Consider the following 53,290-nt stretch of genomic DNA (forward strand, 5'->3'; position numbering starts at 1 on the left):
ACGCGGTCGAAGTCGTCGATTCCGAGGCCGGCGCCGAGCGTGATCGGCGCCGCGCCGCGCGGGACCACCTCGCCGTCCGGGGTGTCGATCCGGAAGCCGCCGGGGACGGTCTGATCTTCGCCCTCGCGTCCCGTCGCGCGCTCCAGCGCGGCCTCGACACCGATGTCGTCGGCGCCGTCGAAGCCGGTCGCCGTCCACCCCTCCGCCGCGAGGATCCCCACCTCGTCGGCGTAGTCGACCGTCTCGACCGTCTCGCCAGCGGCCTGCCACTCGCCGGTCGGGTCGCGGCCGTACGCCGCTGCGTCGCGGTCGCGGAGCGCGGTGAGGTCGTCCGGGACAGCCGGAGGCGAGCCGCGGGCGACGACCGCCTTCAGCCGCTTCGATCCCATCACCGCGCCGGCGCCGCCGCGGCCGGCCTGGTGGTCGCCGCCGTCGCTCGCGACCGTCGCGTAGGCCGCGTCGCGCTCGCCCGCCGGGCCGACGCAGGCGACGCCGGCGTCCGGGAACCGCGCGGCCGTCTCGGCGGCGTCGTCGCCCCACGCGTCGCTCGGCTCGATCCGTGCGCGACCCCCCTCGACCTCGACCCGGACCGGACGGTCCGCGGCGCCCGTCACGAGCAGGCCGAGACAGTCGCCGAGCGACCCCGCGAGGCGGTCGGCGAAGTCGCCGCCGGCGTACGAGTCGAGGAAGCCGCCGGTGAGCGGCGACTTCGTCACGGCGGCGTAGCGCGTCTCGCCAGGGAGGTAGCCCGCGAGCGGCCCGACGAAGAGCGCGAGGGCGTTCCCCGGGGCGGTCGGGTCGGTCCCCGGAGACAGCTCCTCGTAGAGGTAGCGCGCCCCCAGCCCCTTCCCGCCGACGTAGTCGCGTCGCCACCCCTCGGGGACGCGCTCTCGGACTGTCTCGCCCGCGTCGAGGTCGACCCGGAGGACGTGGGTTCGGCTCCGACTCATTCAGGCGCTCTGCGCGGCGGAGACGTATCAATCTGTTCGCCGCGCGGGGTGGGACCCGCCCGACCGCCTCCCGCTAGCCCCACCGTTAGAGTGACCCCGGCGGCGGCCGAACGGCCGGTCATGGACCTGACGACCGCGCTCGACGCCCGCGACGCGACCGTCTGCGTCGTCGGCGCGGGCGGCAAGAAGTCGACGCTGTTCGCGCTCGCCGACCGACTCGACCGGGCGGTCGTGACCGCGAGCGTCCGGATACCGATCTTCGACGACCGCGTCGCCGCGGTGCGCGTGACCGAGGACCCCGTGGCCGCGCTCGACGAGGTCGGAGAGGGGGACTGGCCGCTGGGGCTGGTCCCCGAGCGCGATCGGTCGGACCGATACCTCGGGTACGACACCGCGACCGTCGCGGAGGTCGCCGACGCCGCGCCCGGCGCGACGCTCGTGAAGGCCGACGGGGCGCGCCTCCGTGAGTTCAAGGCCCCCGGCGAGCGCGAGCCGCAGATCCCGTCGAACGCGGACGTCGTCGTCCCGATCGCGAGCGCGCACGTCGTCGGCGAGCCGCTCACCGACGACCTCGTCCACCGGCCGGAGGAGGTCGCCGCGATCACCGGCCGCGAGACGGGCGACGAGATCCGCCCGGCCGACGTGGCGACCGTCCTCGCGAGCCCGGCCGGCGGGCTGAAGGGCGCGCCGAGCGGCGCGACCGCGATCCCGGTCGTGAACAAGGTCGACGACGACGCGGACGCCGCCGCGGCGCGGGCGGTCGCCGGAGAGATCCTCCACCGCGCCGACGTGCCGCGCGTCCTCCTCACGCGCCTGATCGCGGACGACCCGGTCGTCGAGGTCGTCGAGTAACGCTACGGACTCCCTCCGGAGACCTCCTCGAACGACCGCCACAGCGCCCGGTACAGCGTCCACGCGTCGACGCCGGTCCGGGACATCACGGCCCGGCAGGCGTCGTCGAACCGCCGGTAGTCGGCCGCCGACGGCGGGTCCGGATAGTCGCCGTCGAGCTCGCCGGTCGCGGCCAGCACCGCCCAGGTCCGGCGGTCGATCGCGACGAACCGCGAGGGCGCGAGGAACTGACAGAAGGCGGACGCGACCGCGACGTCGACGCCGTCGAGCGCGGTGAGCGCCGAGAGGGCGGCGTCGAGGTCGCAGTCCTCGTCGGCCGGAGCGTCGAGGTCGCGCCCCTCGTCGGCGTGTGCGTCTCCCTCGGGGTCCCCGGCGCCGAGGGCGTCGACGGCGGCGTCGAGCGCGTCGATCACGTCGCCGAAGTCGTTGTCGCGGAAGGCGTCCTCGCGCTCTCGTCGCTCCCGGTCCGGATACTCGCCGAGGTACCGCCGGAAGTACCACCGGACGATCCACTGGGCGTCGCGGCGCCCGTACTCGTCGCCCGCGAACGTCTTCGGGACCGTCTCGACGTGCTGGCGCTCCACGTCGTACAGCGGCTCCGTCTCCGCGTACGCCCGGGCGCGGTCCCGGACGGTCGACTCGCTCAGGTCCATCGCCTCGCGGTACGGCGGTGAGACGGATGAACGTTCTCTAATCCACCCGATCGATCATTTCATACAGACGTGGTCATTGGTATCATACATGACAGACGCGCGCATCCCGGTCACCGTCCTCAGCGGTTACCTCGGCGCCGGGAAGACGACGCTCGTGAACCACCTCCTCTCGAACCCGGGGGGCCGGCGGCTCGCCGTCATCTTGAACGACATGGGCGAGGTGAACGTCGACGCCGAGAAGATCGCCCGCGAGAACGACGAGGAGGGGGTCGTCGACCTCTCGAACGGCTGTATCTGCTGTCGGCTCCAGGACGACCTCCTCTCGGAGGCCGCGGCGCTGGCCGACTCCCGGGAGTTCGACTACCTCCTCGTGGAGTCGTCGGGCATCTCGGAGCCGGTACCGGTCGCGCGGGCGTTCACGGAGGGGACCGACGACAGCGACGTCGATCCGCGGGAGCGGTTCCGGCTGGACACGATGGTGACCGTCCTCGACGCGTACGGTTTCTGGAAGGAGTTCGACGCGGGCGAGACGCTGCCGGGGGGCGCACAGCCGGAGACGGACCGCCCGCTCGCGGACGTGCTCGTCGAGGGGATCGAGTTCTGCGACGTCCTCCTCGTGAACAAGACCGACATGGTCCCCGACGACGTGCTCGACCGGATCGAGTCGGTCGCGGAGCGGCTGGGACCGAGGGCGAAGCGGATCCGGACCACCTACTCCGCGGTCGACCCGGACGAGGTGCTCGACACCGGCCGGTTCGACTTCGCGGCGGCGAAGGGGTCGGCGGGCTGGAAGCGCGCCATCGCCGACGAGGAGGCGGACGGCCATGGCCACGACGGGGACGGAGGAGGAGGTCATCACGGTGACGGAGGCGGCCACGACCACGTCCACTCCGAGGGCGCCGCCGCGGCCCACGGGGTCGGATCGTTCGTCTACCGGTCGAGCGACCCCCTCGACCCGGGCGCGCTCGCCGAGTGGCTCGACGACTGGGACGGGTCGATCGTCCGGGCGAAGGGCGTGGTCCGCGTCGCCGGCACCGACGAGGTGATCGGCGTGAGCCAGGCCGGCCCGTCGGTCCAGGCCGGACCGATCGGCGAGTGGGGCCCCGACGACGACCGGCGGACGCGGCTGGTGTTCATCGGCGAGGACCTCCACGAGGAACGGATCCGAGAGGAGTTGGGCGGGCTCGTGGCGGACGAGGGCGAGGCGACGGCGGACCCCGACGCGGTGTTCCCGATTTAGATCCCCAGTTCGCTCCGGAGGTCGTCCCACTCGTCGTGGAACCCGTGGGTCGACTCCGTCTCCGCGCCGACCGCCGACTGGTACGTCTCGTCGTACTTCAGGAGCTCCCCCCACCCGTCGTGGAATGCCCAGTTACAGTACTGACACATGGCCGTCACCACGTCCCGGAGTAGCATACCCGTTTCGCCGGGCGGGACCAGTCGCCGCCCTCTGCGGCGCGTCTCGCGCGCGGGTCGTCGACAGTCTGAACCGTGGTGAGTGCGTACGTGACTCAGGCGCGAGGCGACCCGAGCCGACGGAGCATCAAATGCCGACCTACAGACGCGGCGGCCACGTCCGCGGCGACGACGACAGAGTGGAACGGGAGTGCGACCTCTGCGACTGGCACTGCGTGGCGGACTCGTATCCGGCGCTCGTCCGGGAGTACCAGGCGCACCTCCGGAGCGACCACCCGAAGGCGTGGCTCAGGGCGTGACGGCGGGCGCGGAAAAATAGCGGTTCTCGGGGCGCGACGCGTTCGGTCTCAGGGCTCTAACAGGACCTTCGTGACGCCCTCCTCGCGGGCGTCGAACGCCTCGTACATCTCCGGCGCGTCCTCGAGGTCGACCCGGTGGGAGACGACCCAGCTCGGGTCGGCGCGGCCCTCGATGATCATGTCGCGCAGGTACCGGTTGTACTCCTTCACGTTACACTGGCCGGTGCCGCACTTGAGCCCCTTCTCGAAGAACTTCCCGAAGTCGATGCCGAGCCGCCCCTGCGCGGCCATGTCGTCGGGCGCACCGGGGTCCTCCGGGACGTACAGGCCGGGAATCCCCAGTTCGCCGGTCGGCCGGACCACCCGTATCAGGTTGTTGATCACGACTGCGGGATTCTCCTTGGCCGGCTGGTAGGAGTAGTCCTCGGTCTCAGTGTCGACGTCGTCGGGGTCCGTCGCCTGGTAGCCGACTGCGTCGACCCCCTTGTCGACCATGCCGCCGTGCTCCTCGATGATCTGGTCGACGGGGTCGCCCTCCGAGAAGTCGATGGCGTGGGCGTCGCAGTGCTCCTCCGCGAGCTCCAGTCGGCTCGGCACCTGATCGACGACGTAAATCTCGGCCGCGCCCTTGATCTTCGCGCTGTAAGCGGCCATCAGCCCGACGGGGCCAGCGCCGAAGATGGCGACCGACTCGCCGGGCTGGAGGTTCGCCAGTTCGGTGCCGTGCCAGCCCGTCGGGAAGATGTCCGCGAGCAGCGAGAACGCGTCCTCGTGTTCGCGCCCCTCGGGGAGCTTCAGGGCGTTGTGGTCTGCGTACGGGACGCGCAGCTTCTCGGCCTGTCCGCCCGGGTACGGGCCCATGGCGACGTAGCCGTACGCGCCGCCCGCGAAGCCGGGATTGACGTTAGTACAGAAGCCGGTATACCCCTCCTCGCAGTTCTGACAGAAGCCGCAGGAGACGTTGAACGGCATGACGACGCGGTCGCCCTCCTCCAGCGTCGATACGGCGTCGCCCACCTCGCTGACGATCCCCATGTTCTCGTGACCGAACACGATCCCCTCTTCGGCCGCGGTCCGCCCCTCGTACATGTGGAGGTCCGACCCGCAGATACAGGAGGTCGTGATGTCGACCACGACGTCGTTCGGGTGTTCGATCTCCGGTTCGTCCACGTCCTCGACGGCCACCTCGTACGGGCCTTGATAAACAACTGCTCTCATGTTGATCCCAATTGTAACGTGTTAACAATCCGTAGTAAATGTTTTTCCATAATAATTACGCTTAACAATTTTGAAACGACTGATGTTAACTAGGGACGCGCAGAGGCCGACGGCGCGGCGACCGGACTCCGCGCGTTCGGCGACGCTGGGGCTCCAGACCACCGATACACTCATGGACGACGACGATAGATCGTGTGGTATGAACACACACGGGGACGGTGAGACGGATGTCCAGTGAACCGGACGACGCGGTGAAGACGATCTGCCCGTACTGCGGCGTGGGGTGCGGGATCCGCGTGCTCGAAGGCGACGAGCCGGGCGAGATGCGCTTTATGCCGTGGGGCGACGCGCCGGTGAACGAGGGGAGCGTCTGTATCAAGGGCGGCGCGGCGACGCAGGTCGTCGACCACGAGGACCGGCTGACCGAGCCGCTGATCAAGGAAAACGGCGAGTTCCGCGAGGCGACCTGGGAGGAGGCGCTCGGCCGCGTCGTCGACGAGATGAGGTCGATCCGCGAGGAGCACGGCCCGGACGGGATGGGATTCTTCGGCTCCTCGAAGACGTTCAACGAGGAGAACTACCTCATCCAGAAGCTGGCGCGCCGGTACGGCACCAACCAGGTGGACAACTGTACGCGGATGTGTCACGCCTCCACCGTCTGGGCGCTGCGCACCAGCCTGGGCATGGGCGCGATGACGAACAGCATGGCCGACCTAGAGGACGCGACGGACGTGCTGTGGATCCAGGGCGCGAACCCCGGCGAGCAGCACCCGATCGCCAACAGCCAGTACTTCCGGCAGGCCGTCCTGGAGGGCGCGACCGTCATCCAGGTCGACCCGCACGCGAACAAGACCACCCGGTCGTTCGAGATCGACGAGACCGACCGGCACATGCACCTCCAGCTGAAGCCCGGCACCGACATCCCGCTCCTGAACGTCGTCCTCAAGACGATCCTGGAGCGCCACGAGGCGGAGCCTGACGCGGGCTGGATCGACGAGGCGTTCGTCGAGGAGCGCACGAAGGGGATCGACCACCTGAAGGAGACGCTGGCGGACTTCGACGTGGAGGCGGCCGCCGAGGAGTGCGGCGTCCCGCTGGCGGACATCGAACTCGCCGCCGAGAAGTACGCGATGGCGAACGACGCCGCCATCTTCACCGGGATGGGGATGAGCCAGCACACCTGCGGCGTCGACAATGTCCAGAACGAGATCAACCTCGCGCTGGTCACGGGGAACCTGGGCCGGCCCGGCACCGGCGTCAACCCCCTGCGCGGGCAGAACAACGTCCAGGGCACCTGCGACGTGGGCGCGATGCCGAACGTCCTCCCGGGGTACCAGCTCGTCGACGACGACGAGGCGCGCGAGAGCGTCGAGGAGGTGTGGGGCTTCGAGGTCCCCGAAGCGCCCGGGCTGACGAACGTCGAGATCTCCCACGCGATCGGCGACACCGTCCACGGGCTCTACGTCATGGGCGAGAACCCGATCATGAGCGAGCCCGACGGCAACGAGACGGAGCGGCGGTTCCGCGAGGAGCTCGGCTTCATGGTGGTCCAGGACATCTTCATGACCGAGACCGCCGAGCTCGCGGACGTGGTGCTCCCGGCGACGACGTGGGCCGAGCGCGACGGCACCGTCACCAACACCGACCGGCGCGTCCAGCGCATGCGCGGCGTCCACAAGGTCCACGAGAACACGCGCCACGACCTCGACATCCTCTGTGAGGTCGGCACGCGGCTGTTTGACGGCGACGAGTTCGACTTCGAGGGGCCCGAGGACGTGTTCGAGGAGCTGCGCGAGGTGTGCCCGATCATGCACGGGATGACCTACGACGCGCTCGGCGAGACCGGGATCCACTGGCCCTGCTACGAGGAGGGCGACGAGGGCGACTCGTTCCTCTACGCGGACTCGTTCGAGACCGACGACGGCCTCGGCCGCATCGAGGGCGTCGTCCACCAGGAGCCGAAGGAGACCCCCGACGAGGAGTACCCGCTCGTGTTGACCACCGCGCGGCTCGAAGAGCACTACAACACCGGGACGATGAGCCGGCGGTCGCCGACGCTCTCGAAGCAGCACCCGGAGAACTTCGTCGACGTCCACCCGAACGACGCCGAGCGGTACGGCATCGAGGACGGCGACCACGTGACGCTGAAGTCCCGGCGCGGCGAGATCACCGTCCGCGCGGACGTGACCGAGGACATCAAGGAGGGCGTCGTCTGGACCACGCCGCACTTCGCGGCCGCCTCCGCGAACCGACTCACCAACGACGTGCTCGACGAGCGCGCCAAGATTCCGGAGTACAAGGCCGCCTCGGCGGAGATAGAGGTCGACATCGAGCCCGCGGGCGACGGCGCCGCGTCCGCCGACGACTGAGCGGGGTCGGAGTTTTCAGACCCGCTCTTCCAGCACCGTCTCGTCGCCGTGTCGGACGACGACGCGTTCTGGCACGGGCGCCTCGGGGAACGCGACGGCGACCGAGTACGGGTGGGGTTCGGCGACGTCCGAACAGCGGTCGACGTCCGAATCGGGGTCGTCCTCGGCGACGATCCGGAGGCGGAGCGTCCCCTCGTCGAGCGCGGCCTCAAACAGCGTGACGCGGTAGCAGCTCCGGGGGCCGTCGAGGAGCGAGCCCGCCACGACCAGCCGCGGCGGGTCTTCGTCGAGGCGGCGGCGGACCTCGGCGATGTCGTTCCCGCCGCCGGAAGCGTCGATCTCCCCGTCGTGCTCGCGCCGGAACGTCACGTCGGCGCCGTCGATTTCGGTGGGGTCGTCGGTCCACGGCGGCGTGGGACAACCCGCGACGGAGGCGGTCGAAGCGGCGGCCGCGGACGCGAGGAGGGCTCTGCGGCGCATACCGGGGGCGACGCGGAGCGCCGTGAAGTGTCTTGTGCGCCGGTCGGGATGGGGCGGAGCCGCGCGAAGCGCGGCCGACCGCCACCGCCGCATCCGAAACCACTATCCCCGATCCGGCGAACCTCAACACATGGACTGGCCACACGACCCCGACGGCGAGCAGGGGAGCGAGGGCATGCGGCAGTACGGCCACGCCGTGCTCGCGAAGAAGATCGACGAGGAGGAGGACTTCCCGCTGACGGCGGCGGAGTACGTCGAGCAGTACGGCGACCACCCTATCCGGATCGACTTCGAGACGGTCGTCTCCGTCGAGGAGATCTTCGAGCACGTCGAGAAGGAGGAGTTCGCGGACTTCGTCGAGTTCCACCAGGAGCTCGGCCGCGCGATGCGCGAGAACGGCTACTGGTTCTACGAGGGCGCCGAGCAGTTCGTCGACGGCAGCGCTTGATACGGATTTTCCGAGTCCGCTGTCGTTCTTTTTGAGTAGTCGCCGGTCGGTCGTTGATAAATAGCTGGCAGTAGATCGGCGGCGAACGCCTCCCGGCTGCCCATTTGAGTCCCGCCCCGCTCCGCACCGCAATCGCGCCTCACACCTCCCCAGCCTCGCGGTTCGCGCTCTTCGAGTGCTCACCGCGTCCCTCGCGCGTGCTCCTCGCGGCCTCCGCTTCGCTCCGGGCGCTCGCCGGCACGCGCCACCGCAGTTCGGTTATAAGTGTCGCAGCCGTCGTTCGGATCTCGTCGGACGGAATCGGCGCGGTCGAGTCGATCGCCCGGTCGACCCTCGACTCTTTTAACAACTCCCGGGGCGAGCGACCCATCATGGACCACGAGCGGATCGCCGTCCTCGCCCACGAGAAGTTCCCCGACCGCGCGAAGACCGCGCTCGGCGTGTTACGCTACGGCGACCAGGAGGTGTGCGCCGTCCTCGACCGCGACAGCGCCGGCGACCGCGTGGCGGACCACGTCGCCGACGTCTCCGACGCGCCGATCGTCTCGTCGTTCGCGGAGGCGCACGACGCGGTCGAAGGAGACCTCGACGCGCTGTACATCGGCATCGCGCCGATCGGCGGCGGCTTCGACGAGTCGTGGCGCGCGGACGTCGAGGCCGCGGTCGAGGCCGGCTGCGACGTGGTGAGCGGCCTCCACTACTTCCTGAACGACGACGAGGACCTGGCCGCGCTGGCCGCCGAGCACGGCGTCGACCTGATCGACGTGCGGAGGCCCGACGACGACCTCAGCGTGGCGACCGGGGCGTCCGGCGACGTGGACGCCGACGTGGTGCTCACGGTCGGGACCGACTGCTCGGTCGGGAAGATGACCGCCTCGCTGGAGATCGTCGCCGCCGCCCGCGAGCGCGGCATCGACGCCGCGTTCGTCCCCACCGGGCAGACCGGGATCATGATCGCCGGCTGGGGGAACCCCATCGACCGCGTCGTCTCCGACTTCACCGCGGGCGCCGTCGAGGAGATGCTCGTCGCGGTCGGCGACGACCACGACCTGCTCGTCGTCGAGGGACAGGGGAGCATCGTCCACCCCGCCTACTCGGCCGTCACCTGCGGCATCCTCCACGGGTCGATGGCGGACGGCCTCGTCCTGTGTCACGCCGCGGGCCGCGAGGTCGTCCACGGCTACGAGTCGTTCGACCTCCCGCCGCTGGCCGACTACGTCGACCTCTACGAGGACCTCGCGGCGCCCGTCCGCGAGACCGCGGTCGTCGCCGGCGCGCTCAACACGAAGGACGTGAGCGACGACGCGGCCGCCGCCGAGGCCGTGACCGAGTTCGGCGACGCGGTCGGCGTCCCGGCCGCCGACCCCGTCCGCGACGGCGCGGAGCGAATCGTGGACGGAATCGTCGACGCGGGGGTCGGCGGCCGATGAGCCTCGACGCCGAGTTCGAACGGGTCTCGCTGCCGCTCGACGACCCGTTCACCATCGCGCGCGGGACGCAGACCGAGGCGGAGAACGTGGTCGTGCGGATCACGGACGACGCGGGGATGAGCGGGGTCGGCGGGGCTGCGCCGTCGGCGCACTACGGCGAGACGGCCGACACCGTGACGGCGGTGCTGCCGGCCCTCCTCGACGCGGTCGAGCGCGTCGGTGACCCCCACGCGGTCCGCGAGATCGAGGCCGAGCTCCGGCAGGTGGTGAACGGCAACCCCGCCGCCCGCTGCGCCGTCTCGATCGCCGTCCACGACCTGGCGGCGAAGCGGCTCGGCGTCCCGCTCTACCGCCTGTGGGGCCTCGACCCGAGCGACGCGCCGAAGACCTCGTTCACGGTCGGACTCGACGAGACAGAACGCGTGCGCGAGAAGGCGGCAGACGCCGTCGCGGCCGGGTACGACGTGTTGAAGATCAAGCTCGGCACGGACCGCGACCGCAAGCTTATCGACGCGGTCCGCGACGCCGCGCCCGACGCCCGGCTCCGCGTCGACGCCAACGAGGCCTGGACGCCGAAGGAGGCGGTCGCGAAGAGCGCGTGGCTCGCCGACCGCGACGTGGAGTTCGTCGAGCAGCCGGTCCCCGCCGAGAACCCCGAGGGGCTCCGCTACGTCTACGAGCGGTCCGAACTCCCGGTCGCCGCCGACGAGTCCTGCGTCACCGCGGCGGACGTGCCCGCGATCGCCGACCGCTGCGACATCGCGAACCTGAAGCTGATGAAGGCCGGCGGCCTCCCGGAGGCCCGGCGACTGATCGCCGCCGCGCGGGCCCACGGCCTCGAGGTGATGTGCGGCTGTATGATCGAGTCGAACGCGTCCATCGCGGCCGCCGCGCAGCTCGCGCCGCTCCTCGATTACGCCGACCTCGACGGATCGCTGCTGCTCGCCGAGGACCCGTACGCGGGCGTCGACCTCGCTGACGGCGAGATCCGACTCGCGGACCAGAACCGCGCGGGGACCGGCGCGCGCCTGGCCTCGGACTGAACGGCTCGGAAACGAGAACCGAGAGGCGGGGACCGCGGGGACCGACCGCGGGTGGGACGGGACCTCAGTTCCGCTGCTCGTCCGCGTCGGACTCCGACTCCTCTAGCTCGACGTCGAGCTCCTCGTCGAGGTTTGCGCTCGAATCGCCGTCGAGATCGCTCTCTAACTCGTCCGCGTCGATCTCCGACTCGATGTCCGCCAGTTCGGCGTCGACGTCCTCGTCGCTGACGGCGTCGCCGTCGTCGGCCGATTCACTCTTCCCGAGCTCGCCCTTGAGCGTCTCCAGCTCGGCGTCGACCTCGCTGTCCGTCGAGAGGCCCTCCAGCTCGCGGTCGATGCTGTCCTTGTCGGAGAGCGCGTCCTCGAAGGCGCCGGAGTCCTCCAGCTCGTCCATCGCCTCGGCGCGCGCCTCCATCTCCTCGGTGCGCTCCTCGGCGCGCTCGATGGAGCGGCTCACGTCCTCCATCTCGTCGCCGACGCCCGTCATGGCCTCGGAGACGCGGGAGGAGGCCTCGGCCGCCTCGTAGCGCGCCTTCATCGTCTCCTTCTTCGTGCGGAACTCCTCGATGCGGTTCTGGAGCTTGTTCTTCTTCTCGACGAGCTGCTCCTGGGTGTTGTTCAGCTCGGCGATCTGGCCCTCCAGCTCCTCGATCTGGTTCATCTTCGACTTCTTCTTCTCGAGGGCCTTCCGCGCGAGGTCGTCGCGGTCCTGCTGGACCGCCTCGCGGGCCTGGCGGTTGTGCTTCTCGACGTTCTCCTCAAGCTTGCGCTTTTGAATCTCCAGGCGCTTCTTCTGGGTCGTCAGGTCGGCGATCCCCTGCTTGACGTCCTGGAGCTCGTCGCGCATCTGTTCGTAGGAGTAGTCGAGCGACTCCGTCGGGTCTTCGGCCCGGTTGAGGAGGGCGTTCACCTTCGAGCGGACGACGTAGGAGGCGCGCGAGAGGATTCCCATATCCCGTTATACGCGTTCCACCCGTTAAAACCTCATGCGGTTCGCGGCGGAGCGACGCGGTGCGGGGCGGAAACGCACGGTCACGGAGACGGCCGCGCGGCCGCCGGTCGACCGGACGAGGCCCCGCCCGGCGGCGCCCCCTGAACACTTATCGGGGGCGTCGGTGTAGGCCCGCGCATGGACATCGGCGTGCTGACCGTCCCCCTCGGCGGCGAACCGATCGAAGACGCGGCCGCGTACCTCGACGGCCTCGGCGTCGACGCCGTCGAACTCGGCGTCGGCGGCTGGCCCGGCGAGGACCACGCGGACCGCGAGCGGCTCCTCGGCGACGGGGAGGCGCGCGACGAGCTGCGCGGCCTGCTCGACGGGCACGGGCTCCGGATCTCCGCGCTGGCGACGCACAACAACCCGCTCCACCCCGACGAGGAGCGGGCCGCGGCGGCCGACCGCGAACTGCGCGAGGCGATCGAGCTGGCCGACCTGCTCGGCGTCGAAACGGTGACCTGCTTCTCCGGGCTCCCCGCGGGCGCGCCAGGCGACTCGACGCCGAACTGGGTGACCGCGCCGTGGCCGACCGAGCACGCCGACGCGCTCGACTACCAGTGGGACGAGGTGGCGGTCCCGTACTGGCGCGACCTGGCGAAACACGCCGCGCATCACGGCGTCGACGTGGCGGTCGAGATGCACCCGAACATGCTGGTGTACGAGCCGACCGGAATGGTCGCGCTGCGCGAGGCCACCAACGAGCGGATCGGCGCCAACTTCGACCCCTCGCACCTCTACTGGCAGGGGATCGACGTGACGGAGGCGATCCGGTTCCTAGGCGAGCGCAACGCGATCCACCACGTCCACGCGAAGGACACGCGGGTGTACGAGGCCAACTCGCGCGTGAAGGGCGTCCTCGACACGACGGGCTACGCCGAGGAGGCCGACCGCTCGTGGCTGTTTCGCTCGATCGGCTACGGGCACGGCGAGGAGCACTGGAAGGACGTGGTCTCGACGCTCCGGATCGTCGGCTACGAGGGCGCGCTGTCGATCGAACACGAGGACTCGCTCACCTCGGCGCGCGAGGGGTTAGAGAAGGCGGTCGACGTGCTCGACCGCGCGGTCTTCGAGACGGAACCCGGCGAGGCGTACTGGGCGGAGTGAGGCGGCGACCGAGGAATCCACGACAATGACCGACGAACCACTGCGGATCGGCGTACTGGGGTATCGATTCATGGGCAAGGCGCACGCGAACGCGCTGGCGCGGCTCCCGATGTTCTTCCCGGAGGCGCCCGAAGTCGAGCGGCACGCGCTCGTCGGGCGCGACGAGGAAGCGCTGGCCGAGGCGGCGGGGCGGTTCGGCTTCGCGAACACCGCGACCGACTGGGAGGCGGTGATCGACGAGGTGGACGTCCTCTACAACCTCGGGCCGAACCACGTCCACGCGGAGCCGTCGATCGCGGCCCTCGAAGCCGGGGTCCCGGTCCTCTGCGAGAAGCCGCTCGCGCCGACGGTCGAGGAGGCGGCGGCGATGCGCGACGCCGCCGCGGCGACGGGGGTCACCGCGGGGACCGCATTCAACTACCGGTTCGTCCCCGCGATCCGGCACGCGAAGGGGCTGATCGAGGACGGCGAGCTCGGCGAGATCCGACAGGTCCGCGGGCGGTACCTCCAGGACTGGCTCGTCGACCCCGAGGCGCCGTGGGCGTGGCGGATGGACGCCGAGATGGCGGGGTCGGGCGCGCTCGGCGACCTCGGGGCGCACACCATCGACCTCGCGGACTTCCTCGTCGGCGGCCGCGTCGGCGAGATCGAGCGCGTGTCGGGGCGGCTCACGACGTTCGTCGACGAGCGCCCGGTCTACGACGAGGACGGCGAGGTGACCGAGTACCGCGACGTGACCGTCGACGACGCGTACGGCGCGCAGGTCCGCTACGAGTCGGGCGCGACCGGGACCTTCGAGGCGAGCCGCGTCGCCGCGGGCCACAAGAACGACCACACGGTCGCGGTCCACGGGACGGAGGGGAGTCTGAAGTTCTCCTTGGAGCGACTCAACGAACTTGAGGTCCTCCGCGAGGGGAACCGCGGCTACGAGACGGTGTTGGTCACCGAGGAGTCGGACCCGTACGTCGACCGCTGGTGGCCCCCCGGACACGTGATCGGGTGGGAGCACACGTTCGTCCACGAGAGCTACGAGTTCCTCTCTGCGGTCGCCGAGGGGCGGTCGTTCGAGCCGTCGTTCGAGGACGGCTACGAGGTCCAGAAAGTCCTCGCGGCGATCCAGCGCGCCGACGAGCGCGGCGAGCGGGTCGCGGTCGCGTGAGCGGTCGCGGGCGGGCGTCGCCCGGGGGTCGAACGCCGACCGGCCTCAGACGCCCACGGCGCCGCCCGCGGCGGCGCCCCCGTTCTCCTCGCTCCACTCCTCTATCGCGGAGTCCTCGCCGTTGTAGCTGCCGAGCGTCTCGCGGGTGTCGAACGCCACGGGCTCCCAGACGACCTCGAAGTTCTCGTTGCCGGTCGCGTTGGGCACGACGACCTGATCGCCCGGTCTGACGATCCCGTCGCCGGGCCACGCGCCGAACTGGACGTTGCCGTCCGGGTCCTCGCCGCGGACGTACAGCTCCTCGGCCGGCACCGGCTCGGGGCCGAGCGCGACGACGACGAGGGAGCCGTTCTGCTGTTGCCCCTCGAACTCGGCGTCCGGCGGGGCGACGCCGTCGATGAGCCCGAACACCGCCGCGCCGACGAGAGCGAGCAGCAGCACGACGACCCCGACCAGCAGCCCCGTCCCCGCCAGCGGGGTGAACCCTCGCTCGTCGTTGCTGAACGCGGCCATTCGAGCGACAGTCAGCGGGGGCCGTTATAAGGGTTTGTGCGCCGCGTATCAGCGCTGATAAGTCTGGAGGCGACCTCCCCGAACGCACGGGTCGACTCCGCGGACGGGACCGAACCGGAAACGGGTTATTCCGCGCGGTCGAACTGCCGTCGTGACCTCTCGGATGAGCGGTTCGTCGGGCGGTCGGCCTCGCGGCCCGCGGGGGATAGCGCGCACGTGGGCCGAGGTGCTCGTCCGGCCGCGGCGGGCGTTCGCGAACGGGATCACGCCCGGCGACCAGGCGCCCGCGCTGACGTTCGCGGTGGCGGTCGCCGCGGCGTTCACGCTCGGGTGGATCGCGTCGGACCCCGCCGCGATGCCCGTCGTCGTCCCCTCCTCGCCCCTGCTCTCGCAGGCCGTGGTCTTCCTCGTCGTGGTCGCGCTGGCGGCGCCCGTCGGCCTCCACCTGACCGCGGCGGCGGCGACCGTCGCCGTCGTCGTCGCGAGCGTCGAGATCGCCGACGGACATTTCTCCCTGCGGGACCGCGGGGGCGTGAGCGAGACGGTTCAGGCCGTGGCGTACGCGAGCTCGCCGATGGCGCTGGCCGGTCCGGCGATCCCGGAGATCAGGGTCGCCTGCGGCGCGTACGCGGCAGTGCTTCTGTTCGTCGGCTTCCGCGAAGTCCACGGGCTGGGACCGCTCCGGACGGCCGTCGCCGCGGTGCCGCCGGCCGCGCTCGGCTACGGGGTCGGCTACCGCGCCGTGGCCGCCGCGCGAACGCTGCTCGGCGCGTGACGCGCCGGGCGCTCGCGCCGCCGCCAGCGGGCTTTCGACAACCGTTTTAGGCCCGAGACTCTCGGTGTACTCAAATGGGATCCTGTATCATCTGTGGCACCGACGTCGGGGGCGGTCGCGTCTGCGACTCGCACCAGGAAGACGTCGTGTTCGATTTCCGCGGCGACTCCCCCGAAGACCTGGTTCCGAGCCGGTTCTACCGGGGGGTCGTCGACGGGTACGCCGAGTTCGGCGTGTTCGTCGACCTCGCGCCGGGCGTCACCGGGCTGCTCCACCGCTCCGAACTCGACCGCCGGCTCGACAGCCTCAGCTGGGAGCCGGGCGACGACGTGTTCGTCCAGGTGAAGGGCGTCCGCGACAACGGCAACGTCGACCTCGCCTGGTCGATCCGGCAGGCCGACCGCGAGTTCCGCGGCGTCCTCGTCCAGGAGTCCTCCGGGGAACACCTCCCCGACGAGGACCCGGACGACGAGCCGACGACCGAGGAGTCCGCCGAGACCGCGGAGCCGACCGACGAGAGCGACGACGAGCCGGTCGAGGAGTCCGCCGAGGCCGACGCAGAGCCCGCCGAGGCCGACACGGGCACCGAGACGGCGGCGCCCGAAGACGAGGCGACGGAGTCGGACGAGGCCGCGGAGTCCGACGACGAGACAGGGGTTGACACGGAACCCGCCGGGGGCGAGACGGAATCCGCAGAGCCCGAGACCGACGACGTCGCGACCACCGGCGACGAGGAGACGCCGGAGGCCGAGGGCGACGGGGAACCGGAGCGCGTGTCGATCGAGACGCTGGGGGACGCCGTCGGCGACGTGGTCCGGATCGAGGGCGAGGTCGTCGGCGTCCGTCAGACCGGCGGCCCGACGGTGTTCGAGGTAAGCGACGAGACCGGCGCCGTCGACGTGGCGGCGTTCGTCGAGCCGGGCGTCCGGGCGCACCCGGACGTCGAGGTCGGCGACGCGGTGCGGGTCGACGGGGAAGTCGAGAGCCACCGCGGCGACATCCAGGTCGAGTCCGAGGCGCTCGTCCTCCTCGACGGCGAGGCGGCCGAGGCGGTCCGCCGCCGCCTGGCCGAGGCGCTCACGGACGAGGCGCGGCCGGAGGGGCTCCAGCCGCTGGCCGGCGACGAGACGGTCGCCGAACTCGCCGACGGCCTCCTCGACGCGGCCGAGGCGGTCCGCCGGGCGGTCCTCGAATCGCGGCCGATCGTCGTCCGCCACCCGGCCACCGCCGACGGCTACGTCGCGGGCGCCGCGGTCGAGCGCGCCGTGCTCCCGCTGATCCGCGACGAGCACGCGAAGAGCGACGCCGAGTACCACTACTTCACCCGTCGCCCGCTCGACGAGCCGGTGTACGGGATGGACGCGGCCACCAACGACGCGACGCGGATGCTCCAGGACCGCGACCGCCACGACGAGAAGCTCCCCCTGTTCCTGCTCGTCGGCGCGGGCTCGACGACCGAGTCCGCCGACGGCATCGACCTGCTGTCGGTGTACGGGGTCGACGCGGTCGTCGTCGACGCCGCGGTCGCGGACCCGGAGACCCGGGACGCGGTCGACACGCTCGTCTCGCCGGAGCTGTCCGACGTGGGCGGCGACGAGACGCTCTCGACGGGCGCGCTCGTCGCGTCGCTGGCGTCGGCGATCAACGGCGAGGTCCGCGAGGACCTGCGGCACCTGCCCGCCGTGAGCTACTGGGCGGACGCCCCCGACCGCTACGTCGACCTCGCCCGCGACGCGGGCTACGACGCCGAGCGCGTCGCGGAGCTCCGCGAGGCCGTCGCGCTGGAGGCGTACTACCAGTCGTACCAAGACAAGCGGGAGCTCATCGCCGACCTCCTGTTCTCGGACGGCGGCGACCTCGCGGCGCACGTCTCCGAGCAGTTCCGCGAGAAGCTTGAGACCGAGATCCAGACCGCGGACGCGAACGTCGTGACCGAGGCGGTCGACGGCGTCGAGTTCGCGCTGCTCGACACCGACGGCTACACCCACCGCTACGACTTCCCGCCGACGCCGCTCCTGCTCGACGACCTCCACCGGCGGCGCGTAGACGGCGAACCGTTCGCGACGGTCGGCGTCGGCACCGACGAGCTGTACGTGCGCACGACCGCGGACGTCTCCGTCCGCGACGTGGCCGAGCGCGCGGCCGAGCTCGCGCCGAACGCCGACATCGCGACTGCCGGCGTCCGCGAGGGCAAAATCGAGTTCCTCTCCGGCGAGCGCGACGCGGTCGAGGACGCCGTCGTCGCCGCCGTCGCCGAGTCGTTCTGAGCCGCCGGGCCGGTTCGGTCCGGGCGTCCCCGCTCTCGGCCGTCAGCCCGAGGCGAATATGTTCGGCGGTTTTGAATTACGCTTCGCGTAGAACCGACGAGCATCGGCTCCGCCGGTAGATTATTGCTGGTGTATGAAACTTCCTCACGTGAGGTGTTACACAATGGCAACACAACCGTCGGAACGGACGCTTCGCGCGGACCTGCTCGGCCGCAACGTGGACTTCAACTACTCGGAGACCTGGCTGGCGTACTCGATGCTCGGACTCCGGGTCGTGATGGCGTGGGTGTTCCTCCAGGCGGGGCTGTCGAAGCTGTTCGAGGGCGGCCTCGCCGACCCGCTCGCGTGGAGCTCGGTCGGGTTCCTCCAGAACGCCGTCGCCGACGCCAACCCGCTCCAGGGGCTGTTCCTCTTCTTCGCGGACTACGCGGCTATCGTCGACCCGATGGTCGTGTTCGGACAGATCCTGATCGGGCTGGCGCTGCTGTTCGGCGTCTTCTTCCGGTTCGCCGCGCTGATGGGCGCGATCCAGATGTCGATGTTCTGGACCGCCGCGTGGCAGGGCGGACTCGTGGACGGGTTCCCGGTCGCGCACGGCTACTTCGTCGACAGTTCGCTCGTGTACCTGCTGCTCCTGTTCGGCCTCGGCGCGTGGGGCGCGGGCCGGATCGTCGGGATCGACCGGGCGTTAGAGGAGACGGAGCTGGTTCGAAACACGCCGGCGCTCCGGTACCTGCTGGGGTGAGGGAGAGGGCGTCGCCCGCGGTCGCCGGCGTTCGGCGATCCGGGGGCAACCACGGAGATTTTTGCGGCGCGCCGCAGGCGCTCAGCGGCGCGTGAACGGACCGGGCGGGAGGATGAGGTCGTCGAGCTCCGGCCGCTGCTTCACGTTGAACACGACCGACAGCTCGTCGGTCAGCGGGTAGCCGTTACAGGAGAGCCGGAAGCCGCGCTCGGCGAGGTCGTCGGGCATGATGTGGTCGGTCGGCTGCGAGAGCTCGCCCTCCGCGAGGTACACCGCGCAGTTCGCGCAGGCGCCGCCGCGACAGGAGAAGGGCCACGCGAAGCCGCTCCGCTCGGCCGCCTCCAGCAGGCTCTCGTCGGGGTGGACCAGCAACCGACCGTGGGCGTCGGGGGCGAGGTCGGCGTGGCCGGCCTTCCGGAACAGCTCGTCGTCGTCGAGCGACCAGCCGTAGTCGACGACGGCCTCGTAGTCGAGGAACTCGACGCGGGTCGAGGCGGGCTCGCGCGCGTCGGCTCCCTTCGTGAGGTCCACGTCCGCCGGGTCGGCCCGGTCGTCGCCCTCGTCGCCGTCCCCGTCGCGCTCGGACAGCTCTCGGTAGGCGCGACGCACGAGCTGGAACTCGTCGAGCGACCCGCCCTGGTCCGGGTGCGCCCGCTTGACGCGCTCGCGGTAGGCCCGTTCGATCGCGTCGTCGTCGGCGTCCTCGTCGACCTCCAACACCTCGAACGGGGAGACCATTCAGTCAGGGGCCCGTACGCGCGTGACGCACATAAACTGCCCAGAAGTCGGCAGGCGAGTTCCGGTGGAAGGCGGACCGGACGGCAGCGGAGGCGGACCGGGCGGCAGCGGAGGCGGACCGGACGGCAGCGGAGACGGACCGGGCGGCGCGGGACCGGGACCGGAGGGCGTTTAATAGCGGCGCGCCCCACTGACCGACGATGGGAAACGCCGACCTGCGCGACCTCGCGTCGATCCGCGACGTCCCCTTCGCGGACATCGAGGGGAGCGTCGTCGCCGTCGACGCGCACAACTGGCTGTACCGCTACCTCACGACCACGGTCAAGTGGACGAGCGACGAGAAGTACACGACGGCCGACGGCGTCGAGGTCGCGAACCTCATCGGGGTCGTCCAGGGGCTCCCGAAGTTCTTCGAGCACGACCTGATCCCGGTGATGGTGTTCGACGGCGCCGTCACGGACCTGAAGGCGGACGAGGTTGCCGAGCGGCGCGAGAAGCGCGAGGCGGCCGAGGAGCGCAGGGCAGCCGCCGCGGAGCGCGGCGACGCCGTGGAGGCGGCGCGCCTGGAGGCCCGCACCCAGCGGCTCACCGACGCGATCCAGGAGACGACCCGCGAGCTGCTCGAACTGCTCGACGTGCCGGTCGTCGAGGCGCCCGCGGAGGGGGAAGCGCAGTGCGCGCACATGGCCGCGACCGGGACCGTCGACCACGCCGGCAGCGAGGACTACGACACCCTCCTGTTCGGCGCGCCGACGACGCTCCGCCAGCTGACGAGCAAGGGCGACCCGGAGCTGATGGACCTGGCGGCGACGCTCGACGACCTCGGACTGGACCGCCAAGAGCTCGTCGACGCCGCGATGCTCTGCGGCACCGATTTCAACGAGGGGGTCCGCGGGATCGGACCGAAGACGGCGGTGGAGTCGATCCGCGAACACGGCGACCTGTGGGACGTCCTGGAGGCGCGCGGCGCCGAGATCCAGAACGCCGAGGCGGTCCGAGAGCTGTTCATGGACCCCCCGGCCGAGGACGTCGCGGTCGACGCCGACGTGAACCCGGACGTCGAGGCCGCCCGCGAGTACGTCGTCGACGAGTGGGGCGTCGCCGCGGACGAGGTCGAGCGGGGGTTCGAGCGCATCGCGGAGTCGCAGGTCCAGACCGGGCTCGACCGCTGGACCTGACGGGGCGGCGCGACGCGGGCTCGGGCCGGCGATCCCCGGCTCGACCGCCGCGAACACACCTTTTATTTCCTCGTCGCCGGAAGGGTGATCCACACGTGTCGCGGACCGCCATCCGATCGCGGACGCCGCCCGCAGCCGACCGACGGGTCGCCCCCGGCGACGGCGCCGACGGCCCGGCGCCCGTGCGGCCAGGCCTCCGAGCGGACCGCGGCGACCCTGACCAATGAGCTTCGACGTTCCCGACGACAGACGGTACCTGGAATCGCACGAGTGGGCGACGACCGGCGGCGACGCGGTCCGTATCGGCGTCTCCGACTTCGCGCAAGACGAGCTGGGCGACGTGGTGTTCGTCGAACTCCCCGACGTCGGCGACGAGGTCGCCGCCGGCGAGTCGTTCGGCGTCGTCGAGTCTATCAAGGCCGTCTCCGACCTGTACGCGCCCGTCTCGGGCGAGGTCGTCGCGGTCAACGAGTCCCTGTTCGACCGCCCGGAACTCGTCAACGAGGACCCGTACGGCGAGGGGTGGATGCTGGAGGTCGCCCCCGCCGCGGACGGCGAGGCCGACGGCCTGCTCGACGCCGACGAGTACGACGACCAGATCGCGTGACGCCGGGGACACCCCGGAGCGCGGACCGCGGACACCGGACGACACACCCATCCGACACACGAATATGACCACGCCACCTTCCGACCTCACTTCACCCCCGAACCGACGAGTCGAACCCGGACGGGCCGCCTATGGACGACCGAACCGCCGCGGACGAGGCGAGACGCACCGATGAGCCGGGCGAACGGCACGCCGTACGCGCCCCACACCGACGAAGAGACCGCGGCGATGCTGGCCGAGATCGGCGTCGACGACGAGGAGGCCCTGTTCGACATTCCCGACGCCGTCGGCTTCGACGGCGAGTTCGGCATCGAACCCCGGACGGAACGCGAGATCCGCGACGAGTGCGCGCGGATGTTCGCTCGGAACGACGACCTGACCGAGTTCCTCGGCCGGGGACACTACGGCCACTACGTCCCGAGCGTCGTCGACCACCTCGCGGACCGCGCCGAGTTCCTCACGAGCTACACCCAGTACCAGCCGGAGGTGTCCCAGGGGTTCCTCCAGGCGCTCTTCGAGTACCAGTCGATGCTGGTCGAGCTGACCGGCCTCGACGTCGCGAACTGCTCGATGTACGACGCCGCGACCGCGCTCGGCGAGGCCGCGACGCTCGCGGACCGCGTCCGGTCGACCTCCGGCGACACCGTCCTCGTCCCCGAACAGCTCCGCGACGGGAAGCGGGCGGTGCTGGAGAACTACTGCGACGGCGCCGACCTGACCGTCGAGACGTACCCGATGGCCGACGGGACCGCCGACGTCGACGCCCTCGCGGACCGCGCGGGCGACGACGTGGCGATGCTGTACGCCGAGAGCCCGACCGTCCGTGGCTGTATCGAGGAGCGGCTCGCGGCGATCGGCGATCTCGCCGACGAGACGGACGCGCTGTTCGTCCTCGGCTCGGACGTGGTCGCGCTGTCGGTCCTCAAGTCGCCGGCCGCGGTCGGCGCCGACGTCGTCGTCGGCGAGGCGGGGTCGCTCGGGCTGCCGACCGCCTACGGCATGGGGCTGGGGATCTTCGCGTGTAGCGACGACTTCCTGCGGCAGGTCCCCGGCCGGCTCGTCGGCGCGAGCGAGGACGCCGACGGCGACCGCGCGTACACCCTGACGCTCCAGACCCGCGAACAGCACATCCGCAAGGAGCGGGCCACCTCGAACATCTGTACGAACCAGGCGTGGGTCGCGCTCCGCGCGGCGATCCACGCGGCGACGCTCGGGCCCGACGGGCTCGTCGACCTCGCGAACGACTGCGTGCGCGAGGCCGCCGACCTCGCGGACCGGATCGACGGCCTCTCCGGGGCCGCGGCGCCGGTCCACGACCGCCACCACTTCCGGGAGTTCGCGGTGCGCGTCGACCAGCCGGCGCCGGCCGTGGCCGAGGACTTAGAGACCGAGGGGTTCGCGGTCCACGCGATCGGCGACCACCTGCTTCAGGTGTGCGTCACCGACCTGAACGCCGGGCGGACGGACGGGCTCGTCGCGGCCTTCGAGGAGGTGCTCTGATGATCCACGACCAGGCGAACTACGAGCGAGAGGGGGAGGGCGTCCGCGAGCCGCTGCTCTCGGAGAAGGGCCAGGAGACGGTCGACGTGCGCGAGGACTCCCCGCTCCCCGACGACCTCACCCGCGAGGAGCTGACGCTGCCGAACCCCTCGGAGCCGGAGACGGCGCGCCACTACACCCGGCTCTCGCAGATGAACTGGGCGATCGACGCGGGGCCGTACCCGCTCGGGAGCTGTACGATGAAGTACAACCCCAAGTTCACGGAGGACGTGGCGGCCGACCCGAACGCGGCGATCCACCCCGACCGCTCCGCGCGCTCCGCGCAGGGGAACTTGGAGCTCCAGTACCGGCTTCAGGAGGCCCTCGCCGAGATCGGCGGAATGGACGCCGTGACGCTCCAGCCCCCTGCGGGCGCCGCGGGCGAGCTCACGGGCATCCTCGTCGCGAAGGCGTACCACGAGCACCACGGCAACGACCGCTCCGAGGTCGTGATCCCGGCGTCAGCCCACGGGACGAACTTCGCGACGGCCGCGACCGCGGGCTACGACGTGGTCGAGCTGCCCTCCGGCGACGACGGCCGCGTCGACCTGGAGGCGCTGGAGGCGGCGGTCGGCGAGGACACCGCCGCGCTCATGCTGACGAACCCGAACACCGTCGGGCTCTTCGAGCGCGACATCGCGGAGATAGCCGACATCGTCCACGACGCCGGCGGGCTGCTCTACTACGACGGCGCGAACCTCAACGCGCTGCTCGGGCGGGGCCGCCCCGGCGACATGGGGTTCGACGTGATGCACTACAACGTCCACAAGACGTTCGCGACCCCCCACGGCGGCGGCGGTCCGGGCGCCGGGCCGGTCGGCGTCGTCGACGAGCTGGCGCCGTTCCTCCCGGCCCCGCGGGTGCGCGAGACGAACGGCGGGAAGGGGTACGAGCGGTTCCAGCCCGAGCACACGATCGGGAAGGTCCACGGCTTCGCCGGGAACTGGCTCGTGGCGATCAAGGCGTACGCGTACATCGCGCGCCTCGGCGACGAGGGGCTGGCGGACGCGGCCGCGAAGGCCGTCCTCAACGCCAACTACCTCGCCGAGCGGATCGACCTCGACGTGCCCTTCGGCCCGTTCCACCACGAGTTCGCGGCGACGGCGGGAGACCGCGACGCCGCCGACGTGGCCAAGCGCATGCTCGACTTCGGCGTCCACCCGCCGACGACGAAGTGGCCGGAGATGGTGCCGGAGGCGATGCTGACCGAGCCGACCGAGATAGAGGGGGAGTCCTCCCTCGACGACCTCGCGGAGGCGTTCAACCTCGCGTACGCCGACACCGACGAGGCGCTCGACGCGGCGCCGAGCCGGACCGCCGCGAGCCGGATCGACCAGGTCGGCGCCGCGCGGAACCCGCGGCTGTCGTGGCAGGCGCTCGACGGGGAGTAGTCGCCGCGACCGACGCGGCGACCGCGGGGCTCACGGCTCGGTCGCCGCGGACCGAACCGGCTCCTCGCGCTCGGCCGCGTCGAACTCCTCGCCGTCGAGTTCGTCGCCGGCGCGCTCGGCCGCGTCGGACTCCTCGCCGTCGAGCGCGGCCGTCTTGGTGGGAACGTTCTCGCCGCCCCCGTCGTCGACGTCTCCGGCCTCCGACGCCGAGAACGGCCCTCCGCCGTCGACGAACCGACGCATCACCCGCCCCTCCGCGCGGTGGAGCGTCTCGCTACAGGTCGACTTCGCGATGTCGTTCGCCGCCGCCAGCTCGGTGAGGGTACACCGCCGGGGAGTGTCGTAGTAGCCGCTCTTGACCGCCTCGAAGACCAACTCGCGCTGCGCCTCCGTGAGCGTGCGCTCCGGCTCGTCGCTCCCGGTGGCGGCGACGCCGACCGTCACGCCGTCGGCCGCGAGCCGTCGACCGAACGCCTCGACCCGGTCGCGGTCGCCGACGACGCTCACCGCCGCGCGGCCGTCGACGACCTCGACCGCCGCCGCTATCGGGAGGCCGACCGCCCGCGCCGCGGGGAGGTACGCGGGCGCGCGGCCGACGACCCGGAGCGTGCGAACGTCCCCTCGGCGCTCGACCGCCGTCGCGCGGTCGACCCGGTCGTGCTCGCGGAGCGCGGCCTCGACGCGGTCCCTGTCGGTGCCGCCGACGCGGACGGTCGCGGCCGCCGTCAGGTCCGCCTCGGTCGCCGTCAGGCCGTCGTCGTCGGTCGCCGTCAGGCCGTCGTCGTCGGTCGCCGCCGAGCCGTCGACCGCGATCGTCTCCGCGACCCGGAGCGTCGCCGCGGGGACGCGTCGGGACACGTCCCCGAGCCACGATCCGGTCGGGAGGCCCAACCGCAGTTCCGTTCGGCTCATCGGTTCCACCTCGCTTCCCGCGGCGGATCGAACGCGGTCGCTGGAGCGAGCATCTCCCGTGGAGGTACGGCTACGGTCCCCCTCGGCGTACCCCTTCATTCGTTTCGAGCATAAGTACCCGCGACTGCGACGCCGAATGCCTCGGATCGCGCCGCGACCACAGCACCGAAGTCCCCGGCACGCGAGCCGCAGCGCATGAAGACGACAGACGCGTTCATCGGCCTGACCTGCGTCGACTGCGGCGAGACGTTCGACGCGGAGACGGCGACGCACCGCTGTCCCGACTGCGACGGTATCCTCGACCCCGAGTACGACTACGACCGGATCGACCTGACGCCGGAGGCGCTCGACGCCCGACCGGACGGGTCGATGTGGCGCTACGACGAACTGCTCCCGTTCCCGGCCGAGGCGGCGGTGTCGCTCGGCGAGGGCGCCACGCCGCTCGTCGAGTGCCCGGCGCTGGCGGACGCGATGGGGGTCGGCCGCGTCCTCCTGAAAGACGAGGGCGCGAACCCCACGGGGACGTTCAAGGACCGCGGGCAGGCGGCCGCGATGACGGCGGCCCGCGAGCACGGCGCGGCGGAGGTCGCGCTGAACAGCGCCGGCAACGCGGGGCAGGCGGCCGCCGCGTACGCGGCCCGCGCGGACCTCGACGCGCACGTGTTCCTCCCCTCCCGGGCGGGGTTCACCCAGAAGGCGATGACGGAGGTCCACGGCGCGGACCTCACCGTCACCGACCCCGTCGACGGCAACTCGCAGATCGGCGACGCGGGGCGGGCGTACGCCGAGGCGATGGACGAGCACCCCGAGTGGTACTCGACGAAGACGTTCGTCACGCCGTACCGCCACGAGGGGAAGAAGACGATGGCGCTGGAGCTGTTGGCCCAGCTCGACTGGGAGGCGCCCGACGCAGTCGTCTACCCGACCGGCGGCGGCGTCGGGCTGGTGGGGATGCACAAGGCGGCCCGCGAGGCGCGCGACCTCGGCTGGACCGACGGGCTGGTCCCGATGTACGCCGCGCAGGCCGCGGGCTGTGCCCCGATCGTCCGCGCCTACGAGTCGGGGGCGGACCGCCACGAGCCGCTCGCGGACGACGAGGTCGACACGGCCTGTAACGGGATCGCGATCCCCGACCCGGGCGCGAGCCACCTGATCCTCGACGCGGTCCGCGAGTCCGACGGCGGGGCGGTGGCGACGACCGACCGCGAGATCCTCGACGCCGCGATCGAGGTCGCGCGGAGCGAGGGGCTGGAGGTCGGCGCCACCTGCGCGGCCGCGGTCTCCGGGGCGTTCGCGCTCGCCGAGTCCGGCGAGTTCGGCCCCGACGACACCGTCGTCCTGCTGAACACCGGCGCGGGCAACAAGGACGTGGACGCGCTCCGCGCGCACCTCGGGGAGCGCGAGGCCGAGGCGGGCGAATAGCGCCGCGGCGGGCAGGCGGGCGAGGAGCCGAACCGGAACCACTACGGCGGGCGGTCGCCACCCCTCGCGCATGGAACTCGGGGTCATCGGACTCGGTCGGATGGGGCAGATCGTCGCGAACCGGTCGCTGGAGGCGGGCCACGACGTGGTCGCGTTCGACCTCTCGGCGGAGGCGACCGCCGAGGTGGCGGCGAACGGCGCGGAGCCGGCCGACTCGGTCGCGGACCTCTGCGAGCGGCTGGACGGGTCGGGCGAGGCCGACGGCAAGCGGATCTGGCTGATGGTGCCCGCGGGCGACGCCGTCGACGCCACCCTGGCGGACGTAGAGCCCCACCTCGACGGCGACGACGTCGTCGTCGACGGCGGGAACTCCCACTTCGAGGCGTCGGTCCGCCGCGCCGAGGCGACGGACGCCGCATACCTCGACTGCGGGACCTCCGGCGGTCCCGCGAGCGCGGAAGCCGGGTTCTCCCTGATGGTCGGCGGCCCGGAGTGGGCCTACGAGGCGATGGTCCCGGTCTTCGACGCGGTGGCCACCGGCCCGGGCGGCCACGACCGCATGGGCGAGTCCGGCTCGGGCCACTACGTGAAGATGGTCCACAACGGCGTCGAGTACGCGCTGATGCAGGCGTACGGCGAGGGGTTCGAACTGCTCACCGACGGGCGCTACGACCTCGACATGGAGTCGGTGGCCCGCACCTGGAACAACGGCGCCGTGATCCGCTCGTGGCTGCTGGAGCTCTGCGAGGAGGCGTTCCGCGAGGAGGGCTCCGACCTCGGCGACGTGGCGGACCACGTGGCCGGCGGCTCGACGGGGACGTGGACGGTCGAGGAGGCGCTCGAACAGGAGGTGCCCGTCCCGATCATCTACCAGGCGCTCGCGGAGCGGTTCGACTCGCGGAACGAGGGGCGGTTCTCCCGGCGGCTCGCGAACCGCCTCCGGTACGGGTTCGGCCGCCACGAGGTCGCGCGGCGCGACGACTCGTAGCCGTCCCGGCGCGCGCGGCGCCGCGCCGCGCGCCGGTGCCCGCACGCGGCGAGACCTCTTCCTCGAACGACACGTATTACTGATGGCTGTCCGACAATTCACTCGTGCTCGACCTCGCCTTCAGTCGTCGGCAGTACCTCGTCCGCCTCGCAGACGGCCCCGCGCGGATCCGGGACCTCGTCGACGCGTTCGAGCACTCCAGGTCGACGGTCAACCGCGCGGTCCGGGCCCTCGAAGCGGACGGGCTCGTCGAGCGCGGCGCGGACGGCTACGAGGCGACGTACGCCGGCCGGATCCTCCTGGACACCGTCGACGAGGCGGTCGCGGTCGCGGAGGCCGTCGAGACCGCGAACGGCGTCCTCAACGAGCTCCCGTCGTCGCCGCGGAACCACCGGTTCTTCGCGGACGCCGAGGTGGTGACAATAGCCGGGACGCCGCCGGCGACGGTGCTGTCCCGGCTTCAGCGCGTCGTCGAGGCGGCCGACCGGCTCCGGGGGGCATCGATCGCCGCCAACGACGAGCGGTTCGTTTCGACGCTGTACCGCCGCACCGTCGTCGAGGGGTCGCTGGAGCTGTCGTACGTCCTGACGGAGTCGGTCGCGGAGTACCTGGCCGCGGAGAGCCCGGAGCGGGCGCGCTCCATCGTCGAGGCCGGGGTGGAGGTGAGCGTCGCCACCGACCTCCCGTTCGCGTGGTACCTGAGCACCGTCGAGGGGCGGACGACGGCGTACCTCGCGATCCACGGCGATAGGGGCAACTTCCTCGGGTACGCCGCGAACGACGACCCGGACGCCGTGGCGTGGCTCGCCGACCTGTTCGAGGCCGAGCGCGGGCGCGGCACGCCGTTGGCCGCGTACTACCGAGCGAACGACGGCGACGTGCTCGCTCCGTAGCGGACGCCACCGCCGAATCTCAGCGCGCGCGAGTCGCGGGAAACGCTTATATCCCGTCATGGCAGAGAGTAACACGCATAGTATGTTCGAGCGATTCTCGAGCGGCTACTACCTGGGGGAACTGTACGTGGAACCCCACGGCGGCGAGCGCGCCGTCATCCAGCGGGCGGACCACGAGCACGTCAACGAGCAGCTGTACGCGGACGGCGAGGGGGTCGAGCGACTCGACGCCCCGCTCGTCATGAAAGTCGGCGGCGGCCACATTCCGGTCGCCGGCGACGACGACGTACCGAGCGGGACGCTCGCGATTCCCCGGGAGCTCGCCGACGAGACGCTCCCGGACCGCCGGAACGTGCTGTTGGCGGACGCGGACCGCGCCGAGAAGCTGCTGCGCTGGGATGGCTGGGAGCCGTTCGTGAACGCGTGATACGCGAGAAGTGACTCCGGATTTCCCGTCGATCGTAGCTGCTGTTTATAACTAGCCGGTCAGAGAGGGGTGGAGAACGTTCTCGAGTCCTCGGCCGCTCAGCTATGAGTGACTGCTGACGGTAGAGCGGCGAACACCGCCAAATTACCAACCGCTCGCTTATAAATAAGCGTCAGCAGCTCGGCCGTGAACACCGCCTCCCGGCTGCTCCTTTGAGTCCCGCCCCGCACGGCACCGCAACCGCGCCTCACACCTCCCCAGCCTCGTCGCTGGCGGCTGGCGCCGCCAGCGACTCCCTCGCGCGTGCGACTCGCGGCCGCCGAGGGCGGCCGCTCGCAGGCACGCGCCACGGCGTCGTTCGGTTACGAATAGGTGCCGCCGCAGGCGCACCTTTTAGGTCGCAGGGGGTCGCCGATTCGGTATGATCGACAGGCTGCTCGGGCGCGCCGAGCTGAAGGAGCGCATCGAGGAGTTAGAGGAGGAGAAGCGGCACCTCGAACGGCGCGCGGAGGCCGAAGAGGAGCGCCGGTCCGACGCCGTCGCCGACCGCCAGCGCGCCGAGGAGCGCGTCAACGAGCTCGAACACCGGATCGAGTCGCTAGAGGAGCGGCTGGAGCGCGCGGAGGGGACCGAGGCGTCCGTCGAGTTCCGGCGCGTGAGCGACCTGCGCGGACCGAAGCTGACCGACGCGCTCGACCGCTTCCGCGCCGTCGAGAGCGACGACCCCGAGGGGCTGTTGACCGCGTTCGTCCCCGACGCCGACTCCGTCCCGGCGACCGTCGCGGACTGGTTCGGCGAGCGCGCGGCGCTCGTCCGGCGCGCGGCTCCGGCCGTGGTCCTCGCCGACGACACCGGCGCGGTGAGCGTCGCCCTGACCCCGCCGATAGCGCCCGACCCGTTCGACCGGTGGAGCGACCGCTTCCGGCTCGACGAGTCGTGGTTCCGCCCGACCGGCCGGTTCGCGTTCGCGCTGGTCCGCTCGGACACCTTCGCCGTGGGCACCTACGAGGGCGCCGATCGGGTCGCCTTCGAGGGGTTCGCCAGCGACGTGAAGGAGGCCCACTCGAAGGGTGGGTTCTCGCAGGGGCGCTTCGAGCGCCGCCGCGAGGGACAGATAGACGACCACCTCGACCGGGCGACCGAGGCGCTCTCCGAGGTCGCCGACGCGAACGACCTCGACCGCGTGATCGCCGTCGGCGAGCGCAGCGTCCTCGGGCGGGTGCGCGACCGCGCCGACGTCACCGACGTCTCCGACGCCACCGGGAAGCCGGAGGCGGCGCTCGACGACGCGTTCCGCGACTTCTGGCGGGTTCGGGTTCGCGCGGTCTGAGAAGCCCGGTCCCGGGGCGGTCGGGCCGCGTCAGAAGGGAGACGTTGGGCCTTCGTCGGCGCCGTCGTCCCCCTCGGGCGCCGGCGACTCGATCAGCTCGCCGACCGCTTCCTGCCACCCCTCGATGCCGCCGCGGAGGCTCTCGACGCGCGCGTCCTGCGTGCCCTCGTAGGTCCCGATGAGCTGGGCCGCCTGCTGGCTGGCGACGCCGTGGGGACAGACGGTGACGATCCGGTCCGCGCCCTCCAGCTCCGCGACCCGGCTCGTCAGCTCCGGGAAGGGGATACACTCGCTGTCGGGGAGGTGGCCGCGGTCGAACGCGCGCCGATCGCGGATGTCGACGATACGCAGCGACTCGTCGGGGGAGCCGTCGCCCTCGTCCAGCAGCGCCGACAGCGCCTCGGGATCGATTTCGCCGTCCATCAGGGGAGGGGTGCGATGCTGGCCGTGAGCACGACTCGCTCGTCGGTGTCGTTGCGGGCGCCGTGGACCGCGCCCCGCTCGTTCGGCACCACCGCGGGCGCCGCGAGCGCAGCCTCCTCGCCGTCGCGGACAACGGTCGGCTCCCCCTCCAGCACGTGGAACACGTTCGTGGCGTCGGCGTGTTCGTGCGGGTCGACCGCCGCGTCGGGGCCGAGGACGAACGCCTTCACGAGCACGTCGTCGGTCACCAGTAGCTCCGCCGTCTCGACCTCGCCGGGGCCCGGGTCGAGCCCGTCGACCGCCGCCGCGTAGCTGTCGAGCGTCATACCACCACCTCGCGGGGAACGGGGAAAAATCGCGCGCTCGGGACGACTCAGTACGTGGGCGACTCCTCGGGCTCGCCGTCGCGCGCGTTGACCGCCCGCCCGAGGGTGAAGAGGAGGTCGGAGAGCCGGTTGAGGTAGGTGACGACGGCCTCGTTTATCGGCTCCGAGCGCGCGAGGTCGACGACGCGGCGCTCGGCCCGTCGCACGACGGCGCGCGCGTGGTGAAGCGCCGCCCCGGCCTCGCCGCCGCCCGGGAGGATGAACGACTGGAGCGGCTCCAGCTCCTCGTCGAACGCGTCGATGCGGTCCTCGAGCTCCGCGGTGTGATCGCTTTCCACCTGCGGGTCGTCCGGGTCGGGGTCGGGGTTCGCGAGGTCCGCCTGGACGATGTGGAGGTGGTTCTGGACCGTCTCCAGCAGGTCGTCGACGTCGTCGTGGCCCGTCGGCCGGACCGTGCCGAGGAGGGCGTTCGCCTCGTCGACGGAGCCGTACGCCTCGATGCGGTGGCTCGACTTCGACACCCGGCTCATGTCCCGGAGGTCGGTCTCGCCCTCGTCGCCGCGGCCGGTGTAGATGCTCATGCGAGGGTCCTCTCGACGTACTCGACGATGTTCGCGCTCTCGGCCATCGTCACGCCGCGCTCCTCGTCGACGAGGACCGGGACGCCGCGCTGGCCGCTGACGCGCCTGACCTCGTTCCGCCGCGAGTGGAGCGCCTCCACCCACTCCGTCTCGTAGTCGACGCCAGCCTCCTCCAAGGCGTCGGCCGCCGTCTCGCACCAGGGACACCCGTCGAGGGCGTACAGTCGAACGCTCATACCGATCGATCCGTCCGCGGCGTCAAGAAGGTGTGCGTCCGGCGCGGATCGGCCGGCGGGACCCGGTCCCCCGAGCCCCTCAGAGGTCGTGGTACGACTCCATCTCGGCCCGGTGCTCCTCGGGGATCGGCGCCGGCTCTCCGGTCTCCGGGTCCAGCGCGACGACCGTCGCCTCGGCCTCCGCGGCGACCGCGTCGCCGACGCGGATCTCGTGGGTCATCGTCGCGCTCGACCGCCCCAAGTCGGCCAGTTCGACGGTGACCGTCACGGTTTCGTCCGGTAACTCGATCGGGCGACGGAAGTCGACCGACAGCGACGCCAGCACGGTCGACGACTGCGAGATGTCGATGTCGAGCACGTCGCGGAAGTATCGCGTCCGCGCCTGCTCGACGTACGTCGCGTAGACGGCGTTGTTGACGTGACCCAGCGCGTCGATGTCGCGGAACCGCACGTCGATATCCACGGTGTAGGGCGCCATACCCGACCCACTGGCGGAGTCCGTATGTAGGCGTCGGGATCGGCGCGAGCGAGGCGCCGCCGGACGCCGCGCGCCAACGTATAAAGCGACACGCGCCTATCGACGGGGTATGGACAACGGCGCGATCGACGACGTCGACAGGGCGATCCTCTACGCGCTCCAAGCCGACGCCCGGAACACGTCGTCCGGGGACATCGCGGAGCGGACCGGCACCTCGGACAGCACCGTCCGCAAGCGCATCCAGCGGCTCGAGTCGGAGGGCGTGATCAAGGGGTACAGCGCCAGCGTCGACTACCAGCGGTCGGGGTACCCGCTCCGGATGCTGCTCTACTGCACCGCGTCGATCCCGGAGCGCGGCGAGCTCATCCCCGACATCCTGGAGATCGACGGCGTGGTGTCGGTCCAGGAGCTCGTGACGGGCGAGCAGAACCTGCTCGTGACGGTGGTCGGCGAATCGGACAGCGACATCACGCCCGTGGCGCAGGCGCTCCTCGACATGGGCGTCACGGTCGCCGACGAGGTGCTCGTGCGGACCCACGAGACGACCCCATTCGGGCGGTTCGACGCGGAGCGGCACGAGGGCGACTGACCGGGGCGGTCAGCCGACGACCCGCTTCACGTCCAGCCCGGTGGCGCGCCGAACGACCGCGCTGACCGGGTCGGCCGTCCCGGACATGTTGTCCGAGTCGCCGTCGAGGACGAGCAGCGCCGCCCGCCGCCCGGGCTCGACGACGCCGCAGTCGAGTCCGGCGATCTCGGCGCCGGCGGCGGTGGCCATCCGCAGCACCTCCCGGTCGGTGACGTCGAACCGCTTCGCGGCGGTCGCCATCTCGCGGAACATCGACGGCTGGTTCAGCATGACGTTGTCCGTGCCGAGCGCGACGGTCGCGTGGTCGACCAGGTCGCGCATCGGCGCCGTCCCGACGCCGAGGACCGCGTTCGCGCGCGGGCAGACCGCGACCGGAACGGACTGGTCCGCGACCCGTTCGAGGTGCTCCTCTTCGGCGTGAACCATGTGGACGAGCAGGTCCGGGTCCAGGTCGAGCGCCGGGTGGATGTCGGTCGCGTCGGGCTCACCGGCGTGGATCGCGAAGGGGACGCCGCGCTCCTCGCAGGCGGCGCGCTCGGCGGCGAAGTCGTCGTCGTTGGCGCCGGAGGCGCCGTAGCCGTCGGCCACGTCGAGCACCGCCGGGTCGCCGCTGCCGAAGACGAACGGGTCGACGCCCGTGTCTTCGGCCGCCTCGCGGAGTGCGCGCGCGCCCGGAAGACCCGACTCGCGGAAGTCCAGCGCGGAGACGGTGCCCGTCCGGCGCATGTATCGGAGAGTGCGGCGCATCGCCGACACCAGTTCGTCGCGGTCGGCGGCCGCCAGCCGGCGGTGTTTCAGGCTGTCCGGCGGCGCCACGGCCTCGTGGAGCGAGAGGCCGACGGCCGCCTCCTTCGCGACGGAGTCCCCGAGGTGGGTGTGCGCGTTGACGAACGCCGGCAGCACGACGTCAGTCGACTCCGTGGCCGTCTCCTCGACCGCCGCAATCCGCCCGTCCTCGACGACGACCCGTCCCCGGACCGGCTCGAACGACTCGCCGGCGAGGACGGTCCCCGAGAGTTCTTCCATACCGCCCCTCCGGACCGGGGGACGTTATGGTTTCCTGAGTGGCGACGCCGGGCGGGCGAAAGTCGAGCGCGGCCGAAGGCCGGGCTCGTCCGTTGTGCGGTCGCGAGTCAATAAACATAATGTTCTTTAATTTGGGATCTGCGAACGAATTGTGAATACAGACAATTTTAATAGACGTTACGTTCTCTGAAGCAGGTAGATGCGACCGAATTCGGATTCGGACGCGGTCCGGACTCCGGCGGCGGTCGCGTGACGGCTCGAACGATGTCAGGACGCACCTCGAAACGGACGGTCGGAGCGCTCCGGGAGACGGCGAACGCGTCGCCCGTTCCCGTCGCACTAACACGGCTCGCGTGGACGCTGTTCGCCGCGAGCGTCGCCGTCCTCGTCGCCCGACTCCGACTCGGCGGACCGTGGGAGGTCCCCGGCGCGGTCGCCGTCGACGGGCTGACCGTCCTGATGTGGGTGGTGGTCACGTTCTTCAGCGGGATCGTCCACAGCTACTCGCGCCGCTACATGGCCGGGAGCGCCCACGAGACCGACTTCTTCCTCGGCGTCTTCGGGTTCACGCTCGCCGTGATGGCGCTCGTCGCGGCCGACCACGTCGCGCTGTTCTGGACCTGCTGGCTGGCGATGGGGCTCCTGATGGCCCGGCTCGTCGGCACGGTCGACGGCTGGCCGCAGGCCCGCGCCGCCGCGAGCGTCGCCCGGCGTCACTTCCTCGCCAGCAGCGCGCTGCTCGGCGTCGCGCTGACGGCGCTGTGGCGGACGACGGGCGAGACGACCATATCCGGCGTCGCCGCGAGCGCCGACGCCCTCGGCGGGCCCGCGTGGCTCGTCGCCGGCGCCGCGCTCGTCCTCGCGGCGATGATCCAGTCGGCACTGATCCCGTTCCACGGCTGGCTGCTCTCCTCGATGACCGCCCCCACGCCCGCCTCGGCGCTGATGCACGCCGGGTTCGTCAACGCGGGCGGGATCCTGCTGCTCCGCTTCGCGCCCGTCGTGACCGTCGAGACCGGGCTGATGCTCACTATCGTGGTCGTCGGCGCCGCGAGCGCCCTCGGCGGGAAGCTGCTCAAGACCGTTCGCTCCGACGTGAAGGGCGAACTGGGCTGCTCGACGGTCGGGCAGATGGGCTTCATGATCGTCCAGGCCGGGCTCGGCTTCTTCGGCGCCGCCGTCACGCACCTCATCCTCCACGGCTTCTACAAGGCGTACCACTTCCTGAGCGCGGGCGACGAGGTCGAGCGCGCGGCCCCGGGAGCGACCGGCCACGACGCCGGCGGTACGGGCGTCGTCGGCGCGGTCGTCGTCCTGCTGACGGGGCTCGCGGGCGGCGCGACGTTCGCGCTCCTGACGGGGAAGGGGACGAGCGTCGACACCGGGCTGCTGCTCGCCGGGTTCGTGACGCTCACGACGCTCCACGCAGCCCGGAGCGCCGTCCGGCAGACCGCCCTCTCGACGGCGGCCCGCTACGCGGCGGTCCCGCTCGTCGCGCTCCCGGCCATCGGCGTGTACGCGCTCGCGTATCGGGCCGTCTCGGGGGTCCTCTCCGGGCTCCCGCTCGTCTCCGCGCCGACCGAGCTGACCGCGGTCCACGCCGTCGTCGCCGTCGCCTTCCTCGCGGCGTACGTCGCGGTCGAGACCGGCGTCCACGAGCGGAGCGAGCGCCTCTACGTCGCACTGCTGAACGCGGGCCAACCGGCCTCGAACACCGTTCTGACCGCCACGGAGGAGTACAATGACAACTGAGACCGGTACCGACGACGCCGACGGCATCGAAGCGGAGATCGACGCGGCCGCGACCGCGGTGGGCTCGGTCTGGCCGGTCCACTCGTTCGTGACCGCGAACCCCCTCGCCGGTTTCGAGGACCTGCCGTTCGACGAGGCCGTGAGCCGGGCTGCGACCCTGCTCGGCGGCCGCGGCTACCCGCGCGCGGGGACGTTCCGGGCGGCCCTCGACGAGGGGCGGATCGACCCGGAGCGTCTCGACGCGGAGCTGACCGACCGGGGATACAAGATGGACCCGGAGGCCGTGCTGGAGCGGCTGGCGGCGGCCGAGGACGCGGGCGGGGCGAGCGGCGCCGGCGAGGCGGACAGCTCGGACGCGGGCGCCGACCGCGTCGACCGCGTGCTGACGAAGTGGCTCTCGGCGTTCCTCGACGAGGGGCAGGCCGAGTGGTCGATGCCGAACCGCGAGGCGGGGTTCTACGACGCGTTCCGCTCGGTGGCCCGCCACGACGACGAAATTCCCGACGACGGGCTCGTCGCCGACCTGCCGGCGTCGCCGACCGAGGCGATCGAGACCGCGCTGGCGCCGTATCCCCGCGAGCGGTGGGAGGCCGTCTTCGAGGCGCAGTTCGCCGCGCTCCCCGGGTGGACCGGCCTGCTCAAGCGGCGCGCCGACGACGGCGGCGCGTGGCAGTCCGCGTACCCGATCACGCTGACGGGGTACCTCGCGGCGCGGCTCGCGCTGGCGGACTCCCTCGAGGTCGACCTCTCGCCGCCCGAGACCGGCGGGCCGGCGGTCGAGCCGAGCGACGAGATCGCCGGCGCGTTCCTGAGCGCGTGGGAGGCGACGTACCGCGACGGGCTCGTCGAGCGCGTCGCCGCCGAGAGCGAGGCCCGCGGGGAGGAGCGCGGCGCGCGCGCCGACGGCGGCGCGTCGGGTCGCCCGGACGCCCAGCTGGTCTTCTGTATCGACACGCGCTCGGAGGTGATCCGCCGGCACGTCGAGGCGACCGGCGACTACGAGACGCACGGGTACGCCGGCTTCTTCGGCGTCCCGATGGAGTACAGCGGCTACGGCGCCGACGTGTCCGTCGACGCCTGTCCGCCGATCCTCGACCCGCAGCACCGCGTCGAGGAGGTCCCGACGGACGGCGCCGCGCGCAGGAGCCGCGACCGCTGGGGCGGCCTCGCGGAGGCCGCCGGCGAGGTGGTCGAGACGCTGCGGTCGAACCCCGCCACCGCGTTCAGCTTCGTCGAGGGCGCCGGGAGCGGGTACGGGCTCGCGCTCGCCGCGCGCACGCTCGTCCCCGGTCGGGTACGCGACCTGCTCGGCGGCGCCGACGGCGCGATTCCGGGCGACCACGAGTTCTGCGACCCGGGCGTCCACGGACACGACGCCGACGGCGAGGGGCTTCCGACGGGGCTGTCCCGCGACGAGCGGGTCGAGTACGCCGCGACCGCGTTCGAGCTGATGGGGTGGGAGTCGTTCGGCCGCCTGGTCGTCTTCACGGGCCACGCGGCCGAGACGGCGAACAACCCCTACGACTCCAGCCTCGACTGCGGCGCCTGCGCCGGCAACCCGGGCGGGCCGAGCGCCCGCGTGCTCGCCGCGATCTGTAACGACCCCGAGGTCAGGGACGGACTGCGCGAGCGCGGGATCGACGTGCCCGACGACACCGTCTTCCTCGCCGCCGAACACAACACGACGACCGACGAGGTGACGCTGTACGACCGCGACGTGCCCGACTCGCACGCCGCCGAGCTCGAACGGCTGCGCGCGGACCTCGACGCCGCCCGCGAGCGCGCCGCCGACGAGCGCACCGGCGGGGCCGCCGCGGGAGCGGGCGTCCGCGAGACCGAGCGCCGCGCCGGCGACTGGGCCGAGACGCGCCCCGAGTGGGGGCTGGCCGGCAACGCCGGCTTCGTCGTCGGACCCCGCGATCTGACGGACGGCCTCGACCTCGACGGGCGCGCCTTCCTCCACTCGTACGACTGGGCGACCGACCCGGACGGCGACGCGCTCGAAGCGATCCTCGCCGGACCGATGGTCGTCACCCAGTGGATCAACGCGCAGTACTACTTCTCGACGGTCGACAACGCGGCGTACGGCAGCGGGTCGAAGGTGACGCACAATCCCGTCGGGAACGTCGGGGTCTACCAGGGCAACGGGGGCGACCTGATGACCGGCCTCCCGCTCCAGTCGGTCATGGCCGCCGACGACGAGCCGTACCACCTGCCCCTCCGGCTCTCGACGGTCGTCCACGCGCCGGTCAACCGCGTCACCGAGATCCTGGCCGACAACGAGTCGGTGGCGGGGCTCTTGGACAACGGCTGGCTGTCGCTGACGGTCGTCGACCCGACGCGGGACCACCGCGCCTTCGAGTACGAAGGTGACCTGACGTGGGAACCGACTCCCGAGGAGGCCGGAGCGGACGCGGAACCGAGCACGGCCCCCGCCGTGGCGGACGACTGAGATCACGGCCCGCTCGGCGAGGGTGCGTCGCCGATTACCTCTGGGTGTAATCCGCCGTGTAACCCCGTTCAAACCGTCATCGCGGCTGTTCCGCGGTCCGTAGGTGCGGGTCCGCGTCCGGTTTAAACACGTGCCCCGAAGTTTTATTAATTCAGGTAATTTAGTTATTACCGCACAATAGTGACCGGAGACCATCACTCCCGAGTTGCGACGGATCGATCGACGGCCGTCCGGGAACGAGCCGTCGGAGCGACGGGACTAATGGCGCTCATACTCCTGTCGGTGGCAGCGATAGTCGACGGTGTTAACTGGAAGCTCGTGGCGGTCTCTTGGACCGCGTTCGCGGCGATGGCCGTCGGCGCACCGCTCGGAGCGCGTGCGGTGCGGAGCAGCAACCCCTTGGAGCCGGTCTGGGGGTACGGGCTGGCCAGCGGCGCGATGGTGACCAGCGCCGCGCTCTTCTTGATCCCCCAAGCACTCGGTCAGCACGGCCGGCTCGGCAGTCTCGGCATCGCGATCGGTTTCCTCGGCGGGTACGCCGGCCACACGGTCGGACACCTGTTCACACATCGGGAGCTGCCCGTCGATCGAACGACGGCTGAACTGACGGTTCACGCGCTCTCGGCCGGTGCGATCATCGGCGCGATCTACGCGGCGATGCCCTCGCTCACCTCCGTTCTCGGTATCGCGCTCGTCTCGCACAAGGCGCCCGCCGGGTACGCCGCGGCCCGTCGCCTCGCCGAGCGGGGGCAGTCGGTCGTCGCCCTGCTGTTGCCCGCGGCAGCGGTCGGCATCGTGGCTCTCCCGGTCGGCATCGCCGGGGTTTCGCCGGAGAGCGGGCTTCGCGGGCTCCTGTTCGGCATCGCCGCCGGCGTGTTCCTTCACGTCGCCGTCGATCTGCTGCCGGAGTGTACCACCGGGAGCGAGACGTGCCCGGTCGACGCCGCGGACCACGACGCCGACGGTCACCGGCTCCGGGACCGGCTCCGCCGCCACGCCGTCCTGAGCTCGATCCTCGGCGGCGTCGCGGTCGTCGTGGCGTGGTGGGCCGCGGTCTGACGCGCGCCGAGGCCCTGACGGCGCCCGCCGCCGCCGACTGAGTTCCGCGGATCCCGGAGCGGCCGTTCCGGCCGGCGTTCGGTCCGGGACCGCGCCGGCTCATCGGGTCGCGAGCGAGAGCATCGAGGCCGGCCGACTGCGTGATCCAGAACGCCGTCGAGAACCAGGCGCCGCTGCTGGCGCGGAAGACCGTCTCCTACGTCGAACACCGGCCGACGCAGCGCGGGCGCGAGCGCGTCTTCGAGAAGGGCCACACGACGAGGACAGGACGGGAGCGGGTTCGGCCTCGCCATCGTCGAGCGCATCGTCGACGCGCACGGCTGGGACGTACGCATCGACGAGGGGGCCGCGGGGGGCTCCCGCATCGAAATCGTCACCTGAACGCCGGGTCGCCCCTCCCGAACCGGGGTCGGCGTTCGCAAGGGGAGAGCCGGTTCAGACGCCGGGCACCCCGAACGCGCTGATACCGAGCCCGAGAACGCCGTTCAGCACGGCGATGACGACCAGGGCGGCGGCCCACGCGACGAGTCCCATGACCGCCGCGTCCCTCCAGCCGCCGGGGTACCGCCAGTTGATCACCCACACCCACGCGACCAGCGCGACGACCGGACCGATCAGCGGGATCAGCGATCCGAGCGCCCAGGCGAGGGCGCCGAGCAGCGCCGTGACCACGGCGTGCGAGTAGTCGTCGACGCCCGCGACGATCCGACCGCTGACGTAGATGCCCAGGCCGCCGACCAGCAGCGCGACGACGAACGAGACGATTGCTCCGAGAACCATGCGTCGGACATCGCCGGTCTGACGGATATAACAGGGGGGCAGCGTCAGGCTCGGTGACAGGTTCCGAGCCGGCGGCGCGGACTGTACCGGGCCGGTGACGGAGACAGCGGCCGGACCGTCGACGCGGCGGAAGATCGGAGGGGCCCGGGCGCCGGTCAGTAAAGCAGTGCGTCGTCGTTCTCGATCATGTACAGCGACCGGGCCGCGATGTTGACCGCGTGGTCGCCGACGCGTTCGAGGTCGCGGATCGTGAGCAGGAGGCGCGAGACGTTCCGCATCGTCACCTCCACGTCCTCCTCCTCGCGGAGTTCGTCACGCTCGATGAGGTCGCGGACGACGAGGTCGCTCGCGGCCTCACAGGCGGCGTCGAGGTCGTCGTCCGCCTCGGCGACCGCGTAACAGCGCTCGGGGTCCGACTCCGCGTAGGCGTCCATCGCCTCCTCCAGCATCGCCAGCGTGTCGTCGCCGATGCGCTGAACGTCGACGTCGGGGAACGCCTCGCGGTCCGCCCGCTTCGCGTACTCCCCGAGGTTCGTCGCGAGGTCCGCGATCCGTTCGAGGTCCGTGATGATCTTGAACGAGGCGGCGATGAACCGCAGGTCGCCCGCGACCGGCTGCTGTAACGCGATGAGGTCCGTACACCGCCCCTCCAACTCCAGGTAGCGGTCGTTGATCTCGGCGTCGCCGGCGATCACTTCCTCGCCTAACTCCTCGTCCTGCCGTTCGAGGGCGTCGAGCGCCTTGCGGAGGCGCTCGGCGACCACTTCGCTCATGTAGAGTACGTCGTCGCGGAGCCCCTCTAACTTCGTCTGGTACTCTTCGCGTGGCATCGTGTTGGCGTATCCGCCACGCCGGACGCACTAAAACACGTCGGCGGAGGCGACGCCGCGCGGTCCGGCGGCTCGGTCGAAGCGTTCAAACCCCGCGGCGACGAGGGGGCGAACATGCAGAACCTCGAAGACATCGTCCTCGACGAGAACGAGGAGGCCCTCGCCCCGGCGGTCGTGATCGCGACGGTCGCGCTCCTCGCGGTGTTCGTCGTCGGAATCGCGGTCTCCCTCGTCGGACTCGTCGCCTGAGGAGGGCTGCCCGCGCGGCGAGCGCGGTCCGCTTCGGCGAGGCCCCGCGCACGGCGTTTTTTGTTCCCGCGGGCGGTCGGGACGGTATGGACGGCCGGATACTCGCCGACCTCCTCGACCGCAACGACGACCACGTCGCTGCGCTGTCGCCCGACTCCTTCGACCGGCACCGCGACGAACAGCGGCCGGGCGTGGTCTCCGTCTGCTGTTCCGACTCGCGCGTCTCGCAGGAGGGGATGTTCGCCGTCGACGAACCGGGGTACCTCTTCGCGTCCGGCACCATCGGCAACAGCGTCAGCGCCGTCGTCGACGGCGAGCGGGTCCTCGACGGGAGCGTGGCGTATCCGCTCGGACACACCCACACCGAGGTGCTCGTCGTGGTCGGCCACACCGGGTGCGGCGCCGTCGACGCCGCGCTCACGGCGGCCCGCACGGGCGAGTTCCCGAGCGAACCGGGCGTCCGCGCCGACGTCGAGGCGCTGCTGCCGATCGTCGAGGACGGGCTGAGCGATCCGCGGGTCGTCGGCGGGGCGACCGACGAGACGGGCGGGGACGCGGCGGGCGAGTACCGGGGCGACGACGCCGACCCCTCGCTCCGCGACCGCCTCGTCGAGCACAACGTCCACGAGCAGGTCGCGTTCGCCCGCGGGCGGGAGGAGGCTGCGGACGCGACCGTGTACGGTTTCGTCTACGACCTCCACGGCGCGTACGGCGACCGCGACGGCGCCGTCTACCTCGTCGACGCCGACGGCGAGCGCGACCCCGCCGCGCTGCGCGACCTCGTCGGCGAGGAGCGCGCCGACCACGTGGGGACGCTGCTGGGACGGTAGGGCCGGATCCGGGCAGTACTCCCCGCGACGCGGGCCGGGGGGCCGCATCCGACAACCGTTTCACGGCGACGCCCGAATGGGGTTCAAATGGACCGACGCGTCCTGTTCGCGACGCTGATCCTGCTTGCCGGCGGGGCGACCGGCGTGGGCGTGGCGCTGTTCGCGTTCGTCGGCGTCGACGACGCCACCACGGGGACGACGGTCGTGTGGGAGTCGGAACCGGCGGCCGGCGACGACGGCAGCGGCGCCGTGGTCGCGACCGTCGACGGCGACCCGCTCCTCCTCCGGCCCGCGGTCGAGAACGGGTCGCGGGTCGTCCGCGCGACCGTCGTCGGGACCGGTGAGACCCCGTGGACGGTGCCGATAGCCGGGCCGGACGCCGAGCGGGGCGGCGGCGACGACGAGAACGGCTCCGGCGACGGTCCCGTCGGCGTCAGCGGCCTCGCGACGGGCAGCCTCGGCGGCGACCCGGTCGTCGCGCTCACGACGGCGTCCGGCGAGCTACACGTCCTCGACGCGGCCGACGGCGCGGAGCGGTTCGCGGTCGACCTCGGCGGCCCCTCGGGGATCCGCCCCGCCGTCGGCGACCTCACCGGCGACAGAAGCGCGGAGGTGGCCGCCGTCACGGCCGACGGGGGCGTTCTCGTCGTCGACGGCGAGGGCGACGCGGTCGCCGAGGCCTCGCTGTCGGGCGAGGTGGCCCGGCGGCCGCTCGTCGTCGAGCCCGACGCCGAGGCCGGCGAGCGGGGCGGGCTGGCGGTGCTGACGACCGCCGGCGACCCCGCGACGGTCCACATGCTCGACGCGAGCGGCGGGACGCGCTGGACGACCGAGCCGAGCGTGAACCCGCTGAGCTGGAGCGCGGCGGACAGCCGCGACGGACCGGTGCTGGCGCTCGGCGGCGCGAACGGGAACATCGAGACCGTCGAGACGAGCGACGGCTCCGACCGGTACGAGGTGAAGCTCCAGGACCGCCCGATCGCCGTGGGGGACGCCGACCCCGGTCGGGTGTACGTCGGCGGCTCCGGGAGCGTCTGGGCCGTCGACCTCCTCGACGGCGAAGTGGTCTGGAAACAGCAGTACGGCGCCTCGACTCGGATCAACGAGCCGCGGATGGGCGACGTCGACGGGAACGGCGAGCGCGCGCCGGTCGTGGTCAACCGCGCCGGCGAGGTGCTCGCGATGACCCAGCAGGGCGAGGTGCTCGCCCGGGGCGGCCCCGCCGAGGTCGTCGTCTACGGCGGGCCCCTGTTCGCCGACGTGACGGGCGACGGCGGCGACGAGGTGATCGTGGTCACCGACGACGGGACCGCGATCGCGGTCGACACCTGAGCCGGCGGGGACCGTCGCTGCCGTTTATATAAGGTACACTGAGAGAAACCGGACAACAGAGCGGAGCTTTTCGAGAAACTTCACCGGAAACGCGGTGTGTCGAGCGAGCGATGGCTCTCCGGGGGCGGGGCGGCGAAAAGCGAAATCCGCGAGCGGCGTCAGTGGTCCTCTTCCTCGTACACCCACGCCGAGGTGTCGAGGTCGTAGTCGACGAGCTCGTCGTCGTCGAAGAACAGGTCGATCTCGCGCTCGTTGGCGCCCTCGTCCTCGTGGTCCGACGCGTGGATCACGTTGTGGCCGAGGTCTAAGCCGAAGTCGCCGCGGATCGTGCCCGGGGCGGACTCGGTCGGGTCGGTCTCGCCGACCATCGCGCGGACCTGTCGGGTCGCGTCCGCGCCCTCCCACACCATCGCGAAGACGGGGCCGGAGGTGATGAACTCGACGAGGCCGTCGAAGAACGGCTTATCCTCGTGCTCGCCGTAGTGCTCCTTCGCGAGCTCCTCGTCGAGCTGAACGAACTTGCCGCCGACGAGCTTGAGCCCGCGCTCCTCGAAGCGAGAGACGATCTCGCCGATGAGGCCGCGCTGGACGCCGTCGGGCTTCACCATCACGAACGTGCGCTCGTCGTGGTGGCTCACTGCTCGTCGCCTCCGGCTCGGTGGCCCTCCTCGGTCCACTCGACGTCGCGCGCCTCGCGGCCGAGGAAGTAGTTCTTCTCCGCCTTCGAGTCGACGAAGTGGAGGACGGTGCCGTCCTTCTTGACGAACATCGTGCCCGTGCCGGGCTCGATCTCCTCACCGCTGTAATCGCAGGTGCGTGTCTCGACCATTGGTTATCGGCCTCCGATGGAGTCGGCGTCGCGCTGGGTCTCCCGCAGCTGGAGCACGTCGCCCAGACGGACGGGACCCAGGACGTTCCGGGTGATGATCCGGCCCTGGTTCGATCCCTCCTGGATGCGGCACTTGACCTGCATGGCCTCGCCGTGCATCCCGGTCTTGCCGACGACCTCGATGACCTCCGCGGTCGTCGAGTCGCCGGTGCCCTCTTCTGCGCTCATGGGAGGTTATCGGAGCTCCGCGACCTTCTCGCCGATGTCCTCGACGTCGTCGTCGGCGTCGCCGGCGTCGACGACAGCGGCGGCGGCCGAGCCGACCTCGAGGCCGGCGGCCTGTCCGACCTCGTCCTGGGTGTCGACGAAGGCGACGGGGATCCCCTTCTCCTCGGCGAGCTCGGGGAGGTGCATCACGATCTCCTCGGGGGAGACGTCCTCCGCGACGATGACCAGGTCGGCGTTGCCGCGCTCGACGGCCTTGGTGGTCTCGTTGGTTCCTTTCTTCACGGTGCCGGTGTCTCGGGCGACCTCGAGCGCTTCGAGGGATCGCTCCGCGAGGTCCGCCGGGGTGTCGTAGTCTACGTAAACGGGCATATGTTGTTCACCTATCCTCCGTGTAGGCTCGCGTGTCCGTCCCGTGGTCGGTCCCTAACGGAACGGCACATCATCGACCCCACAGAGGCTGTGCCCCGTCGTAGTCCGGACATCCATAAAAGCGCTTTCAATGTCCTGCGCGTGTGCGAGCGGGGATCACGGGGCGAAACCGCGGGCGGGGGAACGGACGGCGCGCGAGCCGCCCCCGGCCCGACCGCGCGGGCGCCGGCCGACTCCGCGATTTTTAAGCCCCGCTCGCCCCTCCCGTCCCACATCGAATGGTCCGCCTCGTTCACTACTCCGACATCGAGAACGTCTTCGACGCCCCCGAGCGGGCGGCCCGCCTGGCCGGCCGGATCCGCGCGCTCTCGGGGCCCGACGCCGCGGTCGTCGCCACCGGCGACACGACCGCGCCGGGCGTCCTCTCGCTGGTCGCGACCGGCAGGCAGGTCCTCGACTTCTACGAGGCGACCGACACCGTCCTCGACACGTTCGGCAACCACGAGTTCGACTACGGGCCCGACCCGCTCCGCGACCTCGTCGCCGACTCGCCGGCGACGTTCGTCTCCGCGAACGTCCGCGACGAGGACGGCGAGCCGTTCGGGCGCGCCGAGGGCGTCGTCCCGTGGGCGACGCGCGAGGTCGACGGCGAGACGGTGGGGTTCGTCGGCGTCACCGACCCCGCGACGGACTCGCTGAACCCGATGGCCGCCGACCTCTCGTTCGACGACCCCGTCGCCGCGGCGCGCGACGCGCTCGCGGAGATGCGGACCGCGGTCGCCGAGCGCCGGGACCGGGGGGCGCCGGCGAGCGAGAGGGGCGCGGCCGCCGGCGCCGACCCCCTCGATCGCGTCGTCGTCCTCTCGCACCTCGGCGCGGGCGACGACGACCTCGCCCGCGGGCTCGACGTCGACGCGGTCCTCGGCGGCCACGTCCACAGTCGCCGGAACGAGGTCGTCGACGACACGCTGCTCGTCCGGCCCGGCGTCAACGGGGAGACGGTGGCCGAGATCGACCTCGACGCCGACCCCCCGACCGCGACGCTCCACGAACCGGACGGGGCCGACCCCGCGCCCGGCCTCGAAACCGCGCTCGCGGAGCGGATGGCCGCGGCCGACCTCGGCGAGGTCGTCGACACGGTAGAGAAGCCGATCGAGCGGACGGGCGACGTGGTCCACGGCGGGGAGTGCCGCGTCGGCAACTTCGTCGCGGACGCGTTCCGCTGGGTCCACGACGCCGACGTTGGCCTGTCGAACGCCGGCGGGCTCCGCCAGGGCGACCCGTGGACTGGCGGCGTGACGAAGGCGGACCTGATCAGTCTGATCCCGTTCGAGGAGCCCGTCGCGCTCGCCTCGGTCACGGGCGCGGAGCTCGGCGACGTGTTCCGCGAGATGGCCGCGCCCGACGTGGACTTCGGCGAGGACGACTGGTGGCACGGCCACGTCTCGAACGCCCGGGTCGTCTGGGACGACGACGCCGAACTGATCTTGGAGGCCACCGTCGGCGGTGAGCCGATCGACCCCGACGCCCGCTACACGGTCGCCGTCTCCGAGTACCTGCTCCACTCGGAACACGAGTACCCGACGCTCGCCCAGCGCCACCGGATCGACGAGGCGGACATCCAGTACGAGGTGCTGGCCGACTACGCCCGCGAGCGGGGGATCGACCCCGAGATCGAGGGCCGGATCGAGATCCGGAACCGCGCCGCCGCGGCCGACGACGACTGAGCGGCGAGCGCTACGGTAAGTTCACGTCGACATCGCGCCGGAGCCCGGCCGCCTTCACCGTGTTGTAGAGGAGCATCGCGCGCGTCATCGGTCCCACGCCGCCGGGTACCGGGGTGATCGCCCCCGCCACCTCGCTGGCCGACTCGTAGTCAACGTCGCCGACGAGTTCGTACCCCTTCTCGGTGTCCGCGTCGACCCGGTTTATGCCCACGTCGATCACGGTCGCGCCCTCCTTGAGCATCGAGCCGTCGACGAACTCGGGGAGCCCGGCGGCCGCGACGACGATGTCGGCCCCCGCCAGCTTTCCCTCCAAGTCCTCGGTGCGGGAGTGGCAGACCGTGGTCGTCGCGTTGCCGGTCGGCGACTTCTGGATCAGCAGGTTCGCCATCGGCTTGCCGACGATGTCGGAGCGGCCGACGACGACGGCGTCGGCGCCCTCCGTCTCCACGTCGTAGGCGTCGAGCAGCTTCTGGACGCCGTGGGGGGTGCAGGGCTTGAACCGGGCGTCGCCCGCGACGAGGCGGCCGACGTTCTCCGGGTGGAAGCCGTCCACGTCCTTCTCCGGGTCGATCCGTCGGAGGACCGTCCGCTTGTCCACGTGGTCCGGGAGCGGGAGCTGGACCAAGATCCCGTGGACGTCGTCGCGGTCGTTGAGGTCGTCGATCGTCTCGTACAGCTCGCTCGCGGGGGCGTCGGCGTCGATCTCGACGTGGAAGCTCTCGATGCCGACCTCCTCGCAGTCGCGCTGTTTCATCGAGACGTACGTCTCGCTGGCCGGGTCGTCGCTCATCAGCACCGTGGCGAGCCCCGGCTCGACCCCGGCGTCGGAGAGCCGCGTCACCTCGTCGGCGACCGCGCCGCGCACGTCGGCCGCGACCGACTCGCCGTCGATGATCTCGGTCATACGCGACCGTCGGCGGTCCCGAGGTAAAAGTGAACCGGGATCGTGCGTATCTAGCCCGATTTGAATCAGATCTGATCCGAATTTATGGATCGACTATTCGGGGAACAGCTCCTCCTCGCGCTCGACGGCGTCGATCGCGGCGACCTCCGCGTCGGTGAGGTCGAGGTCGGCCGCGGCGAGGTTCGCCCGGAGATGCGCCTCGCTCGACGCCTTCGGGATCGTCACGACCGGTTCCTTGGCGGCGGCCCACGCGATCGCGACCGCCTCGGGCGTCGTCCCGTGCGCGTCCGCGACCTCGGTTACGGCGTCGACCTCGCGCACCCGCCCGCCGGCGAGCGGCGAGTAGGCGACGACGGGGTAGCCGTGCTCGCGGGCGTGGTCGAGCAGCTCCGGACGGTAGAACAGCGGGTGGAGCTCGGTCTGGTGGGCGGCGGGCGGGCGGCCGAGGACCTCGACCGCGCGGTCGAGGTCCGCGAGCTCGAAGTTCGAGACGCCGACGTTCCGCACGAGGCCCTCCTCGACCAGTCGGTCGAGCGCCGGCAGCGTCGTCTCGGGATCGTAGTCGCCGCGCGGTCGGTGGACGTACAGCAGGTCGATCGCGTCGACCCCCAGTCGCTCCGCGCTCTCGCGGGCCGCGGGCGCGACCGCCTCGCCCCGGAGGTCGTCGATCCACAGCTTCGTCGCGACGGTCACGTCGCCGCGATCGAGGTCGACGGCGGTCAGCCCCGCGGCGAGCCCGTCGCCGACGACGGCTTCGTTGTCGTAGATCCGAGCGGTGTCGAGGTGGCGGTAGCCGACCGAGAGCGCGGTCGCGACCGCGTCCGGGTCATCGATCCCCATCGTTCCGAGGCCGACCGGCGGGAGGTCCATGCGCCGGCGTCCGGGCGACGCGGACAAAAGCCTCCCGTCACGTCGGCGACCGCAATCCGACGCGGCGCCGGAGGCCACGGGATCACTTAGGTGGGCGGCGCTCGTAGCCCGGGGCGACGATGTCAGTCCGCCCTCCGCGTGGCCCCCGCGCCGGACCCGCTCCGTCCGCGCCGCCCGTCGAACGAGCGCCGATCGATCCCCGCGCCGCGTGACCCGGACCGGGACGTGGTCGTTCGCGACGACCGTGGGACGAGTCGAGGTCGCCCCCGACGAGATCCGCGTTCGGAAGGGGCTCGCTCGCGTGGCCGAGACGACCGTCAGGCGCCTCGCGAGCGGCCGAGCGCCGCCCGTCGGACGCGAGGTTGGCTGGTCGGCCGTCGCGTCCGCGATCGCCCTCCTCGGGGCCCTGATCGAGCTGGCCGCCGGGTCCGGGGAGGGGATCGAGGTGGCCGGGTTCGCGCTCGCGACGGCGCTCGCCGGGACCGGCGTCACGGCGCTCCAGAACGCCCGCGTCGAGGTGTCGACCCGCGATGTCCAGTACGTCGCGTTCAGGGACGGCGACGTGGTCGTCGTCCGCGACGACGACGGCGACGAGGGCGAGACCGTCCTTCGCCCCCGGTCGCCAGCGGCCCGGAACGACGCGGCGCTGGCCTTCCGACTGCGCGGGATCGAGGTCCGCGGCGCGGCCGACGCGGAGGGCGTCTCCCGGACCGTCGTCGACGCGCCGAAGGCCGAACCGGTCGCGTGAGTCACCGCGTCATCGACACCGACCGCTCGACGACCTCGTATCCCTGCGCGGCGAGCACGTCGGCGTAGTACCGCTCCGCGACCCGCCCCTGCGGGAGGCGGCGGAGGTCGAACCGCCGCGTCGGCCGCAGTTCGACGTCGACCACGCTCCCGCCGTCGGCCGCCTCGCGGACCGCGACCGCGTAAGACGCCCACGGCTTCCCGCCGGCAGTCCCCTCGATTTCGACCGTCGCGACCGGGCGGCGCTCGGACTCGCCCGCGTCGACCGCGCCGCCGAGCGCGTCCCCGTCGCTCGCGTCGACGGAGAGGTCGAGCTCGACCGTCTTGAGCCCCAAGAGGTACGAGAACTCGTACGTCGCGGCCGTTCCGGACGCGTCCTCGTCGGCGGCGTCGGTCGGGCCGTCGTCGACCTCGCGCACCTCGTCGGCGACGGCCCACTGGAACGCGAGGATCGGCGGTCTCCCGGACGCGAACTCGCGCACGACCGTCGCGGGCGGGGCGTCCGTCCGGAGCCGCGCGGTGCCGCGCCGCCGGAACGCGGGCGCGCGGAGCGCGAGCAAGAGGAGGCCGGCGACCGCCACCCCGGGCCAGAGAGAGAGCGCGGTGACGGCCGCGAGGACGGCGCCGGCGGCGAGCAGCGCGAGCGTCCAACTGACCGCGCGCTCGGCGCGGCGGTAGCGGGCGGTCGCGTCGTCGAGTGCGTCTCGGTCGGTGCGTCGGCGCGACCCGACGCGTGCGGAGGGCGCGGACACGGCTCAGACTCGTCGGGCGCGTAGTTCAGGATTGCGGTCGGGCCCCGGTCGGTCGGCGTCGTCCGCGAGGGCCGGCGGTCAGGCCGGACCGTCGGTCGGCGCGCGGCCGCAGATGCTGACGAGGTCATGGAGGTCGTCTATCTCGTAGGTCGGGTGGCAGGCGAGCTCCGTCGACCGGCGGTGCGGGCGGCGGAGGAACGCGGAGTCGATCCCCGCGTTGTCGGCCGCGCGCACGTCGGACTCGTTGTCGCCGACGAACAGCGCCGTCTCGGCGTCCAGGTCCTCGAGGGCGCGTTCGATGTAGTACGGGGAGGGCTTCTTGCGCGAGAGGCTGGCCACCGAGGGCTCGCGGCCGTACGCGACTTCGAAGTGGCCCGCCAGCCCGAAGTGGTCGAGGAGGGCGTCGACGGTCTCCTGCTGGTTCGAGGAGACGACGCCGAGCGAGGCGTCGAGCGCGCGGAGCGCGTCCACGTCGTCGTACGGCGTCTTCTGCCCCTTCCGGGCCGCGTCGATCTGCGCCGCGGCGGCGGTCTCGTCCCTGACCCGCCAGAACTCCGTCGGGTCGACCCCGTACCGCTCGCAGATGTCGGTCAGGGTCGCGGGGTCGACGCCGACGGCCACGTCGTCGACGTGCGAGAGGTCGGGATCCTCGACGCCGAGGCTCACGAACGCGTCCCACGCGGCCTCGCGGAGCGTGTCGAACGGCGTCCGTCCGACCAACACCCCGTCGTTGTCGAGGACGACGGCGTCGTACACGCATCCCCGTGCGGGGGTAACGGGCAAAAAGCTTTCACACGCCGGGTGGACGGCGCCTCACACGCCGAAGAGGCGGAGGAAGAGCCCGCCCAGCACCGCGAGCGCGCCGGCGATCACGCCGACGAAGGGGATCGGAACCGGCAGCGGGATCACGATCAGCGCGACGCCGGCGGCGATCAGGGCGGTCGAGATTTTCACGCAACGACTTGGTCGGCGACACGCAAATACCTTCAGGCGGATTCCGGCGAACGGGCGAGACGTGTCGGCGTGCGCGACGACTCCCGCACTTTCAATACCCGGCCCGTCGAACCCTCGAAGTGGACTATGAACATCTCTGATATCGCGGTCGCGGAATACGTGGAGGTCGACGTCGACGAGCGGCTCGCCAAGGTCCGTTCTATCTTCGAGCGAGAGAACCCCAAGGGGATCGTCGTCGTCGAGGACGGCGAGTACGCCGGCGTCGTCGGCGAGAAACAGCTGGTGCGGTCGCGCATGGAGGACGACACGAAGGTGTCGGCGGTGATGAAGCCCGCGCCCTCCGTCGACCGACACGAGGACGTACGCGAGACCGCTCGGCTCCTCGTCGAGGGCGACGTGAAGATCGCGCCCGTCTACGAAGGGGAGAAGCTCTACGGGATCGTCACCGTCGACCAGATCCTCGAGGCCGTCATCGACAGCCTCGACGCGATCACCGTCGCCCAGATCGCCACCGAGGACGTGATCGGCATCGGCGAGACGGAGAGCGTCGGCCGCGCGATCAACCGCCTCCGAGAGAACGGCGTCTCCCGGCTCCCGGTCCTCGACGACGAGGGTGACCTCGTCGGCGTCGTCACCACGAACGACATCGTGGAGTTCGTCGTCCGCGACCAGGAGCGGCAGGGCAGCGGCGACCGCGCCGGCGACATCGACCGGATGCTCGACATCCCGGTCTACGACATCATGTCGAACCCCGTCGTCACGGCGGCGAACGACGAGACCGCGCAGACGGTCGTCCAGCGCATGTTCGACAACGACGTCTCCGGGCTGGTCGTCACCCCCGAGGGCGCCGACACCGTCGCCGGGATGGTGACGAAGACCGACGTGCTGCGCGCGCTCACGTTCACCGAGCAGGACTCGATGGACGTCCAGATCACGAACGTCGACCTGCTGGAGGGGACCTCCCGCGAACACATCGTCGAGTCCATCGAGCAGGTCGCGGACAAGTACGCGGAGATGCAGGTCATCCACGCGCACGTCCGGCTCCACGCGCACAAGGAGAAGCTCCGCGGCACGCCCCTGATCCAGTGTCAGATCCGCCTCCGCACCAACGAGGGGCAGGTCGGCGGCTCCGGCGAGGGGTACGGCGCCGAACACGCCTTCCACGTCGCGCTCGACAAGCTAGAGCGGAACGTCTTAGAGATCAAGGGCGTCAACGCCGACGAGGAGTACCGCGGCCAGCTCCTCCGGAAGCTCGGCGAGCTGTGAGCCGGTAGGCCGCCGTCCGGTCCACCGACCGCCCTCTTCTTCTCCGCCTTCCGCAGCCGTTCGCCGCGTCGGCTACCCGTCCGCGCCCTCCGCGAGCCCGTCGCCGACGATGCGGAAGGTCGCGGTGTCGCCCGCGGGCTTCGACCGGTGCTTTTCGAGGGTCACGCGGCGGTTCCCGCCGCGGAACCGGTCGACGCGGAGGATCGCGCCGGTCCAGTGGTTGAGGGTGTTGCCGCCGAGCGCGCGGTCCCGGTCCCCCTCCGGGTCGGTGAACACCTGGTTCGTGATCACCACGGCGACATCGTGACGCCGGGCGAGAGAGAGGAGATGGGTCACCTGCTTTGCGACCTTCCGGAGCGACTCGCCGCCCTGAGTGTCGCCGGCGCGCTCCAGCCGGTAGAAGCCCGTCGCGGAGTCTAACACGATCAGCTCGACCTCCTCGGCGAGCTCCTCGGCGTCGCGGACCGCCTCGCGCTGGTCGTCGAAGTCGTACGCCTCCGAGATGACCAGCCGCGCGGCGAGCGCTTCGAGGTCCTCGTCGCCGTCGCCCCGGTCGAGCCGGCCGGCGGCCATCTGCTCGAACCGGTCGATGGAGAGCCCCTCGGTGTCGACGTAGAGGGCTCGGTCGCCGCCGGCCGCGACCTCGACCGCCGCGGCGAGCGCGAGGTTCGTCTTCCCCGCGGCCGGCGGGCCGTACACCTGCGTGACGACGCCGCGCTCGAAGCCGCCGCCCAACAGCTCGTCGACCGGCCGGCAGCCGGTCGGGATCGGATCGCTCACTGGGCCCGACTTGGCCCGCGCTCGTATTTAAACGGTCGATCGCGTCGCTCCGCGGGGGCCGGCCGTCGCGCGGCAGCGATCAGCCGCCGCTCGCGGAGGCGTGATACGTGTGAGAGAAACGGAGACGGCGCCGATCGCGTCGAGCGACGGCCGAAATCCGGTGGTTCGTGCGGACGCGTCGTCCGCGGTGTGAAGGGTTAGTTGCGGACGAGGTTCGTCGCGCGGGGCCCCTTGGGGGACGACTCGATGTCGAACTCCACTTCCTGCCCCTCCTCGAGGTCCGGGCCGCCGACGTCTTCCATGTGGAAGAACACGTCTTCGTCGTCGTCGAGGTCGCCGTCGTCAGTCGAGATGAAACCGTAGCCGCCAGTGTCGTTGAAGAAATCAACCTTACCGTTTGCCATTGCGAATAAACGTACAGCCGGTTGGGGGATAACCCTTGCGAGGGTCACGGTACCACGGGGGTTCCGGACGTTTGTCCACCGGTCTGATCGCACCGGAGCGGCCGTTCACGGCGGCTGGGACCGCTTTCCGGGCGATATCGGTCGTGTTCATCGCGCGCCACCAGGCGCGGGGTTCATTTACGAGCGACCACGTAGGTCGGGCAACGACATGGACCGCCGCAACTTCCTCCGCTCGCTCGCCGCCTCCGGCGCCGTCGCTGGGACGACCGCCACGGCCGGCTGTGCCGGCGTCCTCGGCGAGTCCGGTCCCGAGGGGACGATCCTCGGCCCGCCGGAGCAGACTCGGGGAGACCCGGTCCACCCGATCCAAGGCG

60 protein-coding genes and 1 pseudogene (2 of these 61 cut by a window edge) are annotated in these 53,290 nt (G+C 71.5%); 33 read left to right on the top strand and 28 right to left on the bottom strand.

All coding sequences use genetic code 11. The features are described 5' to 3' along the window. A protein-coding gene (locus tag EXE50_RS04710; RefSeq protein WP_137704479.1) for an aldehyde ferredoxin oxidoreductase family protein crosses the window boundary here: on the bottom strand, positions 1-950 show its 5' portion. It extends 910 nt beyond the left edge of the window; 950 of the gene's 1,860 nt are visible here — the first part of the coding sequence; it begins with the start codon at positions 948-950; its stop codon lies beyond the left edge, outside the window. 120 nt (positions 951-1,070) lie between these two features. On the opposite strand from EXE50_RS04710, the gene yqeC reads away from it, so the two are divergent. Then, entirely contained in the window at positions 1,071-1,802 is a 732-nt protein-coding gene (yqeC, locus tag EXE50_RS04715; RefSeq protein ID WP_053771081.1) for a selenium cofactor biosynthesis protein YqeC, read from the top strand. 2 nt (positions 1,803-1,804) lie between these two features. Here yqeC and EXE50_RS04720 read toward each other — a convergent pair whose 3' ends face one another. Further along, positions 1,805-2,455: a hypothetical protein gene (locus tag EXE50_RS04720; RefSeq protein ID WP_053771080.1), complete on the bottom strand. Its 651-nt coding sequence runs from the start codon at positions 2,453-2,455 to the stop codon at positions 1,805-1,807. 88 nt (positions 2,456-2,543) lie between these two features. Between EXE50_RS04720 and EXE50_RS04725 the strand changes: the two genes are divergently transcribed. After that, on the top strand, positions 2,544-3,695 hold the full coding sequence (locus EXE50_RS04725; RefSeq protein ID WP_137704480.1) for a GTP-binding protein: 1,152 nt from the start codon (positions 2,544-2,546) through the stop codon (positions 3,693-3,695). On the opposite strand, the gene EXE50_RS17320 is transcribed toward EXE50_RS04725, so the two are convergent. After that, positions 3,692-3,871, bottom strand: a complete 180-nt coding sequence (locus EXE50_RS17320; protein ID WP_137707173.1) for a hypothetical protein — start codon at positions 3,869-3,871, stop codon at positions 3,692-3,694. The two genes, EXE50_RS04725 and EXE50_RS17320, sit on opposite strands and share 4 nt — an antisense overlap. A gap of 131 nt (positions 3,872-4,002) precedes the next feature. On the opposite strand from EXE50_RS17320, the gene EXE50_RS17325 reads away from it, so the two are divergent. Next, positions 4,003-4,170: a hypothetical protein gene (locus tag EXE50_RS17325; protein ID WP_167551894.1), complete on the top strand. Its 168-nt coding sequence runs from the start codon at positions 4,003-4,005 to the stop codon at positions 4,168-4,170. Positions 4,171-4,218: 48 nt separating this feature from the next. Here the strand turns inward: EXE50_RS17325 and EXE50_RS04730 are convergent, their stop codons facing one another. After that, entirely contained in the window at positions 4,219-5,388 is a 1,170-nt protein-coding gene (locus EXE50_RS04730; protein WP_053771078.1) for a glutathione-independent formaldehyde dehydrogenase, read from the bottom strand. 227 nt (positions 5,389-5,615) lie between these two features. Here EXE50_RS04730 and fdhF point away from each other — a divergent pair, with 227 nt between their 5' ends. Continuing rightward, complete coding sequence (gene fdhF, locus EXE50_RS04735; RefSeq protein WP_137704481.1) at positions 5,616-7,757, top strand: formate dehydrogenase subunit alpha; 2,142 nt, start codon at positions 5,616-5,618, stop codon at positions 7,755-7,757. A gap of 15 nt (positions 7,758-7,772) precedes the next feature. Here the strand turns inward: fdhF and EXE50_RS04740 are convergent, their stop codons facing one another. Continuing rightward, positions 7,773-8,237 carry a hypothetical protein gene (locus EXE50_RS04740; protein ID WP_137704482.1) on the bottom strand — a complete coding sequence of 155 codons (465 nt, stop codon included), beginning with the start codon at positions 8,235-8,237 and terminating at the stop codon, positions 7,773-7,775. A 130-nt stretch (positions 8,238-8,367) separates the two neighbouring features. On the opposite strand from EXE50_RS04740, the gene EXE50_RS04745 reads away from it, so the two are divergent. From EXE50_RS04745 to EXE50_RS04755, 3 genes are all read left to right on the top strand, one after another. After that, positions 8,368-8,685 (top strand): DUF5785 family protein, encoded by a 318-nt coding sequence (locus tag EXE50_RS04745; RefSeq protein WP_053771075.1) that lies wholly within the window; start codon positions 8,368-8,370, stop codon positions 8,683-8,685. A 371-nt stretch (positions 8,686-9,056) separates the two neighbouring features. After that, positions 9,057-10,115, top strand: a complete 1,059-nt coding sequence (locus tag EXE50_RS04750) for a DUF1611 domain-containing protein (protein WP_137704483.1) — start codon at positions 9,057-9,059, stop codon at positions 10,113-10,115. Beyond that, positions 10,112-11,158, top strand: a complete 1,047-nt coding sequence (locus tag EXE50_RS04755; protein ID WP_137704484.1) for a dipeptide epimerase — start codon at positions 10,112-10,114, stop codon at positions 11,156-11,158. The genes EXE50_RS04750 and EXE50_RS04755 overlap by 4 nt, the downstream gene beginning before the upstream one ends. A gap of 64 nt (positions 11,159-11,222) precedes the next feature. Here the strand turns inward: EXE50_RS04755 and EXE50_RS04760 are convergent, their stop codons facing one another. Next, a complete protein-coding gene (locus EXE50_RS04760; protein WP_053771071.1) occupies positions 11,223-12,110 on the bottom strand; it encodes a PspA/IM30 family protein in 888 nt (295 codons plus the stop codon). Positions 12,111-12,287: 177 nt separating this feature from the next. Between EXE50_RS04760 and EXE50_RS04765 the strand changes: the two genes are divergently transcribed. Both EXE50_RS04765 and EXE50_RS04770 read left to right on the top strand, forming a co-directional pair. Beyond that, the gene (locus tag EXE50_RS04765) at positions 12,288-13,259 is read left to right on the top strand and encodes a sugar phosphate isomerase/epimerase (protein ID WP_137704485.1); all 972 of its coding nucleotides are present in this window, start codon (positions 12,288-12,290) and stop codon (positions 13,257-13,259) included. A gap of 25 nt (positions 13,260-13,284) precedes the next feature. Beyond that, positions 13,285-14,418, top strand: coding sequence for a Gfo/Idh/MocA family protein (locus EXE50_RS04770; protein WP_053771069.1), 1,134 nt, complete (start codon positions 13,285-13,287; stop codon positions 14,416-14,418). Between the two features lie 45 nt (positions 14,419-14,463). Here EXE50_RS04770 and EXE50_RS04775 read toward each other — a convergent pair whose 3' ends face one another. Continuing rightward, on the bottom strand, positions 14,464-14,931 hold the full coding sequence (locus tag EXE50_RS04775) for a type IV pilin (RefSeq protein WP_053771068.1): 468 nt from the start codon (positions 14,929-14,931) through the stop codon (positions 14,464-14,466). Between the two features lie 163 nt (positions 14,932-15,094). Here EXE50_RS04775 and EXE50_RS04780 point away from each other — a divergent pair, with 163 nt between their 5' ends. From EXE50_RS04780 to EXE50_RS04790, 3 genes are all read left to right on the top strand, one after another. Then, on the top strand, positions 15,095-15,706 hold the full coding sequence (locus tag EXE50_RS04780; RefSeq protein ID WP_137704486.1) for a YIP1 family protein: 612 nt from the start codon (positions 15,095-15,097) through the stop codon (positions 15,704-15,706). Between the two features lie 74 nt (positions 15,707-15,780). Beyond that, complete coding sequence (locus tag EXE50_RS04785) at positions 15,781-17,973, top strand: OB-fold nucleic acid binding domain-containing protein (protein ID WP_053771066.1); 2,193 nt, start codon at positions 15,781-15,783, stop codon at positions 17,971-17,973. A 163-nt stretch (positions 17,974-18,136) separates the two neighbouring features. Continuing rightward, positions 18,137-18,718 (top strand): DoxX family protein, encoded by a 582-nt coding sequence (locus tag EXE50_RS04790; RefSeq protein WP_053771065.1) that lies wholly within the window; start codon positions 18,137-18,139, stop codon positions 18,716-18,718. A gap of 81 nt (positions 18,719-18,799) precedes the next feature. Here the strand turns inward: EXE50_RS04790 and fer are convergent, their stop codons facing one another. Beyond that, a complete protein-coding gene (gene fer, locus EXE50_RS04795; protein ID WP_053771064.1) occupies positions 18,800-19,456 on the bottom strand; it encodes a ferredoxin Fer in 657 nt (218 codons plus the stop codon). 200 nt (positions 19,457-19,656) lie between these two features. On the opposite strand from fer, the gene fen reads away from it, so the two are divergent. From fen to gcvPB, 4 genes are all read left to right on the top strand, one after another. Beyond that, positions 19,657-20,634, top strand: coding sequence for a flap endonuclease-1 (gene fen / locus EXE50_RS04800; protein WP_137704487.1), 978 nt, complete (start codon positions 19,657-19,659; stop codon positions 20,632-20,634). A 223-nt stretch (positions 20,635-20,857) separates the two neighbouring features. Beyond that, on the top strand, positions 20,858-21,241 hold the full coding sequence (gcvH, locus tag EXE50_RS04805; protein WP_137704488.1) for a glycine cleavage system protein GcvH: 384 nt from the start codon (positions 20,858-20,860) through the stop codon (positions 21,239-21,241). 171 nt (positions 21,242-21,412) lie between these two features. Further along, on the top strand, positions 21,413-22,741 hold the full coding sequence (gene gcvPA / locus EXE50_RS04810; RefSeq protein WP_137704489.1) for an aminomethyl-transferring glycine dehydrogenase subunit GcvPA: 1,329 nt from the start codon (positions 21,413-21,415) through the stop codon (positions 22,739-22,741). Continuing rightward, positions 22,741-24,171 (top strand): aminomethyl-transferring glycine dehydrogenase subunit GcvPB, encoded by a 1,431-nt coding sequence (gene gcvPB / locus EXE50_RS04815; RefSeq protein WP_053771060.1) that lies wholly within the window; start codon positions 22,741-22,743, stop codon positions 24,169-24,171. Before gcvPA ends, gcvPB begins: the two co-directional genes overlap by 1 nt. Before the next feature lie 30 nt (positions 24,172-24,201). Here the strand turns inward: gcvPB and EXE50_RS04820 are convergent, their stop codons facing one another. Beyond that, a complete protein-coding gene (locus tag EXE50_RS04820; protein ID WP_137704490.1) occupies positions 24,202-25,083 on the bottom strand; it encodes a helix-turn-helix domain-containing protein in 882 nt (293 codons plus the stop codon). Positions 25,084-25,278: 195 nt separating this feature from the next. On the opposite strand from EXE50_RS04820, the gene EXE50_RS04825 reads away from it, so the two are divergent. From EXE50_RS04825 to EXE50_RS04845, 5 genes and pseudogenes are all read left to right on the top strand, one after another. Then, on the top strand, positions 25,279-26,505 hold the full coding sequence (locus tag EXE50_RS04825; protein WP_053771058.1) for a threonine synthase: 1,227 nt from the start codon (positions 25,279-25,281) through the stop codon (positions 26,503-26,505). Between the two features lie 43 nt (positions 26,506-26,548). Continuing rightward, positions 26,549-27,493: pseudogene (locus EXE50_RS04830) on the top strand (NADP-dependent phosphogluconate dehydrogenase); the annotation flags it as partial. 104 nt (positions 27,494-27,597) lie between these two features. Further along, positions 27,598-28,386: a winged helix-turn-helix domain-containing protein gene (locus tag EXE50_RS04835; protein ID WP_137704492.1), complete on the top strand. Its 789-nt coding sequence runs from the start codon at positions 27,598-27,600 to the stop codon at positions 28,384-28,386. Positions 28,387-28,468: 82 nt separating this feature from the next. Then, positions 28,469-28,813: a DUF5802 family protein gene (locus EXE50_RS04840; protein ID WP_137704493.1), complete on the top strand. Its 345-nt coding sequence runs from the start codon at positions 28,469-28,471 to the stop codon at positions 28,811-28,813. A 421-nt stretch (positions 28,814-29,234) separates the two neighbouring features. After that, the gene (locus EXE50_RS04845) at positions 29,235-30,143 is read left to right on the top strand and encodes a Vms1/Ankzf1 family peptidyl-tRNA hydrolase (protein WP_053771054.1); all 909 of its coding nucleotides are present in this window, start codon (positions 29,235-29,237) and stop codon (positions 30,141-30,143) included. A gap of 30 nt (positions 30,144-30,173) precedes the next feature. Here the strand turns inward: EXE50_RS04845 and EXE50_RS04850 are convergent, their stop codons facing one another. The 5 genes from EXE50_RS04850 to EXE50_RS04870 all read right to left on the bottom strand — a co-directional run bounded on the left by EXE50_RS04850 (position 30,174) and on the right by EXE50_RS04870 (position 32,187). Beyond that, positions 30,174-30,566 carry a rhodanese-like domain-containing protein gene (locus tag EXE50_RS04850; protein WP_053771053.1) on the bottom strand — a complete coding sequence of 131 codons (393 nt, stop codon included), beginning with the start codon at positions 30,564-30,566 and terminating at the stop codon, positions 30,174-30,176. Then, positions 30,566-30,892 (bottom strand): cupin domain-containing protein, encoded by a 327-nt coding sequence (locus EXE50_RS04855; RefSeq protein ID WP_121599715.1) that lies wholly within the window; start codon positions 30,890-30,892, stop codon positions 30,566-30,568. Before EXE50_RS04855 ends, EXE50_RS04850 begins: the two co-directional genes overlap by 1 nt. 47 nt (positions 30,893-30,939) lie before the next feature. Further along, positions 30,940-31,473 (bottom strand): cob(I)yrinic acid a,c-diamide adenosyltransferase, encoded by a 534-nt coding sequence (locus EXE50_RS04860; protein WP_137704494.1) that lies wholly within the window; start codon positions 31,471-31,473, stop codon positions 30,940-30,942. Then, positions 31,470-31,709 carry a glutathione S-transferase N-terminal domain-containing protein gene (locus tag EXE50_RS04865; protein WP_121599717.1) on the bottom strand — a complete coding sequence of 80 codons (240 nt, stop codon included), beginning with the start codon at positions 31,707-31,709 and terminating at the stop codon, positions 31,470-31,472. Before EXE50_RS04865 ends, EXE50_RS04860 begins: the two co-directional genes overlap by 4 nt. A gap of 79 nt (positions 31,710-31,788) precedes the next feature. Then, complete coding sequence (locus EXE50_RS04870; protein ID WP_121599718.1) at positions 31,789-32,187, bottom strand: thioesterase family protein; 399 nt, start codon at positions 32,185-32,187, stop codon at positions 31,789-31,791. Positions 32,188-32,296: 109 nt separating this feature from the next. Here EXE50_RS04870 and EXE50_RS04875 point away from each other — a divergent pair, with 109 nt between their 5' ends. Next, positions 32,297-32,776 (top strand): Lrp/AsnC family transcriptional regulator, encoded by a 480-nt coding sequence (locus EXE50_RS04875; RefSeq protein WP_053771048.1) that lies wholly within the window; start codon positions 32,297-32,299, stop codon positions 32,774-32,776. 9 nt (positions 32,777-32,785) lie between these two features. Here the strand turns inward: EXE50_RS04875 and EXE50_RS04880 are convergent, their stop codons facing one another. Next, a complete protein-coding gene (locus EXE50_RS04880) occupies positions 32,786-33,802 on the bottom strand; it encodes an amidohydrolase family protein (protein ID WP_053771047.1) in 1,017 nt (338 codons plus the stop codon). 264 nt (positions 33,803-34,066) lie between these two features. Between EXE50_RS04880 and EXE50_RS04885 the strand changes: the two genes are divergently transcribed. From EXE50_RS04885 to EXE50_RS17645, 4 genes are all read left to right on the top strand, one after another. Beyond that, the gene (locus EXE50_RS04885) at positions 34,067-35,554 is read left to right on the top strand and encodes a proton-conducting transporter membrane subunit (protein WP_053771046.1); all 1,488 of its coding nucleotides are present in this window, start codon (positions 34,067-34,069) and stop codon (positions 35,552-35,554) included. Next, complete coding sequence (locus tag EXE50_RS04890; protein ID WP_137704495.1) at positions 35,544-38,006, top strand: DUF2309 domain-containing protein; 2,463 nt, start codon at positions 35,544-35,546, stop codon at positions 38,004-38,006. Before EXE50_RS04885 ends, EXE50_RS04890 begins: the two co-directional genes overlap by 11 nt. A gap of 261 nt (positions 38,007-38,267) precedes the next feature. After that, on the top strand, positions 38,268-39,065 hold the full coding sequence (locus EXE50_RS04895) for a ZIP family metal transporter (RefSeq protein WP_137704496.1): 798 nt from the start codon (positions 38,268-38,270) through the stop codon (positions 39,063-39,065). 291 nt (positions 39,066-39,356) lie between these two features. After that, positions 39,357-39,446, top strand: a complete 90-nt coding sequence (locus tag EXE50_RS17645) for a hypothetical protein (RefSeq protein WP_137704543.1) — start codon at positions 39,357-39,359, stop codon at positions 39,444-39,446. A 54-nt stretch (positions 39,447-39,500) separates the two neighbouring features. Here the strand turns inward: EXE50_RS17645 and EXE50_RS04905 are convergent, their stop codons facing one another. Next, entirely contained in the window at positions 39,501-39,845 is a 345-nt protein-coding gene (locus EXE50_RS04905) for a hypothetical protein (RefSeq protein WP_121599722.1), read from the bottom strand. 155 nt (positions 39,846-40,000) lie between these two features. Further along, positions 40,001-40,675: a phosphate signaling complex protein PhoU gene (gene phoU / locus EXE50_RS04910; RefSeq protein ID WP_137704497.1), complete on the bottom strand. Its 675-nt coding sequence runs from the start codon at positions 40,673-40,675 to the stop codon at positions 40,001-40,003. A gap of 114 nt (positions 40,676-40,789) precedes the next feature. Between phoU and EXE50_RS17845 the strand changes: the two genes are divergently transcribed. The 3 genes from EXE50_RS17845 to EXE50_RS04920 all read left to right on the top strand — a co-directional run bounded on the left by EXE50_RS17845 (position 40,790) and on the right by EXE50_RS04920 (position 43,086). Then, positions 40,790-40,924 carry a hypothetical protein gene (locus EXE50_RS17845; protein WP_255409701.1) on the top strand — a complete coding sequence of 45 codons (135 nt, stop codon included), beginning with the start codon at positions 40,790-40,792 and terminating at the stop codon, positions 40,922-40,924. A gap of 86 nt (positions 40,925-41,010) precedes the next feature. Then, entirely contained in the window at positions 41,011-41,754 is a 744-nt protein-coding gene (locus EXE50_RS04915; RefSeq protein WP_053771041.1) for a carbonic anhydrase, read from the top strand. 87 nt (positions 41,755-41,841) lie between these two features. Further along, a complete protein-coding gene (locus EXE50_RS04920) occupies positions 41,842-43,086 on the top strand; it encodes a PQQ-binding-like beta-propeller repeat protein (protein ID WP_137704498.1) in 1,245 nt (414 codons plus the stop codon). Between the two features lie 158 nt (positions 43,087-43,244). Here the strand turns inward: EXE50_RS04920 and ndk are convergent, their stop codons facing one another. Genes ndk through rpl7ae form a run of 4 tightly spaced genes read right to left on the bottom strand, consistent with a single transcriptional unit; the run spans position 43,245 to position 44,512 of the window. Beyond that, positions 43,245-43,724: a nucleoside-diphosphate kinase gene (gene ndk / locus EXE50_RS04925; protein ID WP_137704499.1), complete on the bottom strand. Its 480-nt coding sequence runs from the start codon at positions 43,722-43,724 to the stop codon at positions 43,245-43,247. Next, positions 43,721-43,915 carry a 50S ribosomal protein L24e gene (locus EXE50_RS04930; RefSeq protein WP_004595320.1) on the bottom strand — a complete coding sequence of 65 codons (195 nt, stop codon included), beginning with the start codon at positions 43,913-43,915 and terminating at the stop codon, positions 43,721-43,723. Before EXE50_RS04930 ends, ndk begins: the two co-directional genes overlap by 4 nt. Positions 43,916-43,918: 3 nt before the next feature. Continuing rightward, the gene (locus EXE50_RS04935) at positions 43,919-44,143 is read right to left on the bottom strand and encodes a 30S ribosomal protein S28e (protein WP_004595321.1); all 225 of its coding nucleotides are present in this window, start codon (positions 44,141-44,143) and stop codon (positions 43,919-43,921) included. 6 nt (positions 44,144-44,149) lie between these two features. Further along, complete coding sequence (gene rpl7ae / locus EXE50_RS04940; RefSeq protein ID WP_006112392.1) at positions 44,150-44,512, bottom strand: 50S ribosomal protein L7Ae; 363 nt, start codon at positions 44,510-44,512, stop codon at positions 44,150-44,152. A 278-nt stretch (positions 44,513-44,790) separates the two neighbouring features. Here rpl7ae and EXE50_RS04945 point away from each other — a divergent pair, with 278 nt between their 5' ends. After that, the gene (locus EXE50_RS04945) at positions 44,791-46,239 is read left to right on the top strand and encodes a bifunctional UDP-sugar hydrolase/5'-nucleotidase (protein ID WP_053771038.1); all 1,449 of its coding nucleotides are present in this window, start codon (positions 44,791-44,793) and stop codon (positions 46,237-46,239) included. A 10-nt stretch (positions 46,240-46,249) separates the two neighbouring features. Here EXE50_RS04945 and EXE50_RS04950 read toward each other — a convergent pair whose 3' ends face one another. Both EXE50_RS04950 and EXE50_RS04955 read right to left on the bottom strand, forming a co-directional pair. Further along, entirely contained in the window at positions 46,250-47,143 is an 894-nt protein-coding gene (locus EXE50_RS04950) for a bifunctional methylenetetrahydrofolate dehydrogenase/methenyltetrahydrofolate cyclohydrolase (RefSeq protein ID WP_053771037.1), read from the bottom strand. Positions 47,144-47,236: 93 nt separating this feature from the next. Next, a complete protein-coding gene (locus EXE50_RS04955; RefSeq protein WP_053771036.1) occupies positions 47,237-48,013 on the bottom strand; it encodes an aldo/keto reductase in 777 nt (258 codons plus the stop codon). Between the two features lie 244 nt (positions 48,014-48,257). Here EXE50_RS04955 and EXE50_RS04960 point away from each other — a divergent pair, with 244 nt between their 5' ends. Further along, positions 48,258-48,761, top strand: a complete 504-nt coding sequence (locus EXE50_RS04960; protein WP_137704500.1) for a hypothetical protein — start codon at positions 48,258-48,260, stop codon at positions 48,759-48,761. A 1-nt stretch (position 48,762) separates the two neighbouring features. Here EXE50_RS04960 and EXE50_RS04965 read toward each other — a convergent pair whose 3' ends face one another. From EXE50_RS04965 to EXE50_RS17335, 3 genes are all read right to left on the bottom strand, one after another. After that, positions 48,763-49,512 carry a hypothetical protein gene (locus EXE50_RS04965; RefSeq protein WP_137704501.1) on the bottom strand — a complete coding sequence of 250 codons (750 nt, stop codon included), beginning with the start codon at positions 49,510-49,512 and terminating at the stop codon, positions 48,763-48,765. A gap of 78 nt (positions 49,513-49,590) precedes the next feature. Continuing rightward, the gene (locus EXE50_RS04970) at positions 49,591-50,268 is read right to left on the bottom strand and encodes an HAD family hydrolase (RefSeq protein WP_137704502.1); all 678 of its coding nucleotides are present in this window, start codon (positions 50,266-50,268) and stop codon (positions 49,591-49,593) included. Positions 50,269-50,325: 57 nt separating this feature from the next. Beyond that, complete coding sequence (locus tag EXE50_RS17335) at positions 50,326-50,466, bottom strand: hypothetical protein (RefSeq protein ID WP_167551893.1); 141 nt, start codon at positions 50,464-50,466, stop codon at positions 50,326-50,328. 126 nt (positions 50,467-50,592) lie between these two features. Here EXE50_RS17335 and EXE50_RS04975 point away from each other — a divergent pair, with 126 nt between their 5' ends. Then, a complete protein-coding gene (locus EXE50_RS04975; RefSeq protein ID WP_053771032.1) occupies positions 50,593-51,732 on the top strand; it encodes a CBS domain-containing protein in 1,140 nt (379 codons plus the stop codon). A 72-nt stretch (positions 51,733-51,804) separates the two neighbouring features. Here EXE50_RS04975 and radB read toward each other — a convergent pair whose 3' ends face one another. Both radB and EXE50_RS04985 read right to left on the bottom strand, forming a co-directional pair. Then, the gene (gene radB / locus EXE50_RS04980) at positions 51,805-52,512 is read right to left on the bottom strand and encodes a DNA repair and recombination protein RadB (RefSeq protein WP_121599732.1); all 708 of its coding nucleotides are present in this window, start codon (positions 52,510-52,512) and stop codon (positions 51,805-51,807) included. A gap of 197 nt (positions 52,513-52,709) precedes the next feature. Further along, positions 52,710-52,916, bottom strand: a complete 207-nt coding sequence (locus EXE50_RS04985; protein ID WP_004595330.1) for a cold-shock protein — start codon at positions 52,914-52,916, stop codon at positions 52,710-52,712. A gap of 208 nt (positions 52,917-53,124) precedes the next feature. Here EXE50_RS04985 and EXE50_RS04990 point away from each other — a divergent pair, with 208 nt between their 5' ends. Next, on the top strand, positions 53,125-53,290 hold the beginning of the coding sequence (locus EXE50_RS04990; protein WP_053771030.1) for an SCO family protein. The gene runs 530 nt beyond the window's last position; the window shows 166 of its 696 coding nt (coding positions 1-166); it begins with the start codon at positions 53,125-53,127; its stop codon lies beyond the right edge, outside the window.

It is taken from the genome of Halorubrum sp. ARQ200, from assembly GCF_005435115.1.
Lineage (GTDB): Archaea > Halobacteriota > Halobacteria > Halobacteriales > Haloferacaceae > Halorubrum > Halorubrum tropicale.

Coding starts and splice junctions, on each gene's coding strand:
- gcvPB (WP_053771060.1), top strand. CDS start 22,741: ATGATCCACGACCAGGCGAACTACGAGCGAGAGGGGGAGGGCGTCCGC.
- EXE50_RS04985 (WP_004595330.1), bottom strand. CDS start 52,916: ATGGCAAACGGTAAGGTTGATTTCTTCAACGACACTGGCGGCTACGGT.
- EXE50_RS04855 (WP_121599715.1), bottom strand. CDS start 30,892: ATGACGCTCGACAGCTACGCGGCGGCGGTCGACGGGCTCGACCCGGGC.
- EXE50_RS04915 (WP_053771041.1), top strand. CDS start 41,011: ATGGACGGCCGGATACTCGCCGACCTCCTCGACCGCAACGACGACCAC.
- EXE50_RS04880 (WP_053771047.1), bottom strand. CDS start 33,802: ATGGAAGAACTCTCGGGGACCGTCCTCGCCGGCGAGTCGTTCGAGCCG.
- gcvH (WP_137704488.1), top strand. CDS start 20,858: ATGAGCTTCGACGTTCCCGACGACAGACGGTACCTGGAATCGCACGAG.
- EXE50_RS04955 (WP_053771036.1), bottom strand. CDS start 48,013: ATGGACCTCCCGCCGGTCGGCCTCGGAACGATGGGGATCGATGACCCG.
- EXE50_RS04825 (WP_053771058.1), top strand. CDS start 25,279: ATGAAGACGACAGACGCGTTCATCGGCCTGACCTGCGTCGACTGCGGC.
- rpl7ae (WP_006112392.1), bottom strand. CDS start 44,512: ATGCCCGTTTACGTAGACTACGACACCCCGGCGGACCTCGCGGAGCGA.
- EXE50_RS04860 (WP_137704494.1), bottom strand. CDS start 31,473: ATGAGCATCTACACCGGCCGCGGCGACGAGGGCGAGACCGACCTCCGG.
- EXE50_RS04930 (WP_004595320.1), bottom strand. CDS start 43,915: ATGGTCGAGACACGCACCTGCGATTACAGCGGTGAGGAGATCGAGCCC.
- EXE50_RS04950 (WP_053771037.1), bottom strand. CDS start 47,143: ATGACCGAGATCATCGACGGCGAGTCGGTCGCGGCCGACGTGCGCGGC.
- EXE50_RS04820 (WP_137704490.1), bottom strand. CDS start 25,083: ATGAGCCGAACGGAACTGCGGTTGGGCCTCCCGACCGGATCGTGGCTC.
- EXE50_RS04750 (WP_137704483.1), top strand. CDS start 9,057: ATGGACCACGAGCGGATCGCCGTCCTCGCCCACGAGAAGTTCCCCGAC.
- EXE50_RS04770 (WP_053771069.1), top strand. CDS start 13,285: ATGACCGACGAACCACTGCGGATCGGCGTACTGGGGTATCGATTCATG.
- EXE50_RS04920 (WP_137704498.1), top strand. CDS start 41,842: ATGGACCGACGCGTCCTGTTCGCGACGCTGATCCTGCTTGCCGGCGGG.
- gcvPA (WP_137704489.1), top strand. CDS start 21,413: ATGAGCCGGGCGAACGGCACGCCGTACGCGCCCCACACCGACGAAGAG.
- EXE50_RS17325 (WP_167551894.1), top strand. CDS start 4,003: ATGCCGACCTACAGACGCGGCGGCCACGTCCGCGGCGACGACGACAGA.
- EXE50_RS04840 (WP_137704493.1), top strand. CDS start 28,469: ATGTTCGAGCGATTCTCGAGCGGCTACTACCTGGGGGAACTGTACGTG.
- yqeC (WP_053771081.1), top strand. CDS start 1,071: ATGGACCTGACGACCGCGCTCGACGCCCGCGACGCGACCGTCTGCGTC.
- EXE50_RS04875 (WP_053771048.1), top strand. CDS start 32,297: ATGGACAACGGCGCGATCGACGACGTCGACAGGGCGATCCTCTACGCG.
- EXE50_RS17845 (WP_255409701.1), top strand. CDS start 40,790: ATGCAGAACCTCGAAGACATCGTCCTCGACGAGAACGAGGAGGCCCTC.
- EXE50_RS04935 (WP_004595321.1), bottom strand. CDS start 44,143: ATGAGCGCAGAAGAGGGCACCGGCGACTCGACGACCGCGGAGGTCATC.
- EXE50_RS04850 (WP_053771053.1), bottom strand. CDS start 30,566: ATGGACGGCGAAATCGATCCCGAGGCGCTGTCGGCGCTGCTGGACGAG.
- EXE50_RS04765 (WP_137704485.1), top strand. CDS start 12,288: ATGGACATCGGCGTGCTGACCGTCCCCCTCGGCGGCGAACCGATCGAA.
- EXE50_RS04890 (WP_137704495.1), top strand. CDS start 35,544: ATGACAACTGAGACCGGTACCGACGACGCCGACGGCATCGAAGCGGAG.
- phoU (WP_137704497.1), bottom strand. CDS start 40,675: ATGCCACGCGAAGAGTACCAGACGAAGTTAGAGGGGCTCCGCGACGAC.
- EXE50_RS04780 (WP_137704486.1), top strand. CDS start 15,095: ATGAGCGGTTCGTCGGGCGGTCGGCCTCGCGGCCCGCGGGGGATAGCG.
- fer (WP_053771064.1), bottom strand. CDS start 19,456: ATGGTCTCCCCGTTCGAGGTGTTGGAGGTCGACGAGGACGCCGACGAC.
- EXE50_RS04790 (WP_053771065.1), top strand. CDS start 18,137: ATGGCAACACAACCGTCGGAACGGACGCTTCGCGCGGACCTGCTCGGC.
- EXE50_RS04870 (WP_121599718.1), bottom strand. CDS start 32,187: ATGGCGCCCTACACCGTGGATATCGACGTGCGGTTCCGCGACATCGAC.
- EXE50_RS04865 (WP_121599717.1), bottom strand. CDS start 31,709: ATGAGCGTTCGACTGTACGCCCTCGACGGGTGTCCCTGGTGCGAGACG.
- EXE50_RS04905 (WP_121599722.1), bottom strand. CDS start 39,845: ATGGTTCTCGGAGCAATCGTCTCGTTCGTCGTCGCGCTGCTGGTCGGC.
- EXE50_RS04745 (WP_053771075.1), top strand. CDS start 8,368: ATGGACTGGCCACACGACCCCGACGGCGAGCAGGGGAGCGAGGGCATG.
- EXE50_RS04730 (WP_053771078.1), bottom strand. CDS start 5,388: ATGAGAGCAGTTGTTTATCAAGGCCCGTACGAGGTGGCCGTCGAGGAC.
- EXE50_RS04755 (WP_137704484.1), top strand. CDS start 10,112: ATGAGCCTCGACGCCGAGTTCGAACGGGTCTCGCTGCCGCTCGACGAC.
- fen (WP_137704487.1), top strand. CDS start 19,657: ATGGGAAACGCCGACCTGCGCGACCTCGCGTCGATCCGCGACGTCCCC.
- EXE50_RS04975 (WP_053771032.1), top strand. CDS start 50,593: ATGAACATCTCTGATATCGCGGTCGCGGAATACGTGGAGGTCGACGTC.
- EXE50_RS17320 (WP_137707173.1), bottom strand. CDS start 3,871: ATGCTACTCCGGGACGTGGTGACGGCCATGTGTCAGTACTGTAACTGG.
- fdhF (WP_137704481.1), top strand. CDS start 5,616: ATGTCCAGTGAACCGGACGACGCGGTGAAGACGATCTGCCCGTACTGC.
- EXE50_RS04760 (WP_053771071.1), bottom strand. CDS start 12,110: ATGGGAATCCTCTCGCGCGCCTCCTACGTCGTCCGCTCGAAGGTGAAC.
- EXE50_RS04945 (WP_053771038.1), top strand. CDS start 44,791: ATGGTCCGCCTCGTTCACTACTCCGACATCGAGAACGTCTTCGACGCC.
- EXE50_RS04725 (WP_137704480.1), top strand. CDS start 2,544: ATGACAGACGCGCGCATCCCGGTCACCGTCCTCAGCGGTTACCTCGGC.
- EXE50_RS04720 (WP_053771080.1), bottom strand. CDS start 2,455: ATGGACCTGAGCGAGTCGACCGTCCGGGACCGCGCCCGGGCGTACGCG.
- EXE50_RS04785 (WP_053771066.1), top strand. CDS start 15,781: ATGGGATCCTGTATCATCTGTGGCACCGACGTCGGGGGCGGTCGCGTC.
- EXE50_RS04895 (WP_137704496.1), top strand. CDS start 38,268: ATGGCGCTCATACTCCTGTCGGTGGCAGCGATAGTCGACGGTGTTAAC.
- EXE50_RS04740 (WP_137704482.1), bottom strand. CDS start 8,237: ATGCGCCGCAGAGCCCTCCTCGCGTCCGCGGCCGCCGCTTCGACCGCC.
- EXE50_RS04775 (WP_053771068.1), bottom strand. CDS start 14,931: ATGGCCGCGTTCAGCAACGACGAGCGAGGGTTCACCCCGCTGGCGGGG.
- EXE50_RS04845 (WP_053771054.1), top strand. CDS start 29,235: ATGATCGACAGGCTGCTCGGGCGCGCCGAGCTGAAGGAGCGCATCGAG.
- EXE50_RS04885 (WP_053771046.1), top strand. CDS start 34,067: ATGTCAGGACGCACCTCGAAACGGACGGTCGGAGCGCTCCGGGAGACG.